A 55,995-nucleotide genomic window follows, 5' to 3' on the forward strand; every position below is an offset into this window, starting at 1 on the left:
ACGCTGATCATCAGAACGACCCTGCACCCACCAATCATCCCAAAGCACAGGTCAACCCACCCCCGCCACGCGGGATTAATTCAGCAGTCTCCTAGAGCGGTCCCGGGCTCAGTCGTCGCGGGAGTGCCGGCCGCGGGTCGGCCGGGCCGGCAGGTCCCCGACATGTTCGGCCGGCTGCTCCAACGGCTGGAACCAGCCCTGCTGCTCCTCATGCACACCGTTGCGGCCATGCTCGTCATCCGGCGGTGCGCTCATCAGATCGTCGAAGATCGAACGCCATTGCTGATCCGGCGCGGCCTCGACGGGTGCCGGCTCGTCGGTGTTCTGCTGCCACGGCGCGCCGTCGGCGATATCGCGCGCATCGAGCTGATCGGTGGCGGGGTCGACGACGACCGCCGCGACGATATCGGTCGGCCGGTCCTCGGGTCCACGGTCGGGCGCGGCCCAGTCGACGGTGTACTCGATGTAGTCGTCGTCGTCCACCCAGTCCTCGTCCAGCGAGTGCTGCTCGTCGACCGGGACCGCCGGCGGCGGGGTGCTCTCGGCCACCGGTCCGGCCGGGCCCTGGCCGCGCAGGAAGATCGCACCCACCACACCGAACAGGGCGATGAACGCCGGCAGCAGCAGTGACTGCGACAACGCCGCGGAGAACGGCGCCGCCAGGAAGGCCGGCAGGTCGGGCGCCGGACCGTCGGGCGTCACCGGCGCGGCGGCGGTGCCGAGTTCGGCCCCGATGCGCCCCGTCATGAACGCCGCCATCGCCGCGCTGCCCAGCACGGCGCCGACCTGACGGGTGCTGTTGTAGATGCCCGACCCGGCACCGGCCGAGTTCGGCGGGAGATTGCGGGTGGCCGTCGCCGCCAGCGGTGACCAGACGAACGCCATCCCGACACCCATCGCGGTCAGCGGCAACAGCAACCGCCAGATCGGGGTGCTCGGCGTCATCTCCAGCGACAGCCAGGTCAGCGCGATCGCCAGCAGCGAGAAACCGAAACCGATGATCGGCGTCGGGTGCTTGCGGTCGACCATCCGACCGACGAACGGTGCGAGCACACCGGAGGCGATCGCCATGGGTGCGGTCAGCAACGCGGACCGGGTGTAGGACAGGCCGAGCACCATCGGCGCATAGAACATGACCGGCAGGATCATCGCCGTGACCGCGAAGCTGATGATCGCGACGCCGACCGTGGACAGCGTGAAATCGCGATCGGCGAAGATCCGCAGCGGCACCAGCGGTTCCCGCGGATTGACCGACTGCCAATAGACGAACGCGACCATCAGGGCCGCCCCGACGGCCATCATCGCCCAGATCCAGGGCTCCCAGTCGTGCGACTGGCCCTCCTGCAGTGCGAAGACGATGAAGAACATCGCCAATCCGGACAGCGCCACACCGAGCAGATCGAAGTGGTGCTTCTCGGTCGACAGGCTGGGCACCAGCCATACCGCCAGCGCCAGACCGATGATCCCGATCGGCACGTTGACGAAGAAGATCCACTGCCAACCCAGCCCGTCGATCAGCACCCCGCCGGCGATCGGACCGACCAGGGTGGCGACCCCCGCGGTGGCCCCCCACACGCTCATCGCCACACCGCGCCCGGCGGCCGGGAAGATGCGGGTGATCATCGACAGCGTCTGCGGGGTCAGCAGCGCCGCACCCAGCCCCTGGACCACCCGGGCCGCGATCAGCATCTCGATCGAATCGGCCAGACCGCACCACAGCGAGGCTGCGGTGAACACGGCCAGCCCAGCCAGGTACATGTTCTTGGGCCCGTACCGGTCGCCGAGCCGACCCGACACCAGCAGCGGAACGGCATAGGCCAGCAGGTAGGCACTGGTCACCCAGATAACGCCGTCGTAGTCGGTGCCCAGCGCCTCCATGATCGGCTTGTTGGCGATCGCGACGATGGTCGAATCGACCAGGATCATGAAGAAGCCGACCAGCATCGCCCACAGGGCATGCCATGGGTTGGCTTCGCGGACCTGCCCGGTCATCCGGGAGGCCAGCGACACACGTCGATCGGTGGGGTTCTGGGACATCTACTCGTCATCGGGGGAATTGGCGACCCGCCCGACGCTACGGTTCGCCCGGTGTCCCGACAAGTCAGACCCGGCCGTACTCAGACCTTTTCGGCGGCCATGCCCTCGGCGACCTCGGATGCGGTGCGGTGCGGTGCCGCGGACCCGACGGTCAGCAGGCCCGCCAGCGCCACCGCCGAGCCGACCAGCATCACCAGCGCGAGCGCGAACTCGCTGTTGCCCAGCACCCCGACCAACGGCGCCACCGCCGCACCGATGCCGAACTGGGCGGCCCCCAGCAGGGCGGCCGATGTGCCCGCGGCGTCCGAGTGCCGCGACAGGGCCACCGCCGGCGCGTTCGGCAGCACCAGGCCCATCGCGCCGAGGATCACCAGGACCGGCACCAGGAATCCGGGCAACCCGCCGACCCCGGTGACCGCCAGCGCGACGAACACCACGCCGGCGACGACGGACACGATCAACGCGGCCACCATGATCCGTTGCGGGGCGAACCGCCGCAGCAACACCACATTGGACTGTGTCGATCCGATGAGGATGATGGCACCCGCCGCGAACACCAGCGCGAACGCCTGCTGGTTGAGGCCATAGTCGCCCTGCAGCACGAACGGCGCGGCCGCGATGTAGCCGAACAGCCCCGCCATGCTCAGACCGGCCACGGCCACCAGCGTCATGAACCGCAGATCGCGCAGCAGCGCACCGTAGGTCGACGCGATCGACCTCATGTGCAGCGGCCGCCGGTGCGAGACCGGCAGGGTCTCCGGCAGCGCCAGCGCGCCGAGCAGGAACAGCCCGCCGGCCAGGACGACCAGTACCGCGAAGACCCAGTGCCAGGACGCGTGCAGCAGCACCGCCGCGCCCAGCGACGGCGCGATCACCGGCGCCACACCCAGCACCAGGATCAGCCGGGACATCACCGTCGCCGCAGCCGAGTCGACATAGAGGTCACCGACGACGGCCACCGCCACCACGGCCGCCGCCGCGGCACCGAAACCCTGCAGCACCCGGCCGGCGCCGAGCACCGCGATATTGGGGGCGAACAGGCAGATCAGCGATGCCGCCATGTGCAACAGGATGCCGGCCATCAGCGGCACCCGGCGGCCGAGCGAATCCGACAGCGGCCCGATCACCAACTGCCCGACGGCCAGCCCGGCCAGGGTGCCGGTCAGCGTCAGCTGCACCACCGACGACGAGACCGACAGGTCCTCGGCGATGCGCGGGAGCGCGGGCAGATACATGTCGATGGTCAACGGACCGAGGGCAACCATCAGCCCCAGGACGGCGATCATCCGCAACCTGCTGGGCGTGGTGTTGTCGGTCGTCACGCCCAGGGATGTTGTCACGGGTAAACCCAGCGCCGCACCCGAGTTTTTTCTTCCCGATCGACCGGAGAGTGACCCACATCACCTCGGCCTCGGCTCGGGCACTCAGACCGGCCTCTCGCGCGTTGACCGAGCGTTAGCCTGGGTAATCGACAGGCACCGCCGGAATGATCCGGGGATGCGAGGGGAGTACACCGATGAACGCCCGCTTCAGCGCCAAGAACCTGCCTGCCACCCAGACCGACGAGGATCCCAGCGCGGCCGCCAAGGCACTGTCGCAGATCCTGGAGCGCAGCGCCCGCCTGCAGGGTCCCGCCGTCAAGGCCTACGTCGACCGGATGCGCAAGCAGCGCCCCGACGCCGGCCCCGCCGAGATCGTCACCGCGCTCGAGAAGCACTATCTGGCCGCGGTGATGGCCAGTGGCGCCGCGGTCGGTTCGGCCGCCGCCTTCCCCGGTATCGGGACGTTGGCCGCGATGTCGGCCGTCGCCGGTGAGACGCTGGTCTTCCTGGAGGCGACGGCGGTGTTCGTGCTCGCCAACGCCGAGGTGCACGGCATCCCCGCCGATCACCGCGAGCGGCGCCGCGCGCTGGTGCTGGCGGTGCTGGTCGGCGAGGACGGCCGAGGGGCGCTGGCCGACCTGGTCGGCGGTAAGCGCACCAGCGGGGCGTGGATCTCCGACGGCGCGGCGACCCTACCGTTGCCCGCGGTGTCGCAGCTGAACAATCGGCTGGTCAAGTACTTCGTGAAGAAGTACGCACTCAAACGCGGCGCGCTGGCGTTCGGCAAGATGCTGCCCGTCGGCGTGGGCGCGGTCGTCGGCGGTGTCGGTAACCGGTTGATGGGCAAGAAGATCGTCAGCAACGCTCGGCTGGCGTTCGGGAACCCGCCGTCGCGGTGGCCGTCCACGCTGCATGTACTGCCCTCGGCGCAGTCCGAGTGACAAGTCCCACTCTCGTGGTGAGGGTGTGCTCCGAGGCGTAGCCTTTAGGGCGGCAAAACGCGGGTAACCGCTATATCAAGGGGGCGGGTGGCGTACCGACGGCGCCTGCCGTGAGCAGATGGAATCGAGGCGAAAAGCTGCTGTGAGCAGTGCACCTTCACCCTTCGGACAAAATGAGTGGCTCGTCGAAGAGATGTATCGCAAATTCCGCGAGGATCCTTCGTCGGTAGATCCGAGTTGGCATGAGTTCCTGGTGGACTATGCCCCCGAGAAGATCGAAGCCCCCGAGACCTCCGCCCAGGCGCAGACCAAGCCCCAGACAACAGCGACCAAGCCAGCAGCACCCGCCGCCCCCGAGAAGGCTTCCGCCCCCGCCTCCAACGGCTCCGCCCCCGCCAAACCGGCCGCCAAGGCCGAACCCGCCAAGAACGAGCCCGCCAAGAGCGCCGCCCTCACGAAGTCCGCGCCGGCCGCCAAGGCCGAACCCGCCGCCAAGCCCAAGACTCCCCCGCAGCCGGCGCCCTCCGGCGACGACCAGACCGCGGTGCTACGTGGTGCGGCCGCCGCCGTCGTCAAGAACATGAACATCTCGCTGGAGGTGCCTACCGCCACCAGCGTGCGCGCCATCCCGGCCAAGGCGATGATCGACAACCGGGTGGTGATCAACAACCACCTCAAGCGCACCCGCGGCGGCAAGATCAGCTTCACCCACCTGCTCGGCTACGCCATCGTGCAGGCGGTCAAGAAGTTCCCGAACATGAACCGGCACTTCGCCGAGGTCGACGGCAAGCCGAATGTCGTGACCCCGGCACACACCAATCTGGGTCTGGCCATCGACCTGGCCGGTAAGGACGGCAACCGATCACTGGTCGTGGCCGCCATCAAGAAGTGCGAGACGATGGCGTTCGGTCAGTTCATCGCCGCGTATGAGGACATCGTCCGGCGCGCGCGCGACGGCAAGCTCACCGCCGAGGACTTCGCCGGTGTCACCATCTCGCTGACCAACCCGGGCACCATCGGCACCGTGCACTCGGTGCCGCGACTGATGCGCGGTCAGGGCGCGATCATCGGCGCCGGCGCCATGGAGTACCCCGCCGAGTTCCAGGGCGCCTCCGAGGAGCGCATCGCCGAATTGGGTGTCGGCAAACTGATCACGCTGACGTCGACCTATGACCACCGCATCATCCAGGGTGCGGAGTCAGGTGACTTCCTGCGCACCATCCACACCCTGTTGCTCGACGACGAGTTCTACGACGAGATCTTCCGCGAACTGGGCATCCCTTATGAGCCGGTGCGTTGGCGGACCGACAACCCGGACTCCATCTACGACAAGAACGCACGGATCATCGAGCTGATCGCGGCGTACCGCAACCGCGGTCACCTGATGGCCGATATCGACCCGCTGCGGCTGGACAAGGGCCGCTTCCGCAGCCACCCCGACCTCGACGTGCTGACCCACGGCCTGACGCTGTGGGATCTGGACCGCGAGTTCAAGGTCGACGGTTTTGCCGGCGCCGAGTACAAGAAGTTGCGCGATGTGCTCTCGGTGCTGCGCGACGCCTACTGCCGCCACGTCGGCGTGGAGTACACCCACATCCTGGAGCCCGAGCAGCAGCGCTGGATCCAGGAGCGCGTCGAGACCAAGCACGACAAGCCGACCGTCGCCGAGCAGAAGTACATCCTGAGCAAGCTCAACGCGGCCGAGGCGTTCGAGACGTTCCTGCAGACAAAGTACGTCGGGCAGAAGCGTTTCTCGCTCGAAGGCGCCGAGACCGTCATCCCGATGATGGACGCCGCGATCGACCAGGCCGCCGAGCACGGTCTCGACGAGGTCGTCATCGGCATGCCGCACCGCGGCCGGCTCAACGTGCTGGCCAATATCGTCGGCAAGCCCTACAGCCAGATCTTCAGCGAGTTCGAGGGCAACCTGAACCCGAGTCAGGCGCACGGCTCCGGAGACGTGAAGTACCACCTCGGCGCGACCGGCACCTACCTTCAGATGTTCGGCGACAACGATATTGCGGTGTCGCTGGTGGCCAACCCGAGCCACCTCGAGGCCGTCGACCCGGTGCTGGAAGGCCTGGTCCGCGCCAAGCAGGACATCATCGACTTCACCTCCCCGGAGGGGCATCCCGCCTTCTCGGTGGTGCCGATGATGCTGCACGGTGACGCGGCCTTCGCCGGTCAGGGCGTGGTGGCCGAGACGCTGAACCTGGCGTTGCTGCGCGGTTACCGCACCGGCGGCACCATCCACATCATCGTCAACAACCAGATCGGCTTCACCACCTCGCCGCACGATTCGCGCTCCAGCGAGTACTGCACCGATGTCGCCAAGATGGTCGGCGCGCCGATCTTCCATGTCAACGGCGACGATCCCGAGGCGTGTGTGTGGGTGGCCAAGCTGGCCATCGACTTCCGGCAGAAGTTCAACAAGGACGTCGTCATCGACATGCTGTGCTACCGCCGCCGCGGGCACAACGAGGGCGACGACCCGTCGATGACGCAGCCCGGCATGTACGACGTGATCGACACCAAGCGTGGTGTCCGCAAGTCCTACACCGAGGCGCTGATCGGCCGCGGCGACATCTCGATGAAGGAGGCCGAGGACGCGCTGCGCGACTACCAGGGACAACTGGAGCGGGTGTTCAACGAAGTCCGCGAGCTGGAGAAGCACGAGATCGAGCCGAGCGAATCGGTCGAGGCCGACCAGCAGACACCCAAGGGCCTCAACACCGCCGTCGACAAGTCGGTGCTGGCGCGGATCGGTGATGCGCACCTGGCCGTGCCGGAGAACTTCAACGTGCATCCGCGGGTGCAGCCGGTGCTCGACAAGCGTCGCGAGATGGCCTACGAGGGCAAGGTCGACTGGGCCATGGGCGAGTTGTTGGCCATCGGATCGCTGGTCTCCGAAGGCAAGACGGTCCGCCTGACCGGTCAGGACGTCCGGCGCGGCACGTTCACCCAGCGGCACGCGGTGATCATCGACCGCAAGACCGGGGCGGAGTTCACCCCGATCGACCTGCTGACCACCGATGCCGACGGCAACCCGACCAACGGCCGGTTCATGGTCTACGACTCGGCGCTGTCGGAGTTCGCGGCCGTGGGCTTCGAATACGGCTACTCGGTGGGCAACCCCGAGGCGATCGTGTTGTGGGAGGCGCAGTTCGGCGACTTCGTCAACGGCGCGCAGTCGATCATCGACGAGTTCATCTCCTCCGGTGAGGCCAAGTGGGGCCAGCTCTCCGACGTGGTGCTGCTGCTGCCGCACGGCCACGAGGGCCAGGGCCCCGACCACACCTCGGGCCGTATCGAGCGGTTCCTACAGGTGTGTGCCGAAGGGTCGATGACCGTCGCGATGCCGTCCACCCCGGCCAACTATTTCCACCTGTTGCGCCGTCACGCGCTCGACGGCATCCACCGGCCGCTGATCGTCTTCACCCCGAAGTCGATGCTGCGCAACAAGGCCGCGGTGTCCGAGGTGCGCGACTTCACCGAGATCAAGTTCCGCTCGGTGCTCGAGGAGCCGACCTACGAGGACGGCGACGGCGACCGGTCGAAGGTGAAGCGGGTGCTGCTCACCAGCGGCAAGATCTACTACGAGCTGGCCGCACGCAAGGCCAAGGAAAAGCGCGACGATGTCGCCATCGTGCGTGTCGAGCAGCTCTACCCGCTGCCGCGGCGCCGGCTCAACGCCACGCTGGACGAGTACCCGAATGTCGAGCAGTACTTCTGGGTGCAGGAGGAGCCGGCCAACCAGGGTGCGTGGCCGACCTTCGGTCTGTCGCTGCCGGAGCTGTTGCCGGAGAAGCTGACCGGGATCAAGCGCATCTCGCGGCGTGCCATGAGCGCCCCGTCCTCGGGGTCGTCGAAGGTGCACGCGGTGGAGCAGCAGGAGATCATCGACGAGGCGTTCGCCTAGATCCCGGCGAGCGTGCGTGTCTGCGCCCCGACACTCCGGTGTCGGGGCGCAGTTCGTGCACGCTCGTGGTCCTAGAAGCCGAGCAGACCCAGCGGTACGGGCGACTCGCCGTTGGCGATCGAGGTGACCGCGCCCGGGCAGAACGCCGAGATCGCGAACCCGGTGAACATGGTGGCCGGGCCGAGCGGGCGCCCGATGGTCTCCGAGACGCGTCCGGCGACATCGGCGAGGTCCTGACCGCCGTCGGCCAGCATCGGGCACACCGACTGCCCCGCGGCGATGGCGTCCCCGGGATCGATCGTGCTCAGGCCGGTGCCGTCGAGGGTGTTCAGGAAGTCGGTGGCCGGATCCGCCTGGGCGGGTGCGGCGGCCAGCAGGGCCACCGACAGCGCGGCGGCGGAGGTGACGATCAGACGCATCATGCCCGGGTCATCGTGCGGCCCGGGCGCATCGTTACCGGCCGCGCACAGAGTGCACCGCCCGTACCACGATCGGGTGCGTTTTGCCCCTGGGCATCGCGTAACAGTCGTCACATCATGGTCGGATGCACACCCTGAGCGTCGACGGTCGCACCGTCCGGGCTGTGACCGCCGGTGATCGAGCCGATACGCCGCTGCTGTTGCTGCATGGCATCTCTCGCAGCCTGGAGGACTGGACCGAACAGATCGAGCGGTTGTCCGGGCGCTTCTATGTGATCGCGGTCGACCTGCCCGGATTCGGACGGTCCGCACGCCGAGACGGCCCCGCCGACCTGGCGACCCTGGCCGCCGGGGTGGCCGGCGCCCTGTCCGCGCTCGACGAGACCCGACCGTGCCATGTCATCGGCAACTCACTCGGTGGTGCGGTCGCCATGCAGCTGCTGGCCTCCTACCCGGAACGCGTCGCCAGCCTGACCCTGGTCAACAGCGCCGGCTTCGGCGCGGAGGTCACCGGCCTGCTGCGGATGCTCTCTTTACCGGGCCTCGGACGGTACGTCGCCACCCGGAGCACCCCGGCGGGCGCGCGGCTGATGGAACGACGCCTGTTCGCCGACCCGGCCCTGGCCACCCGCGACCGCATCGACCATGCGCTGCGCATCGCCGCCCAACCCGGCACCGGAGAGTTTCTGCTCGACATGGCCAACCATCTCGGGACGGTGCGCGGCGTACGGCCGGGGTGGCGCACGGAACTGCTGGCAGCCGTCGCCGCGCACCCTCGGCCCACCCTGCTGATCTGGGGTGACCGCGACCGCATACTCCCGGTCACCCATTTGACCGCAGCGCAGCGACAGTTCCCGGATGCCCAGGTCCACCTGTTCACCGCGACCGGGCACATGCCGCAGATCGAGCGGGCCGACGAGTTCGCCGACCTCGTCACCGCGTTCGTCGAGAACGGACCGACCCTGTCGGCCTCGGTACCGCCGGTAACGGCTAAGGTCGAACACAATCGCGTGGACAGTCGATCGCAGAGGAGTGTGCGCATGGAGGGCTTTGCCGGGAAAGTTGCCGTCGTCACGGGGGCAGGTTCGGGTATCGGACAGGCACTGGCGGTCGAACTGGGCCGCTCGGGCGCCAAGCTGGCGATCAGCGATGTCGACACCGAAGGCCTGGCGGTCACCGAGGAACGGCTCAAGGCCATCGGCGCCCCGGTGAAGGCCGACCGCCTCGACGTCACCGAACGTGAGGCCTTCGAGCTGTACGCCGACGCGGTCAAGGAACACTTCGGCAAGGTCAACCAGATCTACAACAATGCCGGCATCGCGTATCAGGGCGATATCGAGGTCAGCACCTACAAGGACATCGAACGCGTGATGGACGTCGACTTTTGGGGCGTCGTCAACGGCACCAAGGCGTTCCTGCCGCATCTGATCGCCTCCGGCGACGGGCACGTCGTCAACGTCTCCAGCGTGTTCGGACTGTTCGCGGTGCCCGGTCAGGCCGCCTACAACTCGGCGAAGTTCGCGGTGCGCGGATTCACCGAGGCGCTGCGCCAGGAGATGGCGGTCAACAAGCATCCGGTCAAGGTGACCTGCGTGCACCCCGGCGGCATCAAGACCGCCATCGCCCGCAACGCCACCGCCGCCGAAGGCATCGACGTCGCCGAGATGGCCAAGGCGTTCGACACCAAGCTGGCCCGCACCAGCCCGGAGAAGGCCGCGCAGATCATCCTGGAGGCCGTCCGCAAGGACCGCGCCCGGGTGCTCGTCGGCGCCGACGCCAAGATCCTCGACGTGATCATCCGGATCGCCGGCTCCGGCGGGTATCAGAAGCTGTTCTCGTCGGTGGCCAAGGGGCTCATCCCGAAGTAACTAGTGGCCGAGCGGGTGGGTGCCCAACCAGGCACCCGCCACCGCGCCCGGTTCGCCGCCGGCGGCGACCTCGGCGCGCATCTGCGCCAGCGCGTCGGTGTCGAGCACGCCGGCCAGTTCGTTGACCGAACGCTGCTGGGCCTGGCTCAGCGTGTTGCGCCGGAACACCGGGACGACGTTCTCGGCCCGGATCAACGCGGTGCGGTCGGACAACAGCGTCAGGTCCTCGGGTACATCCGGCGCGGCGGCGGTGGTCCAGCCCAGGTTGATCCGGCCGCTGCGCAACGCCTGCTGCAGTGCCTCGGCGTCGGGGAACTCGCGCGCCGCGGGCAACGTGCAGGTCCCCAGTTCCGTCGGCACGTCGGCGCCTTCCACCGCGCCCGGCCTGAGTTCGGCACAGCGCCCGGGTAGCGCAAGGACGTCGGCGGTCTGCCACGTCTCGGCGGTGCGGGTGGTCACCGCGACCGTGGGTTTGTCCGAGGCGCTCTCGGTGTAGTCACCGGCGCCCAGTCCTTCGGGCAGCGAGCCGATCATGGCGCGGTACACCTGCGCCGCCGATCGCGCCGCGGCATCGGGGGCAAACCTGGTCAGCACCTCGCCGGTGAAGGCAGGCACCACGTCGACGTCGCCGGAATCCAACGCGCCCAACGGATCCGGCACATCCTTGACGTGCGCCGCGCTGCCGTAATAGCGCAGCGCGGCGGCGTACAGATGCGCCAGCAGCGCGGATTCCGCGTCAGCGCGGGCACCGACGGCGACCGACGGCGGCGGCGCTGTAGTGCCACCGCAGCCGGTGATCAGTAGCGCGACGAGCGCCACCGCCAGTCGCTGCATCGTCGAACGAACCTCAGACCCCGGAAGCTTCGGCCACGGCCTTGGCCACCGCGGGCCCGACGCGCGGATCCAGCGCACTGGGCACGATGTGGTCGACCGCGAGGTCGTCACCGACCACGGAGAAGATCGCATGCGCGGCAGCGACTTTCATCTCTTCGGTGATGCGGCGGGCACCGGCGTCGAGCGCGCCGCGGAACACCCCGGGGAAGGCCAGCACATTGTTGATCTGGTTCGGGAAGTCGCTGCGGCCGGTGGCCACCACCGCGGCGTATTTGCGCGCCGCGTCGGGGTGGATCTCCGGGTCCGGGTTGGACAGCGCGAACACGATGCCGTTGGGGGCCATCGTCGCGATGAGCTCTTCGGGGACCAGACCGGCCGACACACCGAGAAAGACGTCGGCGCCGTCGAGCGCCTCGGCGACCCCACCGGTGAGGCCGCGCGGGTTGGTGCGCTGTGCGAGTTCGGCCTTGAAGGAGTTCAGGTCGGCCCGGCCGTTCTCCACGATGCCCTTGCTGTCGAGCACGATGATGTCGGTGATTCCGCTGTTCAGCAGGATGTTGGTGCACGCCACCCCGGCGGCGCCGGCGCCGGAGACGACAACCTTGAGGTCTTTGAGGTCGCGGTCGAGCACCTTGACCGCGCCGAGCAGGGCGGCCAACGCCACGATGGCGGTGCCGTGCTGATCATCGTGCATCACCGGGCAGTCCAGCGCCTCGATGACGCGGCGCTCGATCTCGAAACAGCGCGGGGCCGAGATGTCTTCGAGGTTGACCGCGCCGAAGGTGGGACGCAACCGGATCAGCGTCTCGACGATCTCGTCGGGATCCTTGGTGTCCAGCACGATCGGGATGGAATCCAGCCCGCCGAAGGTCTTGAACAGCGCGCTCTTGCCCTCCATCACCGGCAGTGACGCGGCCGCACCGATATCACCGAGACCCAGCACGGCGCTGCCGTCGCTGACGACGGCGACCAGTCGGTTGGCCCAGGTGTACTTCTTGGCCAGCGTCGCATCGGCGGCGATGGCGCGGCTCACCTGAGCGACCCCGGGGGTGTAGGCGATGGACAACGCCCGCTGGGTGTCCAGCGGTGCTTTCAGATCGATCGAGAGTTTGCCACCCTCATGGGCCGCGAAGATCTCCGCGTCATCGACGACAACCTGTGGGGTTCGCACCAGTTCGGACATGCGCTCGACGCTACTTCATGCCCGGACCTCACCGGCACCCCAACCCCGCAGGTGAGAGGTTGGAAACGCGACTGACGAGTAACATCGGCGCGGGCATACCGCCCGACCGCGACCCGTATGGGGAGGTGGCTCATGCCGACATTCCGACCGCTTCCGCCGTCCAAGCTGCGTCCTTCCGCGCGTCGCGGTGCCGGCGTCGAGCCCGACGCGGCCAGCATCCACGTGCCGGTCGCTCGCGCCATGGTCGACTGTGGTGTCTACCGCGACGGCAGCCGGCTGCCGGGCAAGTACACCCACGCCGCGGCGCTGAACAAGGTGCACGAGATCGAGGCCGACGGCGCGTCGGCGTTCGTCTGGATCGGCCTGCACGAACCCGACGAACATCAGATGCAGGCCGTTGCCGACGTATTCGGACTCCACGAACTCGCCGTCGAGGACGCCGTACACGCGCACCAGCGGCCCAAGCTGGAGCGTTACGACGACACCTTGTTCCTGGTGCTCAAGACCGTGAACTACGTCGAACACGACTCGATGGCCCGGGCCCGCGAGATCGTCGAGACGGGCGAGATCATGATCTTCGTCGGCCGGGATTTCGTGGTGACCGTCCGCCACGGTGACCACAGCGGACTGGCCAGGGTGCGCAGGCACATGGACACCAGCCCGGCGGCCTGCAGTCTCGGCCCCTACGCGGTGATGCATGCGATCGCCGACCATGTCGTGGACTCCTACCTCGATGTCACCGACCTGGTCGAAACCGATATCGACGCCATGGAGGAGAACGTCTTCTCCCCCACCAGTGCGACCAATATCGAACACATCTACATGCTCAAGCGCGAGATCGTGGAGTTGCGCCGGGCCATCGCGCCGTTGACCTTCGCGTTGCAGCGCATCGGCACCGACCACAACGACCTGATCTCCAAGGAGATCCGGCGCTACTTCCGCGATGTGCTCGACCACAACACCCAGGCCTCGGACCGGATCACCAGCTACGACGAGGTGCTCAGTTCACTGGTGCAGGCCGCCGTCGGCAAGGTGTCGATGCAGCAGAGCACGGATATGCGCAAGATCTCGGCGTGGGTCGCCATCGCGGCGGTGCCGACGGCGATGGCCGGCATCTACGGCATGAACTTCGAGCACATGCCGGAACTGAAGGCCACCTGGGGCTATCCGGCCGTGCTGCTGGTGATGCTCACGATTTGCACGCTGCTGTACCGAACCTTCCGCCGCAACCACTGGCTCTAGTTCTTCCGCGAGCAGACGCAAAAGTGCCCACAATGAGCACTTTTTGGGCACTTTTGCGTCTGCTCGCGGGAAATCAGGAGGGCTCGCTGGCGGGACGGGCCGCGTCGAACACGTCGACGCCGTCGGCGCGCCAGGCTTCGCGCATCGCCTCGGCGCCCTTGAGCCGCACCCAGGCCGCCTCGGTCGGCGTGATGGGCGTGGCCTGCAGCAACATCACCGCCGAAAGCGGTTCGGGCAGCGCGATATCGGTGATATCGCTGGAACTCAACAGGAATGCCCGAAAGGGCGACCCCGCGAACAGCGGTGTCTCCAGGTCGACCAGCGCATCCGGTTCCAGCACCAGTCCCTCGACTGCGGGCGCCGCCGCCAGTATCGCAATGGATTTCGCCAGGCCGGTCGGGCTGGGCGGGCGCAGCGACACCACGACCTCGGCGCGCGGCCCGCGCACCCCGTCGGCGACCAAATCGGTCGGATCGGCCATGGGGTAGCGCGAACATCCCAGCGAGACAAAGTGATTCACACCGCCGGCGTCGGGACCGAACCGCAGGATGTCGATCCGGTCGGCGCCCAGGAAGGTGATGCTGGCCTCGCTGGGTTCACCGAGCACACCCAGGTCGGTGAAGTGCGCTCGCAGTCGCTCGCGCACCTCACCCAGGACGTCGGCCACTACCCCGCCGGCGGGATCGAGAGGTTCACCCCGGAGTCGGCGTCGAACAGCACCAGCTTCGAGGTGTCCACTGCGAGTTCGGCCTTACCGCCCGTGGTGACCTGAGAGTCCGCGGAAACCCGTGCGACGAATTCGTTCTCGCCGATACCCGAATCCGCCGCCAACTGCTCCAGCTGCGCCGACTTGGCGCCCGAGCCCTCGGAACGGAAGTGCAGATACTTGTCGGCACCCAGGGATTCCACCAGGTCGACGGTCACCTCGAAAGTGACCGCCCGGATCCGCGAATAGGTGTCGATCAGCGCGGCATCGTCGAAATGTTCGGGACGGATACCGGCGATCAGGTTGGTGGCCTTGGGATGCTGGTCCAGCGTGCGCTGCACCTCATCGGAGAGCACCACCTCACCGAAGGGCAGCTTCACCCCGCCGTCGGTCAGCGTGGCGGGGAAGAAGTTCATCGCCGGCGATCCGATGAACCCGGCCACGAACAGGTTCGCCGGGGTGTTGTAGAGCTCTTCGGGCGTGCCGATCTGTTGTGCGACGCCGGCCAGCATCACCACCACCCGATCGCCCAGCGTCATGGCCTCGGTCTGATCGTGGGTGACGTACACCGTTGTGGTGCCCAACCGATCCTGCAGCCGGGCGATCTCGGTGCGCATCTGCACGCGCAGCTTGGCGTCCAGGTTGGACAGCGGCTCGTCCATCAGGAATGCCTTGGGATTGCGGACGATGGCCCGGCCCATGGCGACCCGCTGGCGCTGACCACCCGACAGTTGCGCCGGTTTGCGGTCCAGCAGGGCCGCCAGATCAAGGATCTTGGCGGTCTCCTCGACCTTGCGGTTGATCTCGTCCTTGGCGACCTTGGCCAGGGTCAACGGGAAGGCGATGTTCTGGCGCACCGTCAGATGCGGGTAGAGCGCATACGACTGGAACACCATCGCGATATCGCGGTCCTTGGGGGCCTTGTCGTTGACGCGTTCGCCACCGATGCGCAGTTCGCCGGAGCTGATGTCCTCCAGACCGGCGATCATGTTCAGCGTCGTGGACTTTCCACAGCCCGACGGGCCCACCAGGATGATGAATTCGCCGTCGGCGATGGTCAGCGACAGGTCCTTGACCGCCGTGGCGCCGTTGGCGTAACTCTTCGACACGTTATCCAGCACGATCTCGGCCATGGACTACCCCTTCACCGCGCCGGAGGTCAGGCCGGCCACGATACGTCTTTGGAAGATGAGGACGAAGATGATGATCGGGACGGTGATGACCATCGCGCCCGCGGCGATGGAACCGGTGGGTTCCTCGAATTGCGAACTGCCCGTGAAGTTCGCGATGGCCACCGGCGCGGTGATGGCCCGCTCGGTGGCGGTCAGCGACAGCGCCAGCAGCAGGTCGTTCCAGGCGAAGATGAAGACCAGGATGGCGGCGGTGACGATGCCCGGCGCGGCCAGCGGTGCGATCACCTTGCGGAAGGCCTGCCCCGGTGTGGCGCCGTCCATCTTGGCCGCCTTCTCCAGATCCCAGGGGATCTCCTTGAAGAAGGCGCTCATGGTGTAGATCGCCAGCGGCAGCGCGAAGGTGATGTAGGGGATGATCAGACCGGGCCAGGTGTCGAACAGCCCGAGCCGACGCTCGATGTTGAAGATCGGTGTCACCAGCGAGATCTGCGGGAACATCGCGATCAGCAGGGCCACCCCGACGAGCAGTTTCTTACCCGGAAAGTCGAGCCGCGCAATCGCGTACGCGGCCATGCCACCGATGACCACGGCGATGAGCGTGGTGATCAACCCGATGCCGATCGAGTTGATCAGCGCCGAGGTGAAGATGTTGCCCTCGAAGATGGCGCGGTAGTTGTCGAAGGTGATCTGCTCGGGAATCAGCTTGCCGTCCTTGACCGATGACGTCGGCTTCAGTGACAGCGACAGGATCCACAGCACCGGGAACAGTGCGTAGAGCACGACGAGGACGTTGACGATCGCCCAGCCGGTCGCGCGGCGGGCCCCCACCTGGTCGCTCACTAGCGGGCCTCCTCATCGCTACCGGGCGCGGCCGCACCGAACACCTTGATGAAGATGAAGGCGATGATCGCGACGCACAGGAAGATCAGCACGCTGATGGCCGAACCCAGTCCGAGGTTGAACGCCTTGAACAGGTTGTTGTAACCCAGGATCGACACCGAGCCGGTGTCGTTGGCGCCGCCGGTCAGCACGTAGATGTTGTCGAAGATGCGGAATGCGTCCAGGGTGCGGAACAGCAACGCGACCAGGATCGCCGGTTTGATCAGCGGCAGGATCACCTTGGTCAGCCGCTTCCAGGCGCCGGCCCCGTCCACCTGGGCGGCGTTGAGCAGGTCCTGGGGCACCAGCGCCAGACCCGCCAGCAGCAGCAGCGCCATGAACGGCGTCGTCTTCCACACCTCGGCGAGCACCACGATCGCCAGCGACGGAAGTTGTTCGGTCAGTGGCGCGCTGCCGGTCGGCAACAGGTTGGCCAGATAACCGGTGCCCGGTGTCCAGGCGTAATACCAGCTGTAGGAGGCCGCCACGGTGACGATGCCGTAGGGCACCAGGATCGCCGTGCGGACCGTGCCCTTACCGAAGATGGTGCGGTGCATGACCAGGGCGAGCGCCATGCCCAGCACGAACTCGATGGCCACCGAGACGATGGTGATGCCCAGAGTGACCGCGAAGGCCGTCCACCAATACCCGTCGGACAGGATGGTGACGTAGTTCTCGATGCCGATGAACTCGACGTCATCGGGGGCGGCCAGGTTGTAGCGCTGCAGGCTGAGCCACACGGCGTAGCCGATGGGATAGGCCGTCACCGCCAGCATCAGGAACACCGCCGGGCTGATCAGCCAGTAGGCCAGCCGGCGCTGCGCGGCGAGATCGTCGGTGCCCGCCTTGGCGGTCTTCGTGCGCGATCCGGCTTCGCTTCTCGCTTGGCTCACGGAATCAGCCCCTTGCCGTCGATCGCCTTCTGCACCTGCTCGGCCAGTTCGTCGGCCGTGCGTTCCGGGTCGATCTCGGTGATCGGGGCCAGCGCGGCCGAGATCCGCGTCGACACCGCCTGATACACCGGCGTGGCCGGGCGCACCGCGGCATTGGTCAGCTGCTGGCGGATGATCTCGTACTGCGGGTACTTCTCCTGGAACGCCGGATCGTCGTACAGCGACGCCCGCACCGCGGGCAGTCCGCCCTCGACCGAGGTGTAGCGCTGGTTGTCGACGTTGCGCAGGCAGCGGATGGCCTCGAACGCCTCGGCCTTGTGCTGGGTGTTCTTCCCGACGGCCAGGTTCAGCCCGCCGAGGGTGACCTTGGCCTGCTCCCCCTCGATGACGCTCGGGAAGGGCGCGAAACCGAACACCTTCTTGCTGGCCTCATACGCGGTGTCGAACTGCTCGTCGGTCGGTGAGAAGCTGCCGGCCTCGTTGATGGCACCGGCCAGCGCCGGGTCCTCGTTCAGCGGCAGGAACGCCACACCGCCCTTGACGGCGTTCTCCAGCATCGAGGGCAGCACGAAGGGCCAGTTCACCTCCAGGGCGGCTTTGCCCTGCTCGAGCGCCAGCCGGGCGGTGCCCTCGTCGGTCTGGGTGATCGACGGGTCGGCACCCGGTGCGGTGGCAACGTCTTTGATGATCTGCAGCGCCTTGACCGTGGCGGCCCGGTGTTCGGGGGTGTCGGTCAGCGTGACGGTCTTGCCGTCCTCGGAGAGCACCCGCCCGCCGGCGCTCTCCAGCAGAGTGTTGAACCACACCACCAGACCCTCGTACTGCTTGCCCTGGACGGCGATCCAGCTCGGCCCGCCTGCGGCGTACTGCCGCTTGGCCTCGGCTACCGTCTGATCCCAGGTGGCCGGCGGTGCGGGCATCAAATCGGCTCTGTACCAGAGCAATTGGGTGTTGGTGGTGATCGGCGCCGCGTACAGCTTGTCCTGCCACTTGGCGGTTTCCAACGGGCCGGGCAGCGTGTTGTCGGTGGCATCGGCCTCGGCCAGGCCGGCCGGATCATCCGAGAGCGGCAGCGCCCAGCCGGCCTCGGCGAACTCCGCGGTCCAGACCACGTCGAGTGCCATCACGTCGAGCGATTTGTCGTTGCCGGTGAGCCGACGCGCCAGCTGCAGGCGCTGATCGTCGGCCCCCTTGGGCAACGAAACCTGTCTGATGGTGAAGCGCCCGCCGAGCTGTTCGTTGCACTTCTGTGCGACCGCGGTGAACGTTGCCATCTCATTGGCGGGTGTGTAGTAGCTGATGACGATGCCGTCCTCGGCGGAGCCACACGCCGTCATGACCGACCCGGCCGTCAATGCAGCCATCACCGCCGCACAAAGCCGTCGTGTGCGCACTACCGGCCTCCGTCTGCGTCCGATGTCGCTGCCAGAGCAGCTCGGGAGGGAACCTCCCGCGGGCTCAACGTAGAGCCAGAGGCGCGTAATATGCAACCACTTCGCGGGCGCGTCGGGCGATCAGATCGTCAAGCGCGCCAGCAGATCCCGTCCCTGCTCGGCATTCTGCGGATCACAGAGCACGTCGTAGCGGCCCGCGACCAGTTGCATGGTCGAGCTGAAATCCCTTGTGCCGCGCGCCATCGCGTAGGGAATGGCCGAGGTGATCAAGCCGAAGAAGACGCCGGCGATCAGGCCGGTGGCCAGCGCACCCCACGGACTGGGGCTGAAGAAGCCCAGGATCAAACCGATGAACAGGCCCAGCCACGCACCCGAGAGCACGCCACCGCCGAGCACCTTGGGCCACGACAGCCGACCGGTGACCCGCTCGACCTGCATGAGGTCGACGCCGACGATGGTCACCTGCTGCACCGGAAACTGTTGATCGGAGAGGTAATCCACCGCGCGCTGCGCCTCTGCGTAGGTGGGATAGGAGCCGATGGGCCAGCCCTTGGGTGGGGTGGGCAGCGCCGCCGGGGTTCGAGCACCCGGCCGTCCCACCGGGTCTTGGCCTGGTCGAAGGGGACCCGTCATTGCTTGCGTTCTCCTCACGTTGACAGCCGGCTTGCGCAACAACCCTATGCCCCGGAGCGCAAACATGGGTACCCGCGCCGACAACAACGGATCATCGCAGGGACCAGCACGTACGCTAGGTTTGACACATGACCAATCCGGGTGAGGACGCTGCCGCAACGCCGCCGTCGGAGTCGGGTTCGGGTTCCGAACCGACCGCAGCCGGATACGAGGCGCCGCCGATCGAACAGTCCGCGCAGCGCCCCGAGCCCGCTGCGCCGGACTACACGCCGCCGCCCGCGTACGGGTTCACTGAACCGCCGCAGCCTCCGGGCTACGGCCAACCGCCGGCGTACCCACAGCCTGGGTTCGCGCCACCGGACTATCAGGCGACCGGCTATCCGCCCCCGCCGCCCGGTTACGGCGTACCCGGGGATGTCAATGCACCCGGCTTCGGTGGGCCACCGCCGGGCGCGTTCGGCGCCCCACCGCCGTACCCGCCCCCACCGCCCGGCGCGTTCGGCGCGCCGCCGCCGCAGTTCGGCGCGCCGGGGCCCTATCCGGGGCCGGCGCCCTACGGCGCTCCCGGTTATCCGCCTCCGTACGGCGGGCCGGCTGCCATGCCGCAGAACAATTCGGCGATCGCTTCCCTGGTGTGCTCGGGCCTGGCGATCCCGCTGTTCTTCTTCTGTTTCTTCGGCGGTCCCCCGGCCGCCATCGCCGGCATCGTGCTGGGCATCGTGGCGCTCAACCAGATCAAGAAGACGGGTCAGCGCGGTAAGGAGCTCGCCATCTCCGGCATCGTGCTGGGCGGGTTGGTGCTGGCCGCCGGTATCGCACTGGGTGTGCTGATCGTCGGCATCGCCAGCGTCTCACCGTGACCGGCGACCGGCCGCTGGAATATCCCGACGACGCCGCATTGCCACCGCCGGTTCATCACCCGCCGTATCCGGGCTACCCGGCGTATCCCGGATATCCGCCGCCGCGACCGGTGGGCACCAACGGTATGGCGATCGGTGCGCTGGTCAGCGCGCTGGCCGGACTGGTCTTCTGCGGGCTGCCGTCGGTGGCCGGGCTGATCCTCGGCGTGATCGCCATGCGGCAGACCAAACGCAGCGGGCAGGACGGTTACGGACTCGCGCTGGCCGGGACCATCATCGGCGGTGTGGTGACCGCGTTCATGGTGCTCGGCCTGCTGCTGTGGATCGGGGTGTTCGCCACCGGTCTGACCGCTTGACGCGTCAGGCCGGCGGCTGGTAGCGCTGACCGGTCCGCGACATCCCGGCCGCGCGACCCTTGCCCGCGATCACCAACGCCATCTTGCGGCTGGCCTCGTCGATCATCTCATCGCCCAGCATCACCGCGCCGCGGGCACCGCCGGCTTGCGAGGTGTGCCATTCGTAGGCCTCCAGGATCAGCTCGGCATGGTCGTAGTCGGCCTGGCGCGGACTGAAGATCTCGTTGCCCGCGGTGATCTGGTCCGGATGCAGAACCCACTTGCCGTCGTATCCCAGCGCCGCCGACCGCCCGGCCACCCGACGGAAGCCCTCGACGTCACGCACCTTGACGTAGGGTCCGTCGATCGCGTTGAGACCGCGCGCCCGGGCGGCGATCAGGATCCGCATGAGCACGTGATGATGGGCATCGCCGAGGTCATAGCCTTCGGGCTGACCGCCGACCTCCAATGTGCGCATGTTCAGGCTGGCCGCCATGTCCCCCGGACCGAGCACCAGTGCCTGCACGCGCGGGGCGGCGGCGATGACGTCGATGTTGGTCAGGCCCTGGGCGTTCTCGATCTGCGGTTCGATGCCGATGCGGCCCACCGGAAGTCCGTGGGTCATCTCCAGTTGGGTGAGCAGCATGTCCAGCGCATGCACATGCGTGGCGTCGGGCACCTTCGGCAGCACGATGACGTCCAGATACGCACCGGCACGTGAGACCACCTCGATGACATCGGCATGGGTCCACGGCGTGGTCCAGTCGTTGACGCGCACTCCGCGCAACTGCCCGGACCACCCGGAATCGGCGAGCGCGTCGGCTACCCGCGCACGCGCGGCGGCCTTGGCGTCGGCGGCCACGGCGTCCTCCAGGTCCAGGAACACCTGATCGGCGGCCAGCGTCTTGGCCTTGGCGATCATCTTGTCGCTGCTACCGGGTACGGACAGGCAGGTTCGGCGGGGGCGATACACGTTGTCCACGCTGTAAGTCTCTACGCTTTGAGTCATGGTGGCGGTAACCCGGGTCTACGCGGCCCGCCTGGCGGGAATGGTGGTCCTGGGTCCCGACGGTGAGTCCGTGGGGCGGGTCCGCGACATCGTGGTGAGCATCAGCATCGTGCGCCAACAACCTCGCGTTCTCGGCCTGGTCGTCGAATTGCTCACCCGGAGAAGGATTTTCGTCCCCATTCTGCGAGTCACCGCGATCGAGCCGGGCACCGTCACGTTGTCGACCGGCAACGTGTCACTGCGCCGGTTCGCACAACGCCCCGGCGAGGTGCTCGCCCTCGGTCAGGTGCTGGAGACCCGCGTGCGCGTCGACGATCCCGACCTGGAACAGCTCGCCGGACTCGACGTGGTCGTCGTCGATCTGGGCATCGAACAGACCCGCACCCGGGACTGGGTGGTGACCAAGGTGGCGGTGCGTCCGCAGCGCCGGCTCGGCCGCCGCAGCAACGTGTACTCGGTGGACTGGAAGCACGTGCACGGTCTCACCCCGTCCGGTTTGGCGATGCCCGATCAGGGCGTGGCCCAGCTGCTCGAGCAGTTCCAGGGTCAGCGTCCGGTGGAAGTGGCCGACGCCATCCGCGATCTGCCGGCCAAACGCCGCTACGAGGTCGTCAACGCCCTGGACGACGAGCGTCTCGCCGACGTGTTGCAGGAGCTGCCCGAGGACGATCAGGCCGCCGTGCTGCGCCAGCTGAAGACCGAACGCGCGGCCGACGTGCTGGAGGCGATGGATCCCGACGACGCCGCCGACCTGCTGGGCTCGATGGCGCCCGCCGATGCCGAGCAGTTCCTGCGCCGAATGGACCCCGAGGATTCCGAGGATGTGCGACGGCTGCTGAGCCACTCCCCGAACACCGCAGGCGGTCTGATGACCTCGGAGCCGGTGGTGCTGGCCCCGGACACCACGGTCGCCGAAGCGTTGGCGCGGGTGCGTGATCCCGACCTGACCCCGGCGCTGGCGTCCCTGGTGTTCGTGGTGCGTCCGCCGACGGCCACCCCGACGGGGCGGTACCTGGGCTGTGTGCACCTGCAGCGGCTGCTGCGCGAACCGCCGGCGGCTCTGGTCAGCGGCATCGTCGACACCGATCTGCCCAGCCTGCGCCCGGAAGAGGCGCTCGGCGCGTTGACCCGCTATTTCGCGGCCTACAACCTGGTGTGCGGACCGGTGGTCGACGAGGAGAACCACCTGCTGGGGGCGGTGTCGGTGGACGACGTGCTCGATCACCTGCTGCCCGACGACTGGCGTGAGCGCGAGGCCGAGCCGGTGATCGTCAGCAGCGCGGAGGGAACCGCATGAGCGAGGCTTGCCGAGTGAATCATCCAACGGCATGCGGGACCCGAGCCTGCGAGGGAACCGCATGAGCGAGGCTTGCCGAGTGAATCATCCAACGGCATGCGGGACCCGAGCCTGCGAGGGAACCGCATGAGCGACTCGGCACGGCAGCGTCTCGACACGCCGCGCCCGTCCCGGTCGCTGCGACCCCGCTTCGACGTCGAGGCGGTCGGACGCTACAGCGAGCGGATCGCGCGGTTCCTGGGCACCGGCCGCTACCTGGCCATCCAGACGATCGTGGTGATCGTCTGGATCCTGCTGAACATCGGCGCCTTCGCCTGGCAGTGGGACCCGTACCCGTTCATCCTGCTCAACCTGGCGTTCTCCACCCAGGCCGCCTACGCGGCGCCGCTGATCCTGCTGGCGCAGAACCGGCAGGAGAACCGCGACCGGGTGGCGTTGGAGGAGGATCGCCGACGCGCCGAGCAGACCAAGGCCGATACCGAGTACCTGGCCCGTGAACTGGCCGCGTTGCGGTTGGCGGTCGGTGAGGTGGCCACCCGCGATTACATGCGACGCGAGCTCGAAGAGCTGCGCGAGATGCTGGTCGAGCTGGTGCCGCCCAAGACCAAGAAGAACAAGGGCAAACGTGCCGCCGCGGAGCCCGCGGAAACCGAATCGGTCGACGACGCCGAACCCGGCCGGTAAACGCATTGCTGCACCACGGCGCCGCGTCAGTAGGTATGGTGACCTGGTTCACAACGGTCGGGTAACAGATCTAGGACGGTTGAGTGGCAAAACGGGGAGGCGCCGCCCTTGCTGCGGCGCGACGCGGCGCAGACAAGGCGCTCCGGTCCGTGGCCGATTCGGCTCCCAGCTCACGTGGTTTGTTCGGTGTCGCCGTACTCACCCCGCTGGTGCTCACCCTCGGCGTAGGCGCGTCGGCACCGACGCTCAAACCGGTGCTCGAAGCCACCGTCACCCCGCTGGCCGCTGTCGTCGAAACCCCCGATGACAACACCGGCGCCACCGTCGTCGCCGCCTACAAGACGCCGCGACCGTTCCAGACCGCGGGCAGCGCCATCTCCGCTCCCCCGCCGGCCGCCGTCGTCAACTCCCCCGGCAGCCTTCGCATCCCGACCGTCGCTTTGAACGCCTACCGCAACGCGGAGCGGATGATGGCGTCGGCCGCGCCGAACTGCGGCATGAGCTGGAACCTGCTCGCCGGTATCGGACGTATCGAATCGATGCACGCCAGCGGCGGCGCCACCGACGTCAACGGCACCGCGGTCAAGCCGATCCTCGGCCCCGCGCTGGACGGCACGCTGCCGGGCAACGAGATCATCGTGCAGAGCCGCAGCAACGACCGCATCACCTATGCCCGCGCGATGGGGCCCATGCAGTTCCTGCCGGGGACCTGGTCGCGGTATGCCTCCGACGGCAACGGTGACGGTAAGGCCGAGGTGCAGAACCTGTTCGACGCCACCCTGGCCGCTGCCCGCTACCTGTGCAGCGGCGGGCTGAGCATGCGCGACCAGGGCCAAGTGATGACGGCCATCCTGCGCTACAACAACTCGGTCGCCTACGCCCGCAACGTGCTGGGGTGGGCCGCCGCCTACGCCACCGGCGTGGTGCCGGTGGACCTGCCGCCCATCACCGGATCGGTCCCGCAGCTGCGCGATGCCAACGTGCATCTGAACACCGATGCCGAAGGTCTCGGACCCGACCTGCCGTTGAACGCGCTCGGCCTGCCGGACAGCGATCCGATGTCGATGCGGCAGTACTTCGACGTGGGCCGTGCCAACGTCGCCGACCGGTTGCCGGTGCCGCCCGGTCCGGACCAGCCCGCGGCCGTGCCGAACTGCGCCGTGTTCTGCATCGGTCAGAACACGCCTGCCCCGGCCGCGCCGTTCAACCCGTTCGCTCCACCGCCACCGGCGGCACCGTTCAACCCGTTCGCCCCACCGCCACCGGCGGCACCGTTCAACCCGTTCGCCCCACCCCCGCCGGCTGCGCCTCCTGCGCCGATCGCTCCGTTCAACCCGTTCGCGCCGCCGCCTGCACCCGCCCCGGCAGCACCGCCGATGCCCGCGGTGCTGGGTCCCGCGCCGGGCCCGGCGGCCTGAGTTCGGTCGTACCCAACCGCCCAGTCGGCCCGGCGGACCGCGGGTCCGACACAGCGGCCTAGACTCGGCGGTGATGTCCTCGCCTGATACCGACCTGCAAGCCGCGGTGCGCTCCGCGCTGAGCAAGGTCGTCGACCCCGAACTGCGCCGTCCGATCACCGAGGTCGGCATGGTCAAGAGCGTCACCATCGCCGATGACCATTCCGTCGCGGTCGAGATCTACCTGACCACGTCGGCGTGCCCGAAGAAGACCGAGATCATCGACAAGGTGACGGCCGCGGTGACCGACGTCCCGGGCACCGGTGCGGTTACGGTCGGCCTGGACGTGATGAACGACGAGCAGCGCGCCGAACTGCGCAAGCTGCTGCGCGGCGACTCGCGCGAGCCGGTCATCCCGTTCGCGCAGCCGAACTCGCTGACCCGGGTGTACGCGGTCGCCTCCGGTAAGGGTGGCGTCGGAAAGTCCAGCGTCACCGTGAATCTCGCGGCCGCCCTGGCGTCGCGCGGACTGCAGGTCGGCGTGCTCGACGCCGATATCTACGGTCATTCGGTGCCGCGGATGATGGGCATCGTGGACCGGCCCACCCAGGTCGACTCGATGATCCTGCCGCCGATCGCCCATGACGTGAAGGTCATCTCGATCGCGATGTTCACCCAGGGCAACACCCCGGTCGTGTGGCGCGGGCCGATGCTGCACCGCGCGCTGCAGCAGTTCCTGGCCGACGTCTACTGGGGCGATCTGGACGTGCTGCTGCTCGACCTGCCTCCGGGCACCGGTGATATCGCGATCTCGGTGTCCCAGCTGATTCCGGGCGCGGAGATCCTGGTGGTCACCACACCGCAGTCGGCGGCCGCCGAGGTGGCCGAGCGGGCCGGGGCGATCGCCCTGCAGACCCGCCAGCGCATCGTCGGCGTGGTGGAGAACATGGCCGGGCTGACGCTGCCCGACGGGACCGTCATGCAGATCTTCGGGGAAGGTGGCGGACAGCAGGTCGCCGAATCGCTGACCCGCTCGGTCGGCGCCGAGGTGCCGCTGCTGGGCCAGGTTCCGCTGGAGCCCGCGCTGGTCTCGGCCGGGGACTCGGGCGTGCCGCTGGTGTTGTCGGCGCCGGATTCGGCGGCCGGCAAGGAGTTGCGCAAGATCGCCGACGCCCTGGGTGCACGCAAACGTGGTCTGGCCGGGATGTCGCTGGGTCTGGACCCGGCCGGACGCTGAACCCGGTCGAGATCTACGAAAAGTCGAGAAGTACTCGCACTCTTGTGCCCGTTTGTTCGGTTGGGCGTTAGGTCGCGTCCGCGTCGAACCGGGTCACGCCGGGCTCGGCCGGCACCTTGGGCGTTTCCGGAGCGGCCGGCTTGGGCGCATCCGGGGACACCGGTTTGACCGGCTTGTCGAAGTTGCCGGTGAGGAACGAGTCGTCACCGTCGAGCAGATGCTTGGTCAGTGCCGCCCGCGGCGTCATTCCCCGCAGCTTCTGCAGCTCACTGAGCGGTTCGCGCAGATCGTCGAATTCCGGTCCGAGATCCTGGCGCAACTGATTGGTGGCCCCGCTCAGATAATCGCGGACCTGCCGCACCGCGCCGGAGGTCCAGCGGATCGCACCCGGCAACCGCTCCGGGCCGAGGATGACCAGACCGGCCACCACCAGGAGCAGCATTTCGCCCCAGCCGACATTCGCGAACATGGGTCAGGCCGCGCCGTCGCCGATCGGTGTGACGGTCAGGGTGACCGGGCGACCGTCGCGCAGCACCTCGACGGGGGCAGGCTCGCCGATCTTGAGTTGCCGGACGGCGACGACGAACTCGTCGGCGTCTGCGACCTCACGGTTGCCGATCTTGACCACCACGTCATTCTCCAGGATGCCGGCCCGCTCGGCAGGCCCACCGGCCTTGACATTGGCGATCTGCGCACCGGAGGCCAGGTCATTGCTGACCGAACGCGCCGTGAGCCCCAGCGTCGGATGTTCGATCCGGCCCGCCTCGATCAGCTTCTGCACGACGTCCTTGACCTCGTTGACCGGGATGGCGAACCCGAGGCCACTGGCGCTGTCGGACAACGACTTTCCGGCGGTGTTGATCCCGATGACCTCGGCGCTCATGTTGATCAGCGGACCGCCGGAGTTGCCGTGGTTGATCGAGGCGTCGGTCTGCACACCGTCGATCACGGTGTCGGTGTCCGAGCCGTCACCCGACAGCGGCAGCGGACGGTTCAGGGCGCTGATGATGCCGCTGGTGACGGTGCTGCGCAGACCCAGCGGTGCACCGGCGGCGATCACTTCCTCGCCGACCTGCAGTTTCGAGGAGTCGCCGAGCTTGGCGACGCTCAGATTGTCGACATTGTCGACCTTCAGGACGGCCAGATCGGTCTTGGGATCGCGGCCGACCAGGTTGGCGGGCACCTCGCTGCCGTCGTTGAAGACGACGAACATCTTGAACTTGGCCGGGTCCTTGGCCGCCTCGGAGATGACGTGGTTGTTGGTGACGACGTAACCGCGGCCGTCGATCACCACGCCGGAACCCTGCGATCCGGCCTGATCGCTGGTCGCCTCGATGGTCACCACCGAATCGGCCACCGCTGCGGCGACCTCGGCGATGCGCCCGGCCGGCTCGTCGGGTCGGTCGCTGGTCTCCAGGGTGACCTTGGACGTGGTGAACGCCTCCACCACCTCGGCGGTCTTGCGGCCGACCACGCCACCGAGTGCGCCGATGACCAACGCGATGATCGCCAGGATCACCAGCGCGACGGCGGACACCCGGCGACCGAAGAGCACATCGCGAACGCCGAGCTTGGTCTGCGGGGCCTGCACGACGACGGGGGCCACCGGCGCCATCGCCGGCGATCCCAGCGCCGCGGCCGCGGCCGGGTCGCGCCACGGGTCCGGGGTGTCGTCGACGTCGGAGGCACTCTCGGCGTCCAGCGCGCCGGCATCGGCGGGGTGGCGTTGCAGCGAGTCGCCACCGGCATAGGGGCGTCCGAACGCCTCGGCCAGTACCGGGTCGGGCGACTGATTCGTCGGGGTGAACTCGCCTTGGTCGCGATGCTTGTCGGCGCCTAGGAAGGACCCCGCCACGCCGTCGGGACGGCCGAACGCGCGCTTTTCTGCCGGGTCGACCGGCGGACGCGACACCGGACGAGGAGCCAGACGGGGGTTGGTCCCCGATTCGTCTTTGTTGGTCACCGGTGCATCACTTTCCGCTCAAAGCGCGCGCCGGCACGGCGCGCAGCTGATCGACTCGGCCTCAACCCTACCGGCGCTTACGGCGCGACCTGGCCGCACCGTCGGTGGCGCGCTGCTGGTCATCCTGCGCCGCGGGGTCCGGCAGATCACGGTCCGGGATCTGGGACAACAGGCCCAATAGAGAGCTCGGCATGGCGATCGGACAGGACTCGCGCAGCGCGGATCGCGCTTGGCGCTGAGCCTCGACCTCGTTGGCGCACAGCGGACACAGCGACAGGTGGTGCCCGGCGCGCAGGTGCGCGGTCATCCGCAGCTCGCCGTCGACAAAGGCGGCGATGGCCTCCGGTGACAGGTGCTCGGTGGAGCCGAAACGGCGCGGACCGACCGGCGCGTCGCTCTGCGACGCGAACTGGGACGGCAGCCAGGAGAACGCACGACGAAAGACATCGCCAGGATCAGCCACCGCCCCGCTCCTCTCGGATCGCCGCATCACACGCACACCACTCATCTGAATGTAGCGCGGCAAGCCGTGCCTCACACCCATGACGCTCAGGCGGAGGCGCTCAGCTGGTCGGAGTGCTTGGCCAGGTGCTCACGCAAGGCCTGGCGGCCGCGGTGGATGCGGCTGCGGACAGTGCCCAATTTCACGCCCAGCGTCGCACCGATCTCCTCATAGGACAGACCCTCGATATCGCACAGGACCACCGCGGCGCGGAACTCCGGCGGCAGCGAATCCAGCGCGGCCTGCAGGTCCGGGCCCAGCCGGGAGTCGTGGTAGATCTGCTCGGGATTCGGGTCCTCGGCGGGCACGCGGTCGTAGTCCTCGGGCAGCGCCTCCATGCGGATGCGGGTGCGGCGCCGGACCATGTCGAGAAACAGGTTGGTCGTGATGCGGTGCAGCCACCCTTCGAAGGTGCCGGGCTGGTAGTTCTGCACCGAGCGGAACACCCGGATGAAGGTCTCCTGGGTGAGATCCTCGGCGTCCTGTTGATTGCCGGACAGGCGGTAGGCCAGTCGGTAGACCCGGTCGGCGTGCTGGCGCACCAGCTCGTCCCAGGACGGCATGGCCGCCTTGTCGCCGGTGGCGTCGAACACCGCGGTGCCGGTCAGCTCGTCAGAGGGCTCCACCCATTCGCCGTCGGTGTACTGCTCGAGGTGCGGCATCGACACGGGGCTGGCGCTGACAGTGCTTCCAGAAGCTGAAGCGGTGATCGGATCCTCCATTTCAAGGGGGCGGGCAGGCGTCTGCTCGTTGCTGATGGAAACGTGGCCGAGGCCGTCCGTATTCCGCGATCGCAAGCTGTCGCCGAGTTCCATGGGTAGTACGTTCTCCGACCGGGGTGTGCCTGACATATGACCAAGCTGAACAATTCCTGAGAAAGCAGATACCCGGGGCCCGACCAGGCAAAACCAGCCAATTTGCGCTGTGATCCCGGCGTCACGGGCGGGCGTGTCGCGGGGCGCCCGGGCGCCGGTTCGCTCTACGCTGCGGGCATGGCCAGCACCGACGACGCCGCCCAGTCGATCGTCTCGCACGCGGAGGCGTCGATCACCGAGGACGCGGTGACCGCCGCCGCCCGGGAACGCGCGGTGGACAGCGGTGCCGGTGCGGTGACTCCGGCCGTCGGCGCGCTGCTGAGCGTCCTGGCCCGGCTCACCGGCGCCAAGGCCGTCGTCGAGGTCGGCACCGGCGCGGGGGTGAGCGGTCTGTGGCTGCTGGCCGGCATGCGTGAAGACGGCGTGCTGACCACCATCGATGTCGAACCCGAGTATCAGCGCCTGGCCAAGCAGGCGTTCACCGAGGCCGGCGTCGGGGCGTCGCGCACCCGGTTGATCAGCGGCCGGGCCCAGGAAGTGCTGACCCGACTGGCCGACGAGTCCTATGACCTGGTGTTCATCGACGCGGCGCCGACCGATCAGCCGCAGTTCGTGGCCGAGGGTGTGCGGTTGCTGCGTCCCGGTGGAGCCATCGTCGTGCATCGCGCTGCGCTGGGCGGGCGGGCCGGCGACGCATCGGCCAACGATGCCGAGGTCAGCGCCGTGCGCGAAGCGGCCCGACTGATCGCCGAAGACGAGCGGTTCACCCCGGTGCTGGTGCCGCTGGGTGACGGCCTGCTCGCCGCCGCGCGCGACTGAACCTCTCGCGAGCAGACATAAACCTGCTCGGATTCGGGGTTCTCTGCGCAGTTTTGCGTCTGCTCGCGGAGTTATCCACAGGCTTTCGCGCCGTCACCTTGGCTGCGCGGGTCGACCGCACGACCATCTGAAGATGCCGATCGAGGATGTGTTCGCCGCAAACGGGGGCATCGCGACCACGCAACAACTCCTCGCGGCGGGCTCGTACCGCACGATCGCCAACCAGGTACGCGACGGATTGATCTTCCGAGTTGCTCACGGGATTTACTGCGCGACCCCACCCGATACGTCATCGCGGCTCGCTGCGCTCGATCTCCTCTCACGCAATACCATCGTCGCCTGCCTGCACACCGCTGCCGAGTTCTACGGCTTCGACACCGATCACGACCATCGCCTGCACATTCTCGATCCGGGCGTGCGCATGCGGCCGACGCCGGATCTCGCGGTCCATCAGCGGCACGGCGCACCATTGCTGCGGGTCGACCGTGGCTTGTTGACCGCGCCCGCGTGGACGGCCATCGAGATCGCCCGCACCGTCCGACGTCCGCGGGTGCTCGGGGTGCTCGATGCCGCCCTGCGCTCCGGGCATTGCACCGCGGCCGACCTCGCATCCTGCGTCGACGCCCAGCGAGGGCGTCGCGGCATCGTGACGGTCCGCGAGATGTTGCCGCTCGCCGACGCGCGCGCCGAGTCGCCGATGGAGAGCGAGGCGCGGTACGTCTTTTATGACGGCGGGCTGCCCGCGCCGGAGTTGCAGTTCGAGATCGTCGACCGCTACGGGCAATTGTGGCGCGTCGACTTCGCCTGGCCGGCAGCGGGTTTGGTTGTCGAGTACGAAAGCATGGATTGGCATGCCAGCGCCGAGGCGTTGCGGCATGACCGGATGAAGGTCGCCTGCCTGCAGGAGTGCGGATGGACGTCGATGCCGATCGTGATCGACGACGTACGGCAATATCCGGCTCGACTGGTGGCGCGCGTCTTCGGCCATCTCGAGCGGTCCCGGCGCGCCGGCTGATCGGCGAGCAGACGCAAAACTGTCGTGAAAACCTGAAATTTGAGCGAGTTTGCGTCTGCTCGCCGGAACAGTCTTGACGTCAAATTGAACTTGGGTTTAATCTACTAAACATGCGTTCAACCGACGATCTGACGACCACCGCACGCATTCGCGACGCGGCGATCCAACAGTTCGGGGAGCACGGGTTCACCACCGGGGTGCGGGCGATTGCCACCGCCGCCGGGGTCAGCCCCGGACTGGTCATCCACCACTTCGGCTCGAAAGAGGGACTGCGCAGGGCCTGCGACGAGCACATCGCCGAGTACGTCCGCAGCGCCAAGTCCGAATCGATCCAATCCTCCGACCCGGCAACATGGTTCGCCCAGATGGCCGAGATCGAGGAGTACGCGCCGATGATGGCCTACCTCGTGCGCAGCATGCAGTCGGGCAGCGAACTGGCCAAGACGTTCTGGAAGCGGATGCTCGACAACACCGAGCAGTATCTCGAAGACGGCGTGCGCGCCGGGACCATCAAACCCAGCCGAGACCCCAGGGCGCGGGCGAAATTCCTCGGAATCATCAGCGGTGGCGGCTTTCTGCTCTACATCCAATTGCACGACAATCCCACGGATGTCCGCGCGGTCCTGCGCGACTACGCCGAGGACATGGTGTTGCCCGCGCTGGAGGTCTACACCAACGGCCTGATGGCCGACGCCACCATGTACGACGCCTTCGTGGCTCAGCGCGAACAGGGCATCCCGTTCAGTACACCTCAGGAAGGGAACAGCGGTGACATACGCAGTCGAGATCCAAGGACTGACCAAACGATTCGGGCGCACCAAGGCACTCGACGGGCTCGATCTGACGGTGGCCCCCGGTGACGTCACCGGATTCCTCGGCCCCAACGGCGCCGGCAAGTCCACCACCATCCGGGTCCTGCTGGGACTGCTGCGCGCCGACAGCGGCACCGTGCGACTGCTCGGCGGCGACCCGTGGCGCGACGCCGTGGCCCTGCACCGCCGCATCGCCTATGTCCCCGGCGATGTCACGCTGTGGCCCAACCTGACCGGCGCGCAGGCCATCGATTTCCTGGCCCGGCTGCGCGGCGGTCACGTCGACACCCGCCGGCGCGACGAACTGATCCAACGCTTCGAACTGGATCCACACAAGGTGGCCCGCACCTACTCCAAGGGCAACCGGCAGAAGGTCGCCATCGTCGCCGCATTCAGCACCGACGCCGAGCTCTACATCCTCGATGAGCCGACCTCTGGGCTGGACCCGTTGATGGAGAACACTTTCCAGCGATGCGTCGCCGAGGTCGCCGAACGAGGCGCGGCGGTTCTGCTGTCCAGCCATATCCTCGCCGAGGTCGAAAAGCTCTGCGACACGGTCACCATCGTGCGGTCCGGCCGGACCGTGCGCTCCGGATCGCTGGCCGATCTACGCCACCTGATGCGCACCACGGTCACCGCACGCACCCGCACCGATCTGCACCGCTTGCCGTTCGTCCACGATTTCACCGAACACGACGGCCAGGTCAGCTTCTCGGTGGACCGCGCCGACCTCGACACCACCATGGACCACCTGACCGGGCTGCACCTCACCGACCTGGCGGTGGCTCCGGCGTCGCTGGAGGACCTGTTCATGCGCGAGTACCGGGCGGTGAGCTGATGACCACCACCGTCGACCACGCGAGCAGGCACCGGGCGACCGGATCCACATCGGCGCTGACCGGCACCGCGACATTGCTGCGTCTGGCGCTGCGGCGCGACCGCATCAGACTCGCGGTGTGGATCGCCGTGCTGACCGCGACGCTGGCCTACACCCCCGGCGCCCTGGCGATGACCTACCCGGGTGAGCAGCAGCGCCTGGCCCGCATCGAGCTGATGCAGACACCAGCGGGAATCATGCTGAGCGGGCCCATCTTCGGCCCCGACCAGACCTCGCTGGGCGCGATGCTGGCCAGTGAGCTCATGCTCACCCTCATCGTCGCCACCTCGATCCTGGCCATCCTGACCGTGATGAGACACACCCGCGCGGAAGAGGAAAGCGGCGCAGCCGAATTGGTGCAATCATCGGTCGTCGGCCGCTTCGCCCGGACCGCCGCGGCGCTGTCACTGGCCACCGCCGTCAACGCGGTGCTGGCCGTCGCGATGACGGCGGCCTTGGCCGTCGACGGGTTCGCCGTCATCGACAGCGCCGCCTTCAGCATCGGCATCGTGGCGGTGGCACAGGTGTTCGCCGCGCTGGCGGCCGTCACCGCCCAGTTGTGGCGGCAATCGCGCACCGCGACGGGTGCCGCGATGGGTGCGCTCGGTGCGGCCGCCCTGATCCGCGGTGTCGGAGATGTCATCGACCCCTCCGGCAGCGCGGTGAGCTGGTTGTCGCCCATCGCCTGGGCGCAGCAGCTGCGCTCCTTCGTCGAATTGCGTTGGTGGCCGCTGGCCATGCTGATCGTGCTGGCCGCAGCGTTGACCGTCACGGCCCTGGCCCTGGAGGGCCGGCGCCAATACGACGACGGCATCATCGCTTCCACCGCGGAACGCCCGCGGGCCCATGCCATCCCGAACGTGTTCGTGCTGCATCTGACCCTGCTGCGCGGCCAGCTCATCGGATGGAGCGTGGCCCTTTTCCTGGCCGGACTGACCTTCGGGTCGATGACCGACTCACTGCTCGACGCGGCCCGCGACAACGAACTGCTGGCCCGCGTCATGGCCGACTCCGGCACCGACGGCGCGTACACCACCATGACGCAGTTCCTGGCCGCCGCGGCGAGCGCCTTCGTGGTGTCGGCGGTGCTGCGCATCCACACCGACGAGCAGAAGGGCCTGTCCGAGCCCGTACTGGCGGGCGCCGTATCGCGCTGGACCTGGTTGTCTACCGCGGTCGCCGCGGCCCTGCTCGGCGCGACGGCGCTGTTGTTCTGCGCCGGGCTGGGCAACGGTCTGGGTGCCGGCATCACCGCGGGCGAACCCGCCGACATCTGGCGGCTGACGCTGGCGGCACTGGCCCAGCTGGCGGCCATGGCGGTATTGGCCGCGGTGGCTGCCCTGGCGGTGGCGCTGCGCCGACCGATGATCGGTTGGCTGGCAGTGACTTTCGTCGTGGCGTCGCTGTATCTGGGTGCGCTGTTGCGGTTGCCGCAGTGGCTGCTGGACATCTCCCCGGTGGGCCAGACGACCGTACCGAAGGATGTCCCGGCAACCTCCTTGGCGGTCATGGTCGTCGTCGCGGCAGGACTGAGCGCCGCGGCCTGCTGGATCTATCGCAATCGTGACGCCGCTTGAAGATTGCCGTACGGACCCGCGACGTTCGACGACCGCCTCATGGCGCACGTGTGGTGTCCATCGGCCACCGATAGGGTGCAACCCATGGCCGACAACGCATGCCCGGGCAGCGGCAAGAGCTGGACGGTCGATATCGCCGGCAAGCCGATATGCCCGCGCTGTCGCCGCTCACTGGCGACGGTGGCGGGCAGAGGCCGCAAGGTCACGGACCTGCCGGTGGTTCCTCGCCACGCCAAGCCCCCGCGTACCGAGCGCGCCCGCCGGCCGAACTGATCCTCGCCGGCCGCGGTCTGGCCACATACTGAAACGATGGAACTGCTCACCGGGTTCGGGCTGGCCACCGCGGCCGGCTTGAACGCCTACATCCCGCTGCTGGCGCTCGGGCTGTTGTCGCGGTTCACCGACCTGGTGTCGCTGCCTGCGGGCTGGGCGTGGCTGGAGAACGGCTGGGTGATGGCCATCGTCGCGGTGCTGCTGCTGGTCGAGGTGGTCGCCGACAAGGTGCCCGCCCTCGACAGCGTCAATGACGTGGTGCAGACCTTCGTGCGGCCCACCGCCGGTGGCATCGTGTTCGGTTCGGGCACCGCGGCGCAGACGGCCACCGTCACCGACCCGGGTGCGTTCGCCCAGTCCGGTCAGTGGATACCGGTGGCCATCGGCATCGTGATCGCCCTGGTGGTGTCGTTGACGAAGTCGACGGTGCGGCCGGCGGCCAATGTGGCCACCGCCGGGGTGGCCGCGCCGGTTCTCAGCACGGTCGAAGATGTGGCCAGCATCGGCCTGGTGTTCGCCGCGATCCTGCTGCCCGTGCTCGTTCTGGTGGCGGTGGCCGCCCTGGTGTGGGCAGCGGTCATGCTGATCCGCCGCAGGCGCCGGGGCCGCACGACCGATCCGATGCGCCGATAACCCTTGTGTCCCGCCGGTTTACGCCGGGCAGCGCACCCTCAGATCCAGATACCCTTGCCGACGGCCACGACACCGCCGGAGCTGATCGAGAAGCGTTCACGGTCCTTGTCGAGATCGACACCGACCATCTCGCCGGGTCCGACCACCACGTTCTTGTCCAGGATCGCTCGTCGCACCACCGCGCCGCGACCGATCCGCACACCGGGCATCAGCACGCTGCCCTCGACGATGGCGCCGTCGTCGATGGCGACGTTGGAGGACAGCACCGAATTGCGCACCGAGGCCGCCGAGATGATGCTGCCCGCACCCACCACGGATTCTTGTGCCGAACCGCCGTTGACGAACTTGGCCGGCGCCAGGTTCTCCGAGCCCCCGCGGATGGGCCAGCGCTTGTTGTAGAGGTTGAACACCGGGTGCACCGAGACCAGATCCATGTGTGCGTCGTAGAACGCGTCCAGGGTGCCGACGTCACGCCAGTAGCCGTGATCGCGTTCGGTGGCACCGGGAACCTCGTTGTCGTCGAAGTCGTAGACGCCGGCCATCCCGTCGGCCACGAGGCGCGGAATGATGTCACCGCCCATGTCGTGGTCGGAATGATCCTCGTCGGCGTCGGCGCGGATCGCGTCGATGAGGACCTTGGTGGTGAAGATGTAGTTGCCCATCGAGGCGAACGTCTGCTCGGGATCGTCGGGGGTGCCCGGCGGGTCGGCGGGCTTCTCGATGAAGCTGCGGATGCGCCCCGATTCGTCGGCGTCGATGCAGCCGAAGGCCGACGCCTCCGAGCGGGGAACCCGGATACCGGCGACGGTGGCGCCGGCGCCGCTGGCGATGTGATGCTGCAACATCTGCTCGGGGTCCATCCGGTACACGTGGTCGGCACCGAAGATGACGATGTAGTCGGGATCCTCGTCGTAGATCAGGTTCATCGACTGGTAGATGGCATCCGCGGATCCGGTGTACCACCGAGGTCCGAGCCGCTGCTGGGCCGGCACGGGGGTGATGTACTCCCCCGCCAGACCGGACAGCCGCCAGTTCTGCGAGATGTGCCGGTCCAGCGAATGCGACTTGTATTGCGTCAGAACACAGATCCGCAGAAAGCGCGCGTTGACGAGGTTCGACAGCACGAAGTCGATCAGTCGGTAGCCGCCGCCGAACGGCACCGCGGGCTTCGCGCGGTCGGCCGTGAGGGGGTAAAGGCGCTTACCCTCCCCTCCGGCCAGGACGATGCCCAGCACGTGTGGCGCTTCCCTCATGTTTCCAACCTATCGGGCCGGCCGCAGTGCGGCTAGCCAATCGACCGAATGACGTGCTGTAAGTCAAGGTGTTTGGGGCGGTCACGGTGTCCAGTAAGCGCACAAGGGTGCGCCGGGCAGCGGCTGCCGTTACGGTGCACACCATGCGGGTGGCGATGATGTCCCGGGAGTATCCGCCGGAGGTCTACGGCGGGGCTGGCGTACACGTGACCGAGCTCGTCGCCCAGTTGCGCCATCTGTGCGAGGTCGACGTGCACTGCATGGGCGCGCCGCGGGACACCGCGATCGTGGCGCAGCCCGATCCGGCGCTGCAGCGCGCGAACGCCGCACTGTCGACGTTGTCGGCCGATCTGGTGATGGCCGACGCCGCCGCGGGGGCCACGGTGGCGCACTCGCACACCTGGTACACCGGCATGGCCGGGCACCTGGCCGCCCTGCTGCACGGCATACCGCATGTGCTGACCGCGCACTCGCTCGAGCCGATGCGGCCGTGGAAGGCCGAGCAACTCGGCGGCGGATACCGGGTGTCGTCCTGGGTGGAGCGCACCGCGGTGGAGGCCGCCGACGCGGTGATCGCGGTCAGCTCGGGGATGCGCGACGACGTGCTGGCCACTTATCCCGCGCTGGACCCGGCCCGGGTGCACGTGGTGCGCAACGGGATCGACACCTCGGTCTGGTACCCCGCCGCGCCGCAGCCCGACGCATCGGTGCTGGCCGAATTGGGCGTGGACCCGTCACGACCGATCGTCGCGTTCGTCGGCCGGATCACCCGGCAGAAGGGCGTCGCGCATCTGGTGGCCGCCGCGCACCGGTTCGATCCCGCGATCCAGCTGGTGCTGTGCGCGGGCGCCCCGGATACCCCCGAGATCGCCGCGGAGGTCAGTGCGGCCGTGCAGGAACTCGGGACCGCGCGCGCCGGCGTGTTCTGGGTGCGCGAAATGCTGCCGGTCGAGAAGATCCGCGAAATTCTCTCGGCATCAGCGGTTTTCGTCTGCCCTTCGGTCTACGAACCGCTGGGGATCGTCAACCTGGAGGCGATGGCGTGCGGGACGGCCGTCGTGGCCTCCGATGTCGGCGGTATCCCCGAGGTCGTCGCCGACAACCGGACCGGCCGACTGGTGCACTACGACGCGGCCGACGCCCGCGGATTCGAGGCGCGGCTGGCCGATGCCGTCAATGCCCTGGTGGCCGATCCGCAACGTGCCCGCGCCTATGGTGCCGCCGGCCGGCAGCGGTGTATCGAGGAGTTCTCCTGGGCGCAGATCGCCGAGCAGACCCTTCGCATCTACGAGTTGGTATCGCGCTGACCGGTGGCCAGCGCGCCCCAACACGTCCGGGACTAGCTGGTCACACCCTTGAGCTCATCGCCGAGCGCGGCGGCCTCATCGGGGGTGAGCTCCACGACGAGTCGTCCACCACCCTCCAGTGGTACTCGCATCACGATGCCGCGCCCCTCTTTGGTTGCTTCCAATGGACCGTCTCCAGTCCGGGGCTTCATCGCCGCCATCGTGTGCTCCCTCCGCGTGAGCCGGCCCGTACGAGACGGACCCGATCAAGACCGGCGTGTGCCGGCACAGATTGCCAATGAACTCATCCTATTGTTCCCTATCGCAGCGCCGTGGTGTGAAAAGACCCGGCAAAACTGACGGAACGTAACCTGATCGGTGCCACCTAAGACGCCATCGGCACCCAACACGACGCGATATGGTCGTCCACCATCCCGGTCGCCTGCATCAGCGCATAGGCCGTCGTCGGCCCGACGAACCGGAAGCCGCGGCGCTTCAGTTCCTTGGCCATGGCCGTGGATTCGGCGGTCACCGCGGGGACGTCCGACAGCGTCGCGGGACGTTTCCTGGCGGGCGGGGCGAACGACCACAGCAAATCCGAGAAGTCGGTATCGAGATCCTCGATCGCGCGGGCGTTGTTGATGGTGGCCTCGATCTTGGCACGGTTGCGCACGATTTCGACATCGTCCATCAACCGGGCCACATCGGCATCGGTGAAGCGCGCCACCTTCTCGGCGTCGAAGTCGGCGAAGGCCCGACGGAACCCGTCACGCTTGCGCAGGATGGTCAGCCAGGACAGGCCGCTCTGGAAGGCCTCCAGGCTGACGCGCTCGTACAGCGCGCGCTCACCGCGCAGCGGCACGCCCCACTCGGTGTCGTGATACGCCCGGTAGAGCACCGAGTTCGGCTTGGAATCCGTTGGCACCCAACCGCACCGGGTGCGCCCGTCATCCTCGGGCGCGGTCATGACTCGTCGGCCCGGGCATGGGCGGCCTCGTGTTCGGCGGGCTCGGCACCGGGCTCCTCGATGCCATGGGTCGCCCGCAGCGCGGCCAACTCCCCACGCACCGAGTCGAGTTCGGCACCGAGGCGGTCCAGCACCCAGTCGACCTCGCTGGTCTTGTAGCCGCGCAGCGTCTGGGCGAACTTGACCGCGTCGACATCGGCACCGGTGACCCCGGAAGCCGGCAGCACGGTCGCGGTGGTGCCGTGCGGCAGCGGCGGCAATTGCTCACCGCGACCGAACAGCACACTGCCCAGGGCAAACAACACAGCGCCGACCAGGATCAGCACCACCAGGTACATCAGTATCAGCGTCACATCCCCGATATTGCCCTACCGGTGTGACAAGTGCGCCCGGCGACTACGGACGCAGCGTCTTCATCGGCGGCCGGTCGGCCAGCGACACCGTGGAGCTTCGCGGTGTGTAGTCGTCGCCGTCGGCGAAGAACTGCGTCAGCCCGACACCGGAGTCCTCGATACCGCAGCGGTTGAGCAGCGTGGCGATGACCTGCCGGCTCATGCTGGCCAATTCGGTCAGCGGCCGGTTGCGGTGGGTGCGCACGCCCAGATTGACCTGCGCGATACCGTCCAGCCCGTACCGGTTGTAGGTGTCGACCAGCAGACCGATCTCGACCCCGTAGGCCGGGGCGAACGGCACCGAGGTCAGCAGTTCGCGGGTGCCGGCGTACTCGCCGCCGAGCGGCTGCAGCAGGCACGTCAGCTCCGGGCGCAGCGCGGCCAGCAGCGGCCGGGCGACCAGCTCGGTGACCCGACCGCCGCCGTTGGCATCCTCGCTGCCGCTGACCTTGAGCGGCCGTCGGTAGAAGCCCTTGGCCAGGTGCACGCCGTCGACGGTCAGCAGCGGGCCGAGCAGTTTCGGGACGAACATCGGATCGGGGTCGATCAGGTCGGAGTCCACGAAGACCACCAGGTCACCAGTGGTGGCGGCCAGCGAACGCCACAGCACCTCCCCCTTGCCGGGTCGTGGCGGCAGCTCCGGAAGGGCCACCTCACGGCTGATCACCCGGGCGCCGGCGGCCACCGCGCGGATCTCGGTGTCATCGGTGGAACCGGAATCCAGCACGATCAACTCGTCGACCAGACTGCCCAGCAGCGGGGTGATGGTCTCGACCACCGACCCGACCGTCTCCTCCTCGTTCAGTGCGGGCAGCACCACCGAGATGGTCCGGCCCCGCTTGGCCTCGACGAGTTCGGAGACCGTCCAGGACGGCCGGTAGAAACTGTGGTCCGTCAACCACGGGTGACCCACCACCGCGTCGGTCTTGTCGATACCGGTCAGTTCTGGTGTCAGCTCGGATATCAGAGTCATGCCAGTCCCCTCACCGTGCGCGTCGGCGGACGCGATCCCTGGATCGACGCGACCATCTCCAGTACGCGTCGAGTGGGACCGACCTCGTGTACCCGGAACATCGCGGCTCCCTCCGCGGCGGCCAATGCCGTCGCAGCCAGGGTGCCCTCCAGGCGTTCGGTCAATCCCACACCCAGAGTCTCCCCGACAAAATCCTTGTTGCTCAGGGCCATCAGGACGGGCCATCCCGTGTTTACAAGATCTTTCACGTGGCGCAACAAACTAAGACCGTGATGAGTGTTCTTACCGAAATCGTGGGTCGGATCGATGATGATCCGGTCCCGTGCGACCCCGGTTGCCAGCGCCTGTTCGGCCGCGGCGGTCACCTCGGCGATGACGTCGTCGACGACGCCGCGCTCGGTGATGCCGTAGTTGACCCGGAACGGTCGGGTGCGCGGGACCGCACCCCCGGTGTGTGAGCACACCAGTCCGGCGCCGAACTCCGCGGCGACCTCGGGCAGTCCCGGGTCGGCACCGGCCCAGGTGTCGTTGATCAGGTCCGCCCCGGCCGCGCAGGCCTGCTTGGCGACGGTGGCCCGCCAGGTGTCCACACTGATGAGCTGGTCCGGATACGCGTCGCGCAGCCATTCGATGAACGGCACGACGCGGGCGATCTCCTCATCGGCGTCGACGGTCTGTCCGGGACCGGCTTTCACCCCGCCGATATCGATGATGTCGGCGCCGTCGGCGATCTTGCGGTGGGTGGCGTCCATCGCGGCCTCATCGGTGAAGGTGGCACCGCGGTCGTAGAACGAATCGGGCGTGCGGTTGACGATGGCCATGATCAGGGCCCGGTCGGCGGCGACCGGGCGGCCCAGGAAAGTCGACTGCACACATCCAGGCTAGCCGTGCCGCCCGACGACCCACTTTTCCTGCCGAAACCCGCGTACCCGGGGTTCTTGAGGCCCTCACAACCCCCGGTACGCGGGTTTCGCCGGCTGCGTGTCCTGGTTGCTCAGAACGGATGCGCACACCGCCACGAGATGTCAGGATTGATCTTGATTTCCCACCGGTCACGGAGGACTTCCCATGAAGATGCGGGCGGCACGCATGTACGGGTACCACCAACCCCTGCGCCTGGAGGAGGTGGACATCCCACACATCGGACCCGAGGACGTTCTGGTCAAGGTCGGCGGCGCGGGTATGTGCCGCACCGATTACCAGTTGATCGACGGATACTTCGACCGCGGCCTGGCGATGGACTATCCGATCACGCCCGGTCACGAGATCGCCGGCTGGGTGGACGGCGTCGGCGCTCAGGTTCCCGCGTCGGCGCGGCTGGCCGAGGGTGATCAGGTGGTGGTCTTCGGACCGTGGGGCGACGGCGCGTGCCGGCAGTGCCACGAAGGCAACGAGCAGTTGTGTGCACACGGCACCTGGGCGGGCTTCGGCCGCCACGGCGGATACCAGGAGTACGTCCCGGTGAATTTCCGCTATGTCATCAAGGTGCCTGCGGCCGAAGGGCTCTCGCCGGCCACCCTGGCCCCGCTGACCGACGCCGGATTGACCCCGTACCGCGGACTGCAGAAGCTGCGCGACGGTGGACATCTGGGTCCGGGTCGCACCCTGGCCGTCACCGGGATCGGCGGACTGGGCAGTTATGGCGTGCAGTACGCCAAATTGCTGGGCGGCGGGGCGACGGTCGTGGCCTTCGGGCGCAACGACGAGAAGCTGCGGTCGGCAGCCGCATCCGGCGCCGACCATGTCATCAACGTCGACGGCAGGCCCGGCGCGGCGGTGGCCCAGGAACTCGAAAGACTCACCGGCCGAACAGAACTCGATGCGGTACTCGACTGCGCCGGCGCCGAGGAGTCCATCCGGTTGGCGTTCGAACTGCTCGCAGTCGAGGGCGCGGTGGCATCGGTCGGGTTGATCGGCAACCGCATCGATATCCCGCTGTTCCCGTTGGTGTCCCGCGAGTTCACCTACTACGGGTCGTTCTGGGGCAACTTCAACGATCTGACCGAGGTGCTGGCGTTGGCCGAGGCCGGCCGGATCAGCGACCACATCACCCGCGTCCGCTGGGAGGACGTCAACGACACCCTCGATGCGATCGGCCGCGGCGATGTCGTCGGCCGCGCAGTCATCGTCTACGACTAGTCCCCAGCCCGCCGAAACCCGCGTACCGGGGGCCAAACGGCCCGCGAGAACCCCGGGTACGGGGGTTTCGCAGCGCTACTTCGGCCGTTTACCGTCGACGACCTCGTCGACGTACTCCGGGTAGAACGGCACGTAACCCTCGCTCTTGCCGGCCAACACGTACAGCGGGTCCTCGACCTCCTCGCCGTACCCCTGCTTGCGCAGTTCGACCTTCTGGCTCTTGAAGGTGGAGGTGTGCGCGAGTTCCTTGACGATCCGCACGAACAGCGGCACCGCGTACACGGGCAGGTGCGCATACGCCGCCTCGGCCAGTGCGGCGCCGTCGAACTCCTGGCCCTCCTTGAGCTGCAGCGCGACCATGCCGGCCCGACCACCCGCGCCGGGCACCTCGACCCCGAACACGGTGGCCTCCTCGACCTGGGAGTCCGCCGAGATGGCCGCCTCCACCTCGGTGGTGGCGACGTTCTCGCCCTTCCAGCGGAAGGTGTCCCCGAGCCGGTCGGCGAACGCGGCGTGGCCGAACCCCTGGGACCGCATCAGGTCACCGGTGTTGAACCAGACGTCGCCGTCTTTGAACGCGTCGCGGACCAGCTTCTTCTCCGAGGCCGATTTGTCGGTGTATCCGTCGAACGGCTGGAAGTTGCTGACCTTGGACAGCAGCAGACCGGGCTGCCCCTTCTTCACCTTGCGCAGCCGACCGTCGGCACCGCGGGCGGGTTCGCCGGTCTCCAGGTCGTACTCGACGAACGCCACCGGGCTGGGGCAGATACCGGTCGACTTGGACACGTTGAAGACGTTGACGAAGGCGGTGTTTCCCTCGCTGGCGCCGTAGAACTCGCAGACACGGGGAATGCCGAACCGCTTGGTGAACTGGTCCCAGATGGCCGGACGCAATCCGTTGCCGACGATGACGCGGATGTTGTGGGCGCGGTCGGTGGGCTTGGGCGGCTGGTTGAGCAGATACCCGCAGATCTCGCCGATGTAGACGAACGCGGTCGCGTCGAAGCGGACCACATCATCCCAGAACCGTGACGCGGAGAACGACTTGCCAAGTGCCAGTGCCGCTCCCGCGTTGAGCGCCGAACCGACCGACACCGTCAACGCGTTGTTGTGGTACAGCGGCAGGCAGCAGTACAGGGTGTCATTGCTGTTGAGCCGCAACCCCAGCCCGCCGAACCCGGCGAGCGCCCGCAGCCACCGGTAGTGCGTCATGACGCTGGCCTTGGGCATCCCGGTCGTGCCCGAGGTGAAGATGAAGAAGGCCTTGTCCTTGGCCAGCACCGCCGCGGTGGTGGCCGGGTTGGTCGTCGGCGCGGTGGTGGCTGCCTGACGCAGATCCTCGACGGTCATCAAACCGGTTGTCTCGACGCCGCTTTCGGTGATCGGCTCCACCAGATCGGACTCGGCGATGATCGCCTTGGCATCGAGCAGACCGATGCTGTGCGCCAGCACCTTGCCGCGCTGGTGGTAGTTGAGCATGCCGGCGGTGGCGCCACACTTGACGGTCGCGAGCATCAGCAGCACCGAATCGGGCGAGTTGCGCAGCATGATGCCCACGACGTCGCCGTGGCCGACACCCTTGGCCGCCAGCACGGCGGCGTACCGGTTGACCGTCTCGTTGGCCTTGCGGTAGGTGATCTGCTGGTCTTCGAACTTCAGGAAGACCTTGTCGCCGTACTGCGCGGCGCGCTCCTGGAACACCTTGCCGATCGAGGTCTTGGCGGTGGGCCGGGCGCCCATCCCGGTGAGCACACCGCGGACGATGGCGGGCGCGTCGAGGATCAGTCCGGGAATCTTGGTGGCGATGTCGAGCAGTCCCACGCTGGTGCGCGTTGTGTCGTCACTCATGCTCATCCACCCTAGTGACCGGGGCTACAGGCGCTGAGAGCCGTCTCAACATCGGCGGTGAGCACCAGCCGATCGAGGGCGCGTTCGCCGACATAACCGGTGCCGACGAGCCCGCGCAGCCAGCTCATCAGGCCGTCGTAATGGCCGAACGGATCGAGCATGACGATCGGTTTGTCGTGCATGCCCAGGTAGCCGGCCGTCCAGGCCTCGAAGAACTCCTCCAGCGTGCCGATCCCGCCCGGTAGCGCGATGAAGGCGTCGGCGCGCTCCTCCATGACCTGCTTGCGTTCCCGCATGGTGTCGGTGACCACGAGCTCGTCGGCCTCGACATCGGCGAGCTCACGGTGCACGAGCGCCTTCGGGATGACCCCGATGGTGCGTCCGCCGCGGAGCCGGGCGCCGGTGGCCACGGCCCCCATGGCCGAGACGTTGCCGCCGCCGGACACCAGGGTCCAGCCGCGGTCGGCGATGGCCGCGCCGACGTCGCCGGCGAGTTTGAGCAGTTCGGGCTCGGTGGGGCCGGATGCGCAGTACACGCAGACGGCCCATTGGCTGGTTTCGGGCACGGTCAAAACGTACCGGCGGTTCCGGCCTGGCCGCATCGCCCATCGCCATACACTGCCGCTGTGCCGGAACTGGTCCACGCTGCCGCCGAGGCGCTGGCCCGCGGCGACCTGGTGGCGGCCGAGGACCGGGCGCGCGGCGCCCTGGCCGGCGGCGAATCACTGCCGGCGCGGTTGACCTTGGCGCAAGCGTTGGCCTGGCAGGGGCGCGGTATCGACGCCGACGCGGTGCTCGCGGAAGTGGATCCGGCGTCGCTGAGCGAGCCGGACCTGATCTCCTGGGCGCTGCCGCGGGCGGCCAACCAGTTCTGGATGCTCGACGAGCCCGAGCGGGCGACCGCCTTCCTGCAGTCGGTGCGCGGCCGTCTGCGCTCGGCGGTGACGGTCGACGCGCTGTTGGCGACGTTCGCGATGAACGCCGGCAATCCGCAGCGGGCCGCGGAACTGGCCGAAGCCGTGCTGGCCACTCCTGGGGCCGAGGATCGGGCCGTCGGGTGGTCCGCCGCGGCGGCGGCGCTGTCGGCGGCCCGGATGGGCAACTTCACCGCCGTGGACGAATTCGCGGCACGCGCCGGCGATGCCGGGCATCCCGGCGTCCTGCGGTTCACCTCGGCGTTCGGGCAGACCAGCGCATTGATGATGACCGGGGATATCGACGCCGCCGAGACGCTGGCGTGCGGGCTGGTGGTCGATGTCGAGCCGTCGCGGGCCATCGGCCGTCTGCTGTTGGCCGATGTGCTGATGGCCCGCGGTGCGCTCGACGACGCGACCGCGCTGCTGCGGGAATCGGCGACCGCCCTGTCGGCCACCGGTTATTCGTGGGGCCCGTTGGCGTGGATGTTGTTGGCGTCGGCACTGGGGCAACAGGCAACGGCGGTCGATGCCGCCAAGGCGTTGTCGAGGGCGGAGTCCCGGCACGGTCTGAAGTCGATGCTGTTCGCCCCCGAACTGTCGCTGGCCAGGGCGTGGACCAGCGCGGCTCGTCGGGACGGGGTCGCGGCGGTCGGCGCGGCACGAGAAGCGGCCCGGGCGGCCCTGCGCGGCGGGCAGACGGCGGTGGCACTGCGGGCGCTGCACGAGGCGGTCCGGCTCGGTGATGCGCGCGCCGCCGAGGTGATCGCCGGTCTGGACTGTGCGTGCACATTCGGACAGTTGACGCTTGCGCATGCTCGGGCGCTGTCCGTGCACGACGGGGCCGGCCTGAGCGCTGTCGCCGAGCGGTGGAACGGGTTGGGTTGGAATGCGGTCGCGCGTGATGCGGCGCGCCAGGCCCGGGAGTGCCGCTGAGAACTTCGTGCGGTTCACCCGAGGGCAGCGGCCATAGAATTTGGCCACGTACCGAAACGGGGGCCCGCCGATGTCCGATCCGCTCCACGTCCAGACCGACGGAGTACTCAACTACTCGCAGATCCATGCCGATGTGCGTTCCGGACTGTCCGGGTTGGCCGCGCCCGAGGGTTCCGGTGTGCAGAACAGTCACGGCGCCATCGCCTCCTCGGTCAGCACGGCGCTCGGTTCCGTGTTGAGCGGACGCGGCAACACCATGGGTGTCACGTCCACCTCGGCGGCGACCATCGCCGACCTGCTGCAGCAGGCTGCCCGCGCCTACGCCGGCGGCGATGAGGAAGGCGGGCGACGCCTCAAGGCCGCCGCCGACGCCATGGACGGTGACGGCCGGGCCGGCGCCCCCGGCGGTGCTCCCGCCGCCTCGGGAACCACCGGTGCCGGTGGCGACATGGCCGGTCAGATGGGTCAGATCATGGGGCAGGTGGGCCAGCAGGTCGGCCAGCTGGCGTCCTCGATAACCGCACCGCTGCAGGGTCTAGCCCAAGGCCTGCAACAGGTTCCGCAGCAGATCATGCAGGGTGTGCAACAAGCCGCTCAGCAGGCGGCTCAGGCCGCTCAAGCCGGCAAGATCCCCGGTGTCGAGCTATCCGACGGTGCGCGCGACGTTCGCGCCGAACTCGACGATTCCGACGACAAGCGCGAGACGGCCGAGCAACCCGCGCCCGAAGAGAAGACCGAAGCCGAGGCAGGACAGGACGGTTCGGGCCGCGCGCCGGTCGAGGCTCCGGCCACCCGGCCGGCACCCACCCGACCTCAGGTGGATTAGCGGCCGAGCCGCCGCGTCCCCGGATTGGTGCGGTACCAGTCCAGCGTGGCCCGCACAGCGTCCTCCGGATCCGTCGGCTTCTCGCCGAACGCCGCGGCGAAGCGGGAACCGTCGACCACGAAGGGCTGCTCGAACTGGTAGATCATCTCGGCGCCCGCCCGCGCTGTCGCCGACACCAGGCCGAGCGCACGGGCGGTCCTGGTGCCGTGCGCCGCGATCCGCGTCGGGCGTCCGGCCGCTGCGGCCACGAGGTCGACGAACTGTCGTCCGGTGAGCGGCCGGGTGTGCGGAACATGCCACACCGCACCGCACGCCTGTGGGTGCTGTCCCAGGGTGATCAGTCCACGCGCGAAGTCGTCGATGAACAACGGCGTCAACGGAAGGTCGAGCGCGCCCAGCCAGTGGACGGTGCGGCCGTCACGGACGGCACCGAACACGTTGCGCGCCAGGATCGATTCCACCTTGGGGCCGAAAAGCTCACCGGCGCGGCCGATCACGACGCGTGCCTCACCGCGCTGGTGGGCGGCCAGCATGCGCTCGGCCAGCCAGGCCCGCAGTACGCCGAGATTGCTCACCGGGCGGTATGGCGTGGACTCGGTCATCGGTCCCTCGACCCGGCCGTACATCCAGGTGTTGTCGGCGTACACCAGAGTGGCCCCGGCGGCCGCTGCGCCGGCGAGTATCCCGTCGACTGCCGCCGGAAAGGTCTGGCCCCACTGCAAGAAGGGCGGATTCACACAGTTGTAGACCACCGTCGCCCCCGCACACACCTCACGCATCCGGGTGGCGTCGGTCGCGTCGGCACCCACGACCTCGACACCCGCCGCGGCGGCCATCTGCCCGCTGCGGTTGACCGCACGTACCCGGCGGCCGGCCTCGTGTAATTCCCGGACGATGACGCTGCCGGTGCCGCCGCTGGCCCCGATGACGACGTGCAACTCCTCGTTCATGACATACCTCCCCGTAAAACGAATGATCGTTCTATTAACCGTCGTCGCCGGTGTCTTGTCAAGAACGAACGTTCGCTTTAAATTTTTGCCATGCCGAAGGTCTCCCAAGAACACCTCGACGCGCGCCGGACCCAGATCCTCGACGCCGCCACCCGCTGCTTCGCCCGGCAGGGGTTCCACGCCACCACCATGCAGCACGTCCTGGCGGAGTCCGCCCTGTCCGCCGGGGCCGTCTACCGATACTTCCGCGGTAAGAACGAGCTGGTCAGCGCCGTCGCCGATCGGGTGCTCGCCGGCGCACACGCGCAGCTGGAAGAGGCCCTGCTCGCCGAACCGGTACCCGCTCCCGCCGACGCGATCCACGCCGTCGTCAGCGCGATCGACCCCGGCGACCACGACCAGCCGCTGCGCATGGCCGTCCAGGTGTGGGGCGAGGCGCTGCGCGACGACACGCTGGCCGCATTGGCCGGCCGCGGATACCGCGACATCCGGGCACTCTTCGTCACCTATGCACAACGCGCCGTCGCCGCGGGCCGGCTGCCCGCAGACACCGATCCCACCGCGGCGGGGTCGGCCTACTTCAGCCTCGTCCCCGGGTACATGCTGCAGCGCCTGCTGCTCGGTGACGTCTCCCCCGCCGGTTACGCCACCTCGCTGCACGCGGTGCTGCGTTAGACGACGGCCAGGGCACCATCGGCCAACCGCAGGCGCCGTTCGATCCCGATATCGGCCAGGAAACTCTCGTCATGACTGACGACGACGAATGCACCGCGGTAGGCGTTCAGCGCCGACTCGAGCTGGGCCACGCTGGCCAGATCGAGATTGTTGGTCGGTTCGTCCAGGAGCAGCAGCTGTGGTGCCGGCTCGGCGAACAGCACGCACGCCAATGTCGCCCGCAATCGCTCGCCACCGGACAGCGCACCGATCGGCAGGTCGACGCGATCCCCACGGAACAGGAACTGCGCCAGCAGATGTCGTTGCCGGGTGATGGACAGCCCCGGCGCATACGATGCCAGGCTGTCGGCCACCGAGATCCGCTCGTCGAGCAGGTCGAGCCGCTGCGACAGGTAGGCGATACGTCCCTGGCCACGCTGCACCACACCATCATCGGGTGTGAGATCGCCCGAGATGACCCGCAGCAGTGTCGATTTCCCGGCGCCGTTGCCACCGGTCAGCGCGATCCGTTCCGGACCGCGGATATCGATGTCCAGACCGTGGAAAACCCTTGTCGAAAGGCCCTTTCCACTGAACACGATACGTCCGGCCGGAACCTCGGTATCGGGCAGGTCCAGCGCCAGCAGGTCGTCGTCGCGCAGCGCACGTTCGGCGTCACCCAGCCGGTCGCGGGCGTCGCCGACCCGCCGAGCATGCACGTCGTCGGCCTTGGCCGCCGACTGCTGGGCATCCCGTTTCATCTTGCCCGCAACGATCTTCGGCAGACCGGCATCCTTGAGGTTGCGTTTGGCCGTCGATGCCCGCTTGTCGGCACGTTCGCGTGCCTGCTGCATCTGCTGCCGGTGCCGCTTGAGTTCCTGCTCGGCGTTGCGGACGTTGCTCTCGGCGATCTCCTGCGCGGCGCGGGCCGCGGCCTGGTAATCGCTGAACCCGCCCCCGAACAACGACACCCCGCCGTCGCGCAACTCGGCAATCGCGTCCATCCGGTCCAGCAGCACCCGGTCGTGACTGACCACCAACAGGCATCCCCCGAAGTCGTCCAGGGCATCGTAAAGCCGTTGACGCGCATCGGCATCCAGATTGTTGGTCGGCTCGTCGAGCAGCAGCACATCGGGTCTGCGCAGCAGTTGTGCCGTCAATCCCAGGGACACCACCTGACCCCCGGACAGCGTCGACAGCGGCCGATCCAGCGCGATGTCGGCGAGGCCGAGCTTGTCCAGTTGCGCACGCGAGCGGTCCTGAATGTCCCAGTCGTCACCGATCGTGGCGAACACGTCCTCACTGGCGTCACCGTCGGCCAGCGCATCCAGCGCGGCCACCACCGGCGCCACCCCCAGTACGTCGGACACGGTGTGCTGGGCCAGGAACGGCAGGTCCTGCGGCAGATACCCGAGCACCCCGTCCACCGAGACACCGCCGGCCGTGGGCGTCAGGTCACCGGCGATCAACCGCAGCAGCGTGCTCTTACCGGCGCCGTTGGCCGCCACCAGGCCGGTGCGGCCGCGCCCGAATGCGCACGACAGATCGGTGAACACCGGGGTGTCATCGGGCCAACTGAACGAAAGATGGGAAACGACAATAGACATGCGGGAACTCCCCAAAAGACAAGGATTGGATGACGACAGAACAGATCTCGGGGTCTTACCCGGAGATGTCGTCGATTCCCAGCACGAAAACCATGCTACTCAACGGGTCAAGCGGTTAAATACGCCCGCAACGTCTCGGTGGTCGCGGTGATCGCGGCGATGTCGACATGCTCGTCGACCTTGTGCGCCAGGTTCGGATCACCGGGACCGTAGTTGACCGCCGCGATGCCCAGCGCCGCGAACCGGGACACATCGGTCCACCCGTACTTGGCCCGCACCTGTCCGCCGGCCGCCGCCACCAGCGCCGCCGCCGCCGGATTGGCCAGCCCGGGCAGCGCACCGGCGGCCGCATCGGTGACCTCACACCTCACATCGAGATCGCCGAGCACGTCGTGCACATGGGCCACCGCCTGATCGACGCTGCGGTCGGGTGCGAACCGGAAGTTCACCGTCACCGAGGCGGCATCCGGGATGACGTTGCCCGCGATGCCGCCCTCGACGCGGACGGCGGACAAACCTTCGCGGTATACACACCCGTCGATGTCGACACTGCGCGCCTGATAGTTCGACAACCGGTCCAGCACCGCGCCGAGTTTGTGGACGGCGTTGTCGCCCAACCAGGATCGTGCAGAGTGCGCACGGGTACCCGAGGTGCTGACCACGACGCGGATGGTGCCCTGGCAGCCGGCTTCGATGAATCCCCCGGACGGTTCGCCCAGGATCGCGACGTCGGCGGCCAGCCAGTCGGGCAGCTCGCGTTCGATGCGGCCGAGCCCGTTGGCGCTGGACTCGATCTCCTCGCAGTCGTACATCACCAGCGTGAGGTCGTGCGCCGGTTCGGCGATCGTTGCGGCCAGGTGCAGGAACACCGCGTCCCCGGATTTCATGTCCGAGGTGCCGCAGCCGTACATCAGGTTGCCCTCGACGCGGCTGGGCAGGTTGTCGGCGGCCGGCACGGTGTCGGTGTGCCCGGCCAGCAGCACCCGCGACCCACGGCCCAGGTTGGTGCGGGCCAGCACCGCGTGACCGTTGCGGATGACCTCGAAATGTGGGGCCTGCGCCCGCAGCGCGGCCTCGATCTCATCGGCGATGCGCTGCTCGTGGCGGGACTCGCTGGGGATGTCCACCAGGGCGGCGGTCAGGGCGATCGGATCGGCGCGCAGGTCTAGCCCCATGCTCCATGAGGCTAGTCCAGTAACCTGGTCGACCGTGACTGCCGCATCTGGCGTCGGCCTGGCCACGATTGCCGCCGACGGAACCGTCCTGGACGCCTGGTTTCCCAACCCCGAGCTGACCGGTGACGGTTCCACCGGCACCGCCCGTCTGTCGGTGGCCGAACTGACCGACGCGCTGGCCGCGCTGACCGGCCCCGACACCGACCGCGACGTCGAGGTGGTGGCGGTGCGCACCAACATCGCCTCGCTGGACGACAAGCCCGTCGACACCTACGACGCCTACCTGCGGCTGCACCTGCTGAGCCACCGGTTGACCAAGCCGCACGAGGCCAACCTGGACGGCATCTTCGGCCTGCTGGCCAACGTGGTGTGGACCAACTTCGGCCCCGCCGCCGTCGAGGGCTTCGAGCTGGTCCGGGCCAAGCTGCGCAGCCGCGGCGCCGTCGCGGTGTACGGCGTCGACAAGTTCCCGCGGATGGTCGACTACGTGTTGCCCACCGGTGTGCGCATCGCCGACGCCGACCGCGTGCGCCTCGGCGCGCACCTGGCCGCCGGCACCACCGTCATGCACGAGGGCTTCGTCAACTTCAACGCCGGCACGCTGGGCACCTCGATGGTCGAGGGCCGTATCTCAGCCGGTGTGGTGGTCGACGACGGTTCAGACATCGGCGGCGGTGCGTCGATCATGGGCACGCTGTCCGGGGGCGGCAAAGAGGTGATCAAGGTCGGCAAGCGCTGCCTGCTCGGCGCGAACGCCGGGCTCGGCATCTCGCTGGGCGACGACTGCGTCGTCGAGGCCGGCCTGTACGTCACCGGCGGCACCAAGGTGACCACCGCGGATGGGCAGACGGTCAAAGCCGTGGAGCTGTCCGGGTCGAGCAATCTGCTGTTCCGCCGCAACTCGGTGTCCGGCGCGGTCGAGGTCGTCAAGCGCGACGGCACCGGGATCACGCTCAACGAGGCGCTGCACGCCAACTGAGCGTCGCGAGCGACCGTGTCTGTACGCCGACACGCCGTGCCGGGTGGCACTCAGTGGTCACTCGGGCGCGAGGATGCAGAACTCGTTGCCCTCCGGGTCTGCCAACACCACCCATGACTCGTCGCCCTGACCGATGTCGACGTGCCGGGCGCCGAGTGCGAGCACCCGCGCCACCTCGGCGTCCTGATCGTCGGGCCGGAAGTCCAGGTGCATCCGGTTCTTGACCACCTTCTCGTCCGGGACCGACATGAACAGCAGCTCCGGTCCCTGTCCGGACGGCGGGGTCACGAACGCGTCACCGTCGGAGTCGACGCGCACGGGCCACCCCAGCACTTCGGACCACCATTTGGCCAGGGCCTGCGGGTCGTGGGCATCAACGGCGATCTGACTGAGACGCAGGGTCATACCAACTCCTTCTTGAGCACCTTGCCCATCGCGTTGCGCGGAAGACTGTCCACGATCCGCACCTCCCGTGGCCGCTTGTGCACCGAAAGCTGCTCGGCGACAAACTGGATCAGCTCCTCGGGATCGGCCGACCCGACCACGAAGGCCACGATCCGCTGTCCCAGGTCGGCATCGGGGACACCCACCACGGCAACCTCGTCGACACCGTCGTGCCCCAGCAACACGGTCTCGATCTCGCCCGCCCCGATCCGGTATCCCCCGGACTTGATCAGGTCGACGGATTCGCGCCCGACGATGCGGTGCATGCCGTCGGCATCGATGACTGCAACATCACCGGTGCGAAACCACCCCTCGGGGTCGAACGCCTCGGCGGTGGCATCATCGCGGTTGAGGTAGCCGCTAAACATGGTGGGGCTCTTGATCTGCAGCTGTCCGATGGTCTCCCCGTCGTGCGGCACCGGCTGTCCGTCGTCGCCGACCAGCCGGGTTTGCACGCCCTCCAGCGGCAACCCGACCCAGCCGGGTCGCCGTTCGCCGTCGACCCGGGTGCTGATGGTGATCAGGGACTCGGTGCTGCCGTAGCGTTCCACCGGCGCGTGTCCGGTCAGGCGCACCAACTCGTCGAACACCGGTGTCGGCAATGCCGCGCTGCCCGACACCAGCAGTCGCGCACCCGCCAGCGCCCGGGCGGATTCCTCGTCCGCCGCGATCCGCGACCACACCGTCGGCACCCCGAAGTACAGCGATCCACCGGCCTGCGCATACGCGGTCGGCGAGGGTTTGCCGGTGTGCACGAACCGGTTCCCGATCCGCAACGACCCCAGCAGGCCCAGCACCAACCCGTGCACGTGGAACAGCGGCAGACCGTGTACCAGCGTGTCCTCGGCGGTCCATTGCCAGGCCTGTGCCAGCGCGTCGATATCGGCGGCGATGGCGCGCCGGCTGATCCGCACGCCCTTGGGCAGGCCGGTGGTGCCCGAGGTGTACATGATCATCGCCGTCGCGTCCGAGGACGGCTCGGGGTAGCGGTGCCATGAGCGGGCGTGCATGCGCACCGGAATATGGTGCAGGCCTTCACCTTCGGCCGGCATCTCCCCCAGCCAGGCCTGGGCCCCGGAATCCGACAGCAGGTGCGCGCGTTCGGTGGCGCCGACATCCGGTGGCACCGGCACGAACGGCACCCCGGCGATCAGGCACCCGGTGACGGCCAGCACCGTCGTCGCCGTCGGGGTGGCCAGGATGGCCACTCGTTGCGCACGCGCCACGCGTTCGGCCACCGACGTGCCCGCGCCCACCAGATCGCTGCGGCTCAGGGTCACGCCGTCGATTCGCACCGCATCGGACAGGTCGTGCCCGGCGGCGACCGCGGCCGGGTCCAGCGAGGTCAGCAACACCGTCCTGAGGTTACTCTTGGCCCATGGCCCGCATCGAACGAATGTCCAGTCGTGAGGTCTACCGCAACAACTGGATGACGGTGCGCGAGGACGCGATCCGACGGCCCGACGGCAGCGCCGGCATCTACGGTGTCGTCGACAAACCGACCTACGCCCTGGTGATCGCCCGCGACGGCGACCGGTACCACCTGGTGGAGCAGTACCGGTACCCGATCGGCTTGCGGCGCTGGGAGTTTCCGCAGGGCACCGCGCCGGACCTGGCCGATCTGGAACCCGACGAGCTGGCCGCCCGCGAGCTGCGTGAGGAGACCGGACTGCGGGCGCAGACGATGACCCGGCTCGGCCAACTCGACGTGGCCCCCGGCATGAGCAGCCAGCGCGGCTGGGTGTTCCTGGCGACCGGCCTGACCGAGGGTGAGCACGAGCGCGAGCACGAGGAACAGGACATGCACAGCGAGTGGTTCACAGCCGCGCAGATCGAGCAGATGATCCGCGACGGGGTCATCACCGATGCGCAGACGATCGCCGCGTGGGCCATGGTGCTGCTGGCCGAACGGGTTTGAAACGCCGGCCACCGTCACAATGTGGTCTCTAATTGACGCAGCGGATATGACGATCGGCAGTTTTGTCGGAACCCGCAGTTACGGTTGAGGTCAGCTGATTCCGCGACTGAACAGGGAAAGGGATGTTGGTCCGTCGACTGTCTGCCGTGCTGGCCGCTTTCCTGGTGGCCGGCCTCGTTCCGGTGCCCATGGCCGGTGCCGCCACCCAACTGAACGGCCGGTATCACGTCATCAGCTACGCCTCCCAGAAGAACGGCACCAGCGTGGCCGCGCGGCAACCCGAGGCTGATCTCAGCGCGGTGTACACCTTCGCGACGGCCTGCGGCAGCGCCTGCGTGGCGACCGTCATCGACGGTCCGGCGCCGTCGAATCCGACCATCCCGCAACCGCAGCGCTACACGTGGAGCGCCGGTAAGTGGACCTTCAGCTACAACTGGCAGTGGGAGTGCTTCCGCGGTGACGGTGTCCCGCGGGTCTACAGCCCCGCCCAGTCCTGGGTCACCTACACACCGCAACCCGACGGATCGCTGCAGGGCAGCTGGTACACCGACATCCTCAGTGGCCCGTGCCGGGGCAACGTGCTGATCCCCGCGGCGGCGTTCCCGGTGCCCTGACCGCGACAGCGATGACTTTCGGCGCCTGGCCCGGTCGGTATTGGTGACGAGAGGAGCAGATCGTGAGCGCAGAGGCAGATATCCGCGCCGTGGTCGACGGCTGGGTCGCGGCGATCCGGGCCTGTGATCTCGACGGCGTCACCGCCGCGCATTCCGAGAACATCGTGATGTTCGACGTGCAATCGCCGTACGAGGGAATTCGCGGCGCGGCGGCCTACCGGCAATCCTGGCCGCCGTTCTTCGACTTCATCCGCAGCGGAGCCACCTTCGAGCTGTTGGAACTGCACGTCGAAGCGGACCGGGACGTCGCCTTCGCGTTCGGTCTGCTGCGCTGCGGTACCGAGAAGGAGTTCGCGCAGAACCCCGACAACCGGCTGCGGTTGACGATGGGCCTGCGCAAGAGCGCCGCGGGATGGCAGATCGTGCACGAGCATCACTCGTTCCCGGACGACACCTAGGCTCAGTCCACCAACGCCCGCAGGAAGAACGTGAGGTTGGCCGGCCGCTCGGCGATCCTGCGCACGAAGTAGCCGTACCACTGTGTCCCGAACGGCACGTAGACCCGCACGTGATTCCCCGCCTCGGCCAGCCGCCGCTGTTCGTCGTCGCGGA

56 protein-coding genes and 1 pseudogene (1 of these 57 only partly in view) are annotated in these 55,995 nt (G+C 68.1%); 27 read left to right on the forward strand and 30 right to left on the reverse strand.

All coding sequences use genetic code 11. The features are described 5' to 3' along the window. Positions 1–108: 108 nt before the first annotated feature. Positions 109–2,037, reverse strand: a complete 1,929-nt coding sequence (locus ACWDUN_RS06720) for an MFS transporter (protein WP_449926363.1) — start codon at positions 2,035–2,037, stop codon at positions 109–111. An 80-nt stretch (positions 2,038–2,117) separates the two neighbouring features. Then, positions 2,118–3,323, reverse strand: a complete 1,206-nt coding sequence (locus ACWDUN_RS06725) for a multidrug effflux MFS transporter (protein WP_449927751.1) — start codon at positions 3,321–3,323, stop codon at positions 2,118–2,120. A 230-nt stretch (positions 3,324–3,553) separates the two neighbouring features. Between ACWDUN_RS06725 and ACWDUN_RS06730 the strand changes: the two genes are divergently transcribed. Together ACWDUN_RS06730 and ACWDUN_RS06735 are read left to right on the forward strand one after the other, a co-directional pair. After that, a complete protein-coding gene (locus ACWDUN_RS06730) occupies positions 3,554–4,300 on the forward strand; it encodes a hypothetical protein (RefSeq protein WP_449926366.1) in 747 nt (248 codons plus the stop codon). 118 nt (positions 4,301–4,418) lie between these two features. Beyond that, positions 4,419–8,219 carry a multifunctional oxoglutarate decarboxylase/oxoglutarate dehydrogenase thiamine pyrophosphate-binding subunit/dihydrolipoyllysine-residue succinyltransferase subunit gene (locus ACWDUN_RS06735; RefSeq protein WP_449926369.1) on the forward strand — a complete coding sequence of 1,267 codons (3,801 nt, stop codon included), beginning with the start codon at positions 4,419–4,421 and terminating at the stop codon, positions 8,217–8,219. 71 nt (positions 8,220–8,290) lie between these two features. Here ACWDUN_RS06735 and ACWDUN_RS06740 read toward each other — a convergent pair whose 3' ends face one another. Beyond that, entirely contained in the window at positions 8,291–8,641 is a 351-nt protein-coding gene (locus ACWDUN_RS06740) for a DUF732 domain-containing protein (RefSeq protein ID WP_449926370.1), read from the reverse strand. 122 nt (positions 8,642–8,763) lie between these two features. Here ACWDUN_RS06740 and ACWDUN_RS06745 point away from each other — a divergent pair. Together ACWDUN_RS06745 and ACWDUN_RS06750 are read left to right on the forward strand one after the other, a co-directional pair. After that, positions 8,764–9,555 (forward strand): annotated as a pseudogene (locus ACWDUN_RS06745) (alpha/beta fold hydrolase); the annotation flags it as partial. A 123-nt stretch (positions 9,556–9,678) separates the two neighbouring features. After that, positions 9,679–10,506, forward strand: a complete 828-nt coding sequence (locus ACWDUN_RS06750) for an SDR family NAD(P)-dependent oxidoreductase (RefSeq protein WP_449927753.1) — start codon at positions 9,679–9,681, stop codon at positions 10,504–10,506. Here the strand turns inward: ACWDUN_RS06750 and ACWDUN_RS06755 are convergent, their stop codons facing one another. After that, positions 10,507–11,340, reverse strand: a complete 834-nt coding sequence (locus tag ACWDUN_RS06755) for a glycine betaine ABC transporter substrate-binding protein (protein ID WP_449926373.1) — start codon at positions 11,338–11,340, stop codon at positions 10,507–10,509. It lies immediately after the preceding gene. Between the two features lie 13 nt (positions 11,341–11,353). Continuing rightward, entirely contained in the window at positions 11,354–12,523 is a 1,170-nt protein-coding gene (locus ACWDUN_RS06760; protein ID WP_449926376.1) for an NAD(P)-dependent malic enzyme, read from the reverse strand. Positions 12,524–12,655: 132 nt separating this feature from the next. On the opposite strand from ACWDUN_RS06760, the gene corA reads away from it, so the two are divergent. Next, the gene (corA, locus tag ACWDUN_RS06765) at positions 12,656–13,765 is read left to right on the forward strand and encodes a magnesium/cobalt transporter CorA (RefSeq protein ID WP_449926378.1); all 1,110 of its coding nucleotides are present in this window, start codon (positions 12,656–12,658) and stop codon (positions 13,763–13,765) included. Between the two features lie 73 nt (positions 13,766–13,838). On the opposite strand, the gene ACWDUN_RS06770 is transcribed toward corA, so the two are convergent. The 6 genes from ACWDUN_RS06770 to ACWDUN_RS06795 all read right to left on the reverse strand — a co-directional run bounded on the left by ACWDUN_RS06770 (position 13,839) and on the right by ACWDUN_RS06795 (position 19,403). Beyond that, positions 13,839–14,432, reverse strand: coding sequence for a suppressor of fused domain protein (locus ACWDUN_RS06770; protein WP_449926380.1), 594 nt, complete (start codon positions 14,430–14,432; stop codon positions 13,839–13,841). Further along, a complete protein-coding gene (locus ACWDUN_RS06775; protein ID WP_449926383.1) occupies positions 14,432–15,604 on the reverse strand; it encodes an ABC transporter ATP-binding protein in 1,173 nt (390 codons plus the stop codon). The genes ACWDUN_RS06770 and ACWDUN_RS06775 overlap by 1 nt, the downstream gene beginning before the upstream one ends. A gap of 3 nt (positions 15,605–15,607) precedes the next feature. Next, positions 15,608–16,432, reverse strand: coding sequence for a carbohydrate ABC transporter permease (locus tag ACWDUN_RS06780; RefSeq protein WP_449927755.1), 825 nt, complete (start codon positions 16,430–16,432; stop codon positions 15,608–15,610). 11 nt (positions 16,433–16,443) lie between these two features. Next, positions 16,444–17,295 (reverse strand): carbohydrate ABC transporter permease, encoded by an 852-nt coding sequence (locus ACWDUN_RS06785; RefSeq protein WP_449927757.1) that lies wholly within the window; start codon positions 17,293–17,295, stop codon positions 16,444–16,446. A 77-nt stretch (positions 17,296–17,372) separates the two neighbouring features. After that, positions 17,373–18,770: an ABC transporter substrate-binding protein gene (locus tag ACWDUN_RS06790; protein WP_449926384.1), complete on the reverse strand. Its 1,398-nt coding sequence runs from the start codon at positions 18,768–18,770 to the stop codon at positions 17,373–17,375. A 120-nt stretch (positions 18,771–18,890) separates the two neighbouring features. After that, complete coding sequence (locus ACWDUN_RS06795) at positions 18,891–19,403, reverse strand: general stress protein (protein ID WP_449926387.1); 513 nt, start codon at positions 19,401–19,403, stop codon at positions 18,891–18,893. Positions 19,404–19,531: 128 nt separating this feature from the next. On the opposite strand from ACWDUN_RS06795, the gene ACWDUN_RS06800 reads away from it, so the two are divergent. Continuing rightward, on the forward strand, positions 19,532–20,263 hold the full coding sequence (locus ACWDUN_RS06800) for a DUF4190 domain-containing protein (RefSeq protein WP_449926390.1): 732 nt from the start codon (positions 19,532–19,534) through the stop codon (positions 20,261–20,263). Then, positions 20,260–20,619: a DUF4190 domain-containing protein gene (locus tag ACWDUN_RS06805; protein ID WP_449926393.1), complete on the forward strand. Its 360-nt coding sequence runs from the start codon at positions 20,260–20,262 to the stop codon at positions 20,617–20,619. Before ACWDUN_RS06800 ends, ACWDUN_RS06805 begins: the two co-directional genes overlap by 4 nt. A 4-nt stretch (positions 20,620–20,623) precedes the next feature. Here ACWDUN_RS06805 and ACWDUN_RS06810 read toward each other — a convergent pair whose 3' ends face one another. Continuing rightward, positions 20,624–21,580 (reverse strand): HpcH/HpaI aldolase/citrate lyase family protein, encoded by a 957-nt coding sequence (locus tag ACWDUN_RS06810; protein WP_449926395.1) that lies wholly within the window; start codon positions 21,578–21,580, stop codon positions 20,624–20,626. Between the two features lie 25 nt (positions 21,581–21,605). Here ACWDUN_RS06810 and ACWDUN_RS06815 point away from each other — a divergent pair, with 25 nt between their 5' ends. The 4 genes from ACWDUN_RS06815 to ACWDUN_RS06830 all read left to right on the forward strand — a co-directional run bounded on the left by ACWDUN_RS06815 (position 21,606) and on the right by ACWDUN_RS06830 (position 26,222). Further along, complete coding sequence (locus ACWDUN_RS06815; RefSeq protein ID WP_449926398.1) at positions 21,606–22,904, forward strand: magnesium transporter MgtE N-terminal domain-containing protein; 1,299 nt, start codon at positions 21,606–21,608, stop codon at positions 22,902–22,904. A gap of 126 nt (positions 22,905–23,030) precedes the next feature. Beyond that, a complete protein-coding gene (locus tag ACWDUN_RS06820) occupies positions 23,031–23,588 on the forward strand; it encodes a DUF1003 domain-containing protein (RefSeq protein ID WP_449926401.1) in 558 nt (185 codons plus the stop codon). A 149-nt stretch (positions 23,589–23,737) separates the two neighbouring features. Beyond that, entirely contained in the window at positions 23,738–25,006 is a 1,269-nt protein-coding gene (locus ACWDUN_RS06825) for a lytic transglycosylase domain-containing protein (protein WP_449926404.1), read from the forward strand. 73 nt (positions 25,007–25,079) lie between these two features. After that, the gene (locus ACWDUN_RS06830) at positions 25,080–26,222 is read left to right on the forward strand and encodes an Mrp/NBP35 family ATP-binding protein (protein WP_449926407.1); all 1,143 of its coding nucleotides are present in this window, start codon (positions 25,080–25,082) and stop codon (positions 26,220–26,222) included. A gap of 67 nt (positions 26,223–26,289) precedes the next feature. Here the strand turns inward: ACWDUN_RS06830 and tatB are convergent, their stop codons facing one another. From tatB to sigE, 4 genes are all read right to left on the reverse strand, one after another. Next, a complete protein-coding gene (tatB, locus tag ACWDUN_RS06835) occupies positions 26,290–26,691 on the reverse strand; it encodes a Sec-independent protein translocase protein TatB (protein ID WP_449926410.1) in 402 nt (133 codons plus the stop codon). Between the two features lie 3 nt (positions 26,692–26,694). After that, entirely contained in the window at positions 26,695–28,185 is a 1,491-nt protein-coding gene (gene htrA, locus ACWDUN_RS06840; protein ID WP_449926412.1) for a serine protease HtrA, read from the reverse strand. A 67-nt stretch (positions 28,186–28,252) separates the two neighbouring features. Beyond that, on the reverse strand, positions 28,253–28,648 hold the full coding sequence (gene rseA / locus ACWDUN_RS06845) for an anti-sigma E factor RseA (RefSeq protein WP_449926415.1): 396 nt from the start codon (positions 28,646–28,648) through the stop codon (positions 28,253–28,255). 86 nt (positions 28,649–28,734) lie between these two features. After that, positions 28,735–29,409, reverse strand: coding sequence for an RNA polymerase sigma factor SigE (gene sigE, locus ACWDUN_RS06850; protein ID WP_449926418.1), 675 nt, complete (start codon positions 29,407–29,409; stop codon positions 28,735–28,737). A gap of 270 nt (positions 29,410–29,679) precedes the next feature. On the opposite strand from sigE, the gene ACWDUN_RS06855 reads away from it, so the two are divergent. From ACWDUN_RS06855 to ACWDUN_RS06885, 7 genes are all read left to right on the forward strand, one after another. Further along, positions 29,680–30,321 carry an O-methyltransferase gene (locus tag ACWDUN_RS06855; protein WP_449926421.1) on the forward strand — a complete coding sequence of 214 codons (642 nt, stop codon included), beginning with the start codon at positions 29,680–29,682 and terminating at the stop codon, positions 30,319–30,321. Between the two features lie 133 nt (positions 30,322–30,454). Further along, positions 30,455–31,336, forward strand: a complete 882-nt coding sequence (locus tag ACWDUN_RS06860) for a type IV toxin-antitoxin system AbiEi family antitoxin domain-containing protein (RefSeq protein WP_449926423.1) — start codon at positions 30,455–30,457, stop codon at positions 31,334–31,336. 110 nt (positions 31,337–31,446) lie between these two features. Then, entirely contained in the window at positions 31,447–32,196 is a 750-nt protein-coding gene (locus ACWDUN_RS06865) for a TetR family transcriptional regulator (RefSeq protein WP_449926426.1), read from the forward strand. Beyond that, the gene (locus tag ACWDUN_RS06870) at positions 32,105–32,986 is read left to right on the forward strand and encodes an ABC transporter ATP-binding protein (protein ID WP_449926429.1); all 882 of its coding nucleotides are present in this window, start codon (positions 32,105–32,107) and stop codon (positions 32,984–32,986) included. Before ACWDUN_RS06865 ends, ACWDUN_RS06870 begins: the two co-directional genes overlap by 92 nt. After that, positions 32,986–34,602 carry an ABC transporter permease gene (locus ACWDUN_RS06875; protein WP_449926431.1) on the forward strand — a complete coding sequence of 539 codons (1,617 nt, stop codon included), beginning with the start codon at positions 32,986–32,988 and terminating at the stop codon, positions 34,600–34,602. The genes ACWDUN_RS06870 and ACWDUN_RS06875 overlap by 1 nt, the downstream gene beginning before the upstream one ends. An 84-nt stretch (positions 34,603–34,686) precedes the next feature. Then, positions 34,687–34,875, forward strand: a complete 189-nt coding sequence (locus ACWDUN_RS06880; RefSeq protein ID WP_449926434.1) for a hypothetical protein — start codon at positions 34,687–34,689, stop codon at positions 34,873–34,875. Positions 34,876–34,911: 36 nt separating this feature from the next. Further along, on the forward strand, positions 34,912–35,508 hold the full coding sequence (locus ACWDUN_RS06885; RefSeq protein WP_449926437.1) for a DUF4126 domain-containing protein: 597 nt from the start codon (positions 34,912–34,914) through the stop codon (positions 35,506–35,508). A gap of 38 nt (positions 35,509–35,546) precedes the next feature. Here ACWDUN_RS06885 and glgC read toward each other — a convergent pair whose 3' ends face one another. After that, positions 35,547–36,761 (reverse strand): glucose-1-phosphate adenylyltransferase, encoded by a 1,215-nt coding sequence (glgC, locus tag ACWDUN_RS06890; RefSeq protein ID WP_449926440.1) that lies wholly within the window; start codon positions 36,759–36,761, stop codon positions 35,547–35,549. Between the two features lie 143 nt (positions 36,762–36,904). On the opposite strand from glgC, the gene glgA reads away from it, so the two are divergent. Further along, the gene (gene glgA / locus ACWDUN_RS06895) at positions 36,905–38,068 is read left to right on the forward strand and encodes a glycogen synthase (RefSeq protein ID WP_449926443.1); all 1,164 of its coding nucleotides are present in this window, start codon (positions 36,905–36,907) and stop codon (positions 38,066–38,068) included. Between the two features lie 32 nt (positions 38,069–38,100). On the opposite strand, the gene ACWDUN_RS06900 is transcribed toward glgA, so the two are convergent. From ACWDUN_RS06900 to folP, 5 genes are all read right to left on the reverse strand, one after another. After that, complete coding sequence (locus ACWDUN_RS06900) at positions 38,101–38,268, reverse strand: DUF3117 domain-containing protein (protein WP_003406247.1); 168 nt, start codon at positions 38,266–38,268, stop codon at positions 38,101–38,103. A 164-nt stretch (positions 38,269–38,432) separates the two neighbouring features. After that, positions 38,433–39,014, reverse strand: a complete 582-nt coding sequence (locus ACWDUN_RS06905; RefSeq protein ID WP_449926446.1) for a DNA-3-methyladenine glycosylase I — start codon at positions 39,012–39,014, stop codon at positions 38,433–38,435. After that, positions 39,011–39,367: a DivIVA domain-containing protein gene (locus tag ACWDUN_RS06910; protein ID WP_449926449.1), complete on the reverse strand. Its 357-nt coding sequence runs from the start codon at positions 39,365–39,367 to the stop codon at positions 39,011–39,013. Before ACWDUN_RS06910 ends, ACWDUN_RS06905 begins: the two co-directional genes overlap by 4 nt. 43 nt (positions 39,368–39,410) lie before the next feature. Then, on the reverse strand, positions 39,411–40,319 hold the full coding sequence (locus tag ACWDUN_RS06915) for a glucosyl-3-phosphoglycerate synthase (RefSeq protein ID WP_449927759.1): 909 nt from the start codon (positions 40,317–40,319) through the stop codon (positions 39,411–39,413). Between the two features lie 56 nt (positions 40,320–40,375). Further along, on the reverse strand, positions 40,376–41,200 hold the full coding sequence (gene folP, locus ACWDUN_RS06920; RefSeq protein ID WP_449927761.1) for a dihydropteroate synthase: 825 nt from the start codon (positions 41,198–41,200) through the stop codon (positions 40,376–40,378). Between the two features lie 247 nt (positions 41,201–41,447). Here folP and ACWDUN_RS06925 point away from each other — a divergent pair, with 247 nt between their 5' ends. After that, positions 41,448–42,518 carry an NAD(P)-dependent alcohol dehydrogenase gene (locus ACWDUN_RS06925; RefSeq protein ID WP_449926452.1) on the forward strand — a complete coding sequence of 357 codons (1,071 nt, stop codon included), beginning with the start codon at positions 41,448–41,450 and terminating at the stop codon, positions 42,516–42,518. Between the two features lie 75 nt (positions 42,519–42,593). Here the strand turns inward: ACWDUN_RS06925 and fadD6 are convergent, their stop codons facing one another. Together fadD6 and ACWDUN_RS06935 are read right to left on the reverse strand one after the other, a co-directional pair. Further along, positions 42,594–44,366, reverse strand: coding sequence for a long-chain-acyl-CoA synthetase FadD6 (gene fadD6, locus ACWDUN_RS06930; protein WP_449926454.1), 1,773 nt, complete (start codon positions 44,364–44,366; stop codon positions 42,594–42,596). Between the two features lie 11 nt (positions 44,367–44,377). Beyond that, entirely contained in the window at positions 44,378–44,932 is a 555-nt protein-coding gene (locus ACWDUN_RS06935) for an LOG family protein (RefSeq protein ID WP_449926457.1), read from the reverse strand. Positions 44,933–44,992: 60 nt separating this feature from the next. Between ACWDUN_RS06935 and ACWDUN_RS06940 the strand changes: the two genes are divergently transcribed. Both ACWDUN_RS06940 and ACWDUN_RS06945 read left to right on the forward strand, forming a co-directional pair. Beyond that, positions 44,993–46,216 carry a hypothetical protein gene (locus tag ACWDUN_RS06940; RefSeq protein WP_449926460.1) on the forward strand — a complete coding sequence of 408 codons (1,224 nt, stop codon included), beginning with the start codon at positions 44,993–44,995 and terminating at the stop codon, positions 46,214–46,216. 70 nt (positions 46,217–46,286) lie between these two features. Continuing rightward, positions 46,287–47,042, forward strand: a complete 756-nt coding sequence (locus tag ACWDUN_RS06945; protein ID WP_449926463.1) for a type VII secretion target — start codon at positions 46,287–46,289, stop codon at positions 47,040–47,042. On the opposite strand, the gene ACWDUN_RS06950 is transcribed toward ACWDUN_RS06945, so the two are convergent. Then, on the reverse strand, positions 47,039–47,992 hold the full coding sequence (locus ACWDUN_RS06950) for an NAD-dependent epimerase/dehydratase family protein (protein WP_449926465.1): 954 nt from the start codon (positions 47,990–47,992) through the stop codon (positions 47,039–47,041). The genes ACWDUN_RS06945 and ACWDUN_RS06950 overlap by 4 nt on opposite strands. Before the next feature lie 90 nt (positions 47,993–48,082). Between ACWDUN_RS06950 and ACWDUN_RS06955 the strand changes: the two genes are divergently transcribed. Beyond that, positions 48,083–48,667 (forward strand): TetR/AcrR family transcriptional regulator, encoded by a 585-nt coding sequence (locus ACWDUN_RS06955; protein WP_449926468.1) that lies wholly within the window; start codon positions 48,083–48,085, stop codon positions 48,665–48,667. Here the strand turns inward: ACWDUN_RS06955 and ACWDUN_RS06960 are convergent. Together ACWDUN_RS06960 and dapE are read right to left on the reverse strand one after the other, a co-directional pair. Continuing rightward, positions 48,664–50,253: an ABC-F family ATP-binding cassette domain-containing protein gene (locus tag ACWDUN_RS06960; RefSeq protein ID WP_449926471.1), complete on the reverse strand. Its 1,590-nt coding sequence runs from the start codon at positions 50,251–50,253 to the stop codon at positions 48,664–48,666. The genes ACWDUN_RS06955 and ACWDUN_RS06960 overlap by 4 nt on opposite strands. A 107-nt stretch (positions 50,254–50,360) precedes the next feature. Continuing rightward, positions 50,361–51,428 carry a succinyl-diaminopimelate desuccinylase gene (dapE, locus tag ACWDUN_RS06965; protein ID WP_449926474.1) on the reverse strand — a complete coding sequence of 356 codons (1,068 nt, stop codon included), beginning with the start codon at positions 51,426–51,428 and terminating at the stop codon, positions 50,361–50,363. Between dapE and dapD the strand changes: the two genes are divergently transcribed. Next, positions 51,427–52,407 (forward strand): 2,3,4,5-tetrahydropyridine-2,6-dicarboxylate N-succinyltransferase, encoded by a 981-nt coding sequence (dapD, locus tag ACWDUN_RS06970; RefSeq protein ID WP_449926477.1) that lies wholly within the window; start codon positions 51,427–51,429, stop codon positions 52,405–52,407. The genes dapE and dapD overlap by 2 nt on opposite strands. A gap of 57 nt (positions 52,408–52,464) precedes the next feature. On the opposite strand, the gene ACWDUN_RS06975 is transcribed toward dapD, so the two are convergent. Next, positions 52,465–52,812, reverse strand: coding sequence for a VOC family protein (locus ACWDUN_RS06975; protein WP_449926480.1), 348 nt, complete (start codon positions 52,810–52,812; stop codon positions 52,465–52,467). Continuing rightward, positions 52,809–54,206 carry an acyl-CoA synthetase gene (locus ACWDUN_RS06980; protein WP_449926483.1) on the reverse strand — a complete coding sequence of 466 codons (1,398 nt, stop codon included), beginning with the start codon at positions 54,204–54,206 and terminating at the stop codon, positions 52,809–52,811. Before ACWDUN_RS06980 ends, ACWDUN_RS06975 begins: the two co-directional genes overlap by 4 nt. 23 nt (positions 54,207–54,229) lie before the next feature. Here ACWDUN_RS06980 and ACWDUN_RS06985 point away from each other — a divergent pair, with 23 nt between their 5' ends. From ACWDUN_RS06985 to ACWDUN_RS06995, 3 genes are all read left to right on the forward strand, one after another. Then, positions 54,230–54,769 (forward strand): NUDIX domain-containing protein, encoded by a 540-nt coding sequence (locus tag ACWDUN_RS06985; protein WP_449926485.1) that lies wholly within the window; start codon positions 54,230–54,232, stop codon positions 54,767–54,769. A gap of 122 nt (positions 54,770–54,891) precedes the next feature. Continuing rightward, positions 54,892–55,383: an Rv2253 family sensor-like surface protein gene (locus ACWDUN_RS06990; protein WP_449926488.1), complete on the forward strand. Its 492-nt coding sequence runs from the start codon at positions 54,892–54,894 to the stop codon at positions 55,381–55,383. Positions 55,384–55,445: 62 nt separating this feature from the next. Continuing rightward, complete coding sequence (locus ACWDUN_RS06995; RefSeq protein ID WP_449926491.1) at positions 55,446–55,841, forward strand: nuclear transport factor 2 family protein; 396 nt, start codon at positions 55,446–55,448, stop codon at positions 55,839–55,841. 2 nt (positions 55,842–55,843) lie between these two features. On the opposite strand, the gene ACWDUN_RS07000 is transcribed toward ACWDUN_RS06995, so the two are convergent. Then, positions 55,844–55,995, reverse strand: the 3' end of a protein-coding gene (locus ACWDUN_RS07000; protein ID WP_449926494.1) for a proline dehydrogenase family protein. It continues 796 nt past the right edge of the window; 152 of the gene's 948 nt are visible here — the last part of the coding sequence; its start codon lies off the right edge, out of view; the stop codon is at positions 55,844–55,846.

The organism is Mycobacterium sp. NPDC003323, assembly GCF_053589535.1.

What these genes read in the sequence shown, in the direction of transcription:
- ACWDUN_RS06975 (WP_449926480.1), bottom strand. Translation starts at nt 52,812, where the DNA reads ATGACCCTGCGTCTCAGTCAGATCGCCGTTGATGCCCACGACCCGCAG.
- tatB (WP_449926410.1), bottom strand. Translation starts at nt 26,691, where the DNA reads ATGTTCGCGAATGTCGGCTGGGGCGAAATGCTGCTCCTGGTGGTGGCC.
- ACWDUN_RS06880 (WP_449926434.1), top strand. Translation starts at nt 34,687, where the DNA reads ATGGCCGACAACGCATGCCCGGGCAGCGGCAAGAGCTGGACGGTCGAT.
- ACWDUN_RS06900 (WP_003406247.1), bottom strand. Translation starts at nt 38,268, where the DNA reads ATGGCGGCGATGAAGCCCCGGACTGGAGACGGTCCATTGGAAGCAACC.
- ACWDUN_RS06885 (WP_449926437.1), top strand. Translation starts at nt 34,912, where the DNA reads ATGGAACTGCTCACCGGGTTCGGGCTGGCCACCGCGGCCGGCTTGAAC.
- ACWDUN_RS06905 (WP_449926446.1), bottom strand. Translation starts at nt 39,014, where the DNA reads ATGACCGCGCCCGAGGATGACGGGCGCACCCGGTGCGGTTGGGTGCCA.
- ACWDUN_RS06740 (WP_449926370.1), bottom strand. Translation starts at nt 8,641, where the DNA reads ATGATGCGTCTGATCGTCACCTCCGCCGCCGCGCTGTCGGTGGCCCTG.
- ACWDUN_RS06950 (WP_449926465.1), bottom strand. Translation starts at nt 47,992, where the DNA reads ATGAACGAGGAGTTGCACGTCGTCATCGGGGCCAGCGGCGGCACCGGC.
- folP (WP_449927761.1), bottom strand. Translation starts at nt 41,200, where the DNA reads ATGGCCATCGTCAACCGCACGCCCGATTCGTTCTACGACCGCGGTGCC.
- ACWDUN_RS06990 (WP_449926488.1), top strand. Translation starts at nt 54,892, where the DNA reads ATGTTGGTCCGTCGACTGTCTGCCGTGCTGGCCGCTTTCCTGGTGGCC.
- ACWDUN_RS06855 (WP_449926421.1), top strand. Translation starts at nt 29,680, where the DNA reads ATGGCCAGCACCGACGACGCCGCCCAGTCGATCGTCTCGCACGCGGAG.
- ACWDUN_RS06735 (WP_449926369.1), top strand. Translation starts at nt 4,419, where the DNA reads ATGGAATCGAGGCGAAAAGCTGCTGTGAGCAGTGCACCTTCACCCTTC.
- ACWDUN_RS06830 (WP_449926407.1), top strand. Translation starts at nt 25,080, where the DNA reads ATGTCCTCGCCTGATACCGACCTGCAAGCCGCGGTGCGCTCCGCGCTG.
- ACWDUN_RS06755 (WP_449926373.1), bottom strand. Translation starts at nt 11,340, where the DNA reads ATGCAGCGACTGGCGGTGGCGCTCGTCGCGCTACTGATCACCGGCTGC.
- ACWDUN_RS06865 (WP_449926426.1), top strand. Translation starts at nt 31,447, where the DNA reads ATGCGTTCAACCGACGATCTGACGACCACCGCACGCATTCGCGACGCG.
- fadD6 (WP_449926454.1), bottom strand. Translation starts at nt 44,366, where the DNA reads ATGAGTGACGACACAACGCGCACCAGCGTGGGACTGCTCGACATCGCC.
- ACWDUN_RS06760 (WP_449926376.1), bottom strand. Translation starts at nt 12,523, where the DNA reads ATGTCCGAACTGGTGCGAACCCCACAGGTTGTCGTCGATGACGCGGAG.
- ACWDUN_RS06775 (WP_449926383.1), bottom strand. Translation starts at nt 15,604, where the DNA reads ATGGCCGAGATCGTGCTGGATAACGTGTCGAAGAGTTACGCCAACGGC.
- ACWDUN_RS06820 (WP_449926401.1), top strand. Translation starts at nt 23,031, where the DNA reads ATGAGCGACTCGGCACGGCAGCGTCTCGACACGCCGCGCCCGTCCCGG.
- ACWDUN_RS06960 (WP_449926471.1), bottom strand. Translation starts at nt 50,253, where the DNA reads ATGTCTATTGTCGTTTCCCATCTTTCGTTCAGTTGGCCCGATGACACC.
- ACWDUN_RS06815 (WP_449926398.1), top strand. Translation starts at nt 21,606, where the DNA reads ATGGTGGCGGTAACCCGGGTCTACGCGGCCCGCCTGGCGGGAATGGTG.
- ACWDUN_RS06795 (WP_449926387.1), bottom strand. Translation starts at nt 19,403, where the DNA reads ATGACGGGTCCCCTTCGACCAGGCCAAGACCCGGTGGGACGGCCGGGT.
- ACWDUN_RS06725 (WP_449927751.1), bottom strand. Translation starts at nt 3,323, where the DNA reads ATGATCGCCGTCCTGGGGCTGATGGTTGCCCTCGGTCCGTTGACCATC.
- ACWDUN_RS06985 (WP_449926485.1), top strand. Translation starts at nt 54,230, where the DNA reads ATGGCCCGCATCGAACGAATGTCCAGTCGTGAGGTCTACCGCAACAAC.
- ACWDUN_RS06955 (WP_449926468.1), top strand. Translation starts at nt 48,083, where the DNA reads ATGCCGAAGGTCTCCCAAGAACACCTCGACGCGCGCCGGACCCAGATC.
- dapE (WP_449926474.1), bottom strand. Translation starts at nt 51,428, where the DNA reads ATGGGGCTAGACCTGCGCGCCGATCCGATCGCCCTGACCGCCGCCCTG.
- ACWDUN_RS06730 (WP_449926366.1), top strand. Translation starts at nt 3,554, where the DNA reads ATGAACGCCCGCTTCAGCGCCAAGAACCTGCCTGCCACCCAGACCGAC.
- ACWDUN_RS06860 (WP_449926423.1), top strand. Translation starts at nt 30,455, where the DNA reads ATGCCGATCGAGGATGTGTTCGCCGCAAACGGGGGCATCGCGACCACG.
- corA (WP_449926378.1), top strand. Translation starts at nt 12,656, where the DNA reads ATGCCGACATTCCGACCGCTTCCGCCGTCCAAGCTGCGTCCTTCCGCG.
- sigE (WP_449926418.1), bottom strand. Translation starts at nt 29,409, where the DNA reads ATGGAGGATCCGATCACCGCTTCAGCTTCTGGAAGCACTGTCAGCGCC.
- glgC (WP_449926440.1), bottom strand. Translation starts at nt 36,761, where the DNA reads ATGAGGGAAGCGCCACACGTGCTGGGCATCGTCCTGGCCGGAGGGGAG.
- ACWDUN_RS06800 (WP_449926390.1), top strand. Translation starts at nt 19,532, where the DNA reads ATGACCAATCCGGGTGAGGACGCTGCCGCAACGCCGCCGTCGGAGTCG.
- ACWDUN_RS06720 (WP_449926363.1), bottom strand. Translation starts at nt 2,037, where the DNA reads ATGTCCCAGAACCCCACCGATCGACGTGTGTCGCTGGCCTCCCGGATG.
- ACWDUN_RS06875 (WP_449926431.1), top strand. Translation starts at nt 32,986, where the DNA reads ATGACCACCACCGTCGACCACGCGAGCAGGCACCGGGCGACCGGATCC.
- ACWDUN_RS06945 (WP_449926463.1), top strand. Translation starts at nt 46,287, where the DNA reads ATGTCCGATCCGCTCCACGTCCAGACCGACGGAGTACTCAACTACTCG.
- ACWDUN_RS06750 (WP_449927753.1), top strand. Translation starts at nt 9,679, where the DNA reads ATGGAGGGCTTTGCCGGGAAAGTTGCCGTCGTCACGGGGGCAGGTTCG.
- ACWDUN_RS06925 (WP_449926452.1), top strand. Translation starts at nt 41,448, where the DNA reads ATGAAGATGCGGGCGGCACGCATGTACGGGTACCACCAACCCCTGCGC.
- glgA (WP_449926443.1), top strand. Translation starts at nt 36,905, where the DNA reads ATGCGGGTGGCGATGATGTCCCGGGAGTATCCGCCGGAGGTCTACGGC.
- dapD (WP_449926477.1), top strand. Translation starts at nt 51,427, where the DNA reads ATGCTCCATGAGGCTAGTCCAGTAACCTGGTCGACCGTGACTGCCGCA.